The 57,671-nt window shown below is 68.7% G+C and carries 38 protein-coding genes and 1 tRNA gene (2 of these 39 only partly in view); 16 read left to right on the forward strand and 23 right to left on the reverse strand.

Annotated elements, in window-relative coordinates; all coding sequences use genetic code 11:
* Positions 1 to 379: the 3' portion of a Crp/Fnr family transcriptional regulator gene (locus ACIODU_RS00760; RefSeq protein WP_161307922.1), read on the forward strand. The gene continues 296 nt to the left of window position 1, outside the view; 379 of the gene's 675 nt are visible here — the last part of the coding sequence; the start codon falls outside the window, past its left edge; the stop codon is at positions 377 to 379.
* Positions 380 to 486: 107 nt separating this feature from the next.
* Here the strand turns inward: ACIODU_RS00760 and ACIODU_RS00765 are convergent, their stop codons facing one another.
* From ACIODU_RS00765 to ACIODU_RS00780, 4 genes are all read right to left on the reverse strand, one after another.
* Positions 487 to 1,320, reverse strand: a complete 834-nt coding sequence (locus tag ACIODU_RS00765) for an MBL fold metallo-hydrolase (RefSeq protein WP_401762320.1) — start codon at positions 1,318 to 1,320, stop codon at positions 487 to 489.
* Positions 1,317 to 2,249, reverse strand: coding sequence for an NUDIX hydrolase (locus ACIODU_RS00770; RefSeq protein ID WP_401762323.1), 933 nt, complete (start codon positions 2,247 to 2,249; stop codon positions 1,317 to 1,319). Before ACIODU_RS00770 ends, ACIODU_RS00765 begins: the two co-directional genes overlap by 4 nt.
* A gap of 1,117 nt (positions 2,250 to 3,366) precedes the next feature.
* On the reverse strand, positions 3,367 to 3,858 hold the full coding sequence (locus tag ACIODU_RS00775) for a RidA family protein (RefSeq protein ID WP_401762326.1): 492 nt from the start codon (positions 3,856 to 3,858) through the stop codon (positions 3,367 to 3,369).
* Positions 3,855 to 4,016, reverse strand: a complete 162-nt coding sequence (locus ACIODU_RS00780; protein WP_107018142.1) for a DUF4177 domain-containing protein — start codon at positions 4,014 to 4,016, stop codon at positions 3,855 to 3,857. The genes ACIODU_RS00775 and ACIODU_RS00780 overlap by 4 nt, the downstream gene beginning before the upstream one ends.
* Between ACIODU_RS00780 and ACIODU_RS00785 the strand changes: the two genes are divergently transcribed.
* From ACIODU_RS00785 to ACIODU_RS00795, 3 genes are read left to right on the forward strand one after another with little or no spacing between them, the layout of a single operon-like run.
* Positions 4,015 to 4,173, forward strand: coding sequence for a hypothetical protein (locus tag ACIODU_RS00785; protein ID WP_401762329.1), 159 nt, complete (start codon positions 4,015 to 4,017; stop codon positions 4,171 to 4,173). The genes ACIODU_RS00780 and ACIODU_RS00785 overlap by 2 nt on opposite strands.
* Before the next feature lie 30 nt (positions 4,174 to 4,203).
* Positions 4,204 to 5,169: an ArsA-related P-loop ATPase gene (locus ACIODU_RS00790; protein WP_356420907.1), complete on the forward strand. Its 966-nt coding sequence runs from the start codon at positions 4,204 to 4,206 to the stop codon at positions 5,167 to 5,169.
* Entirely contained in the window at positions 5,166 to 6,539 is a 1,374-nt protein-coding gene (locus ACIODU_RS00795) for an ArsA family ATPase (RefSeq protein WP_401762332.1), read from the forward strand. Before ACIODU_RS00790 ends, ACIODU_RS00795 begins: the two co-directional genes overlap by 4 nt.
* Positions 6,540 to 6,700: 161 nt before the next feature.
* On the opposite strand, the gene ACIODU_RS00800 is transcribed toward ACIODU_RS00795, so the two are convergent.
* Positions 6,701 to 7,045: a WhiB family transcriptional regulator gene (locus tag ACIODU_RS00800; protein ID WP_202532472.1), complete on the reverse strand. Its 345-nt coding sequence runs from the start codon at positions 7,043 to 7,045 to the stop codon at positions 6,701 to 6,703.
* A 396-nt stretch (positions 7,046 to 7,441) separates the two neighbouring features.
* On the opposite strand from ACIODU_RS00800, the gene ACIODU_RS00805 reads away from it, so the two are divergent.
* Positions 7,442 to 9,748 carry a transglycosylase domain-containing protein gene (locus tag ACIODU_RS00805; protein ID WP_401762334.1) on the forward strand — a complete coding sequence of 769 codons (2,307 nt, stop codon included), beginning with the start codon at positions 7,442 to 7,444 and terminating at the stop codon, positions 9,746 to 9,748.
* 102 nt (positions 9,749 to 9,850) lie between these two features.
* Here the strand turns inward: ACIODU_RS00805 and ACIODU_RS00810 are convergent, their stop codons facing one another.
* Positions 9,851 to 10,318 carry a GatB/YqeY domain-containing protein gene (locus ACIODU_RS00810; RefSeq protein WP_401762336.1) on the reverse strand — a complete coding sequence of 156 codons (468 nt, stop codon included), beginning with the start codon at positions 10,316 to 10,318 and terminating at the stop codon, positions 9,851 to 9,853.
* A 126-nt stretch (positions 10,319 to 10,444) separates the two neighbouring features.
* Between ACIODU_RS00810 and ACIODU_RS00815 the strand changes: the two genes are divergently transcribed.
* The 3 genes from ACIODU_RS00815 to ACIODU_RS00825 all read left to right on the forward strand — a co-directional run bounded on the left by ACIODU_RS00815 (position 10,445) and on the right by ACIODU_RS00825 (position 13,440).
* Complete coding sequence (locus tag ACIODU_RS00815) at positions 10,445 to 11,371, forward strand: metallophosphoesterase (protein ID WP_161307914.1); 927 nt, start codon at positions 10,445 to 10,447, stop codon at positions 11,369 to 11,371.
* Between the two features lie 85 nt (positions 11,372 to 11,456).
* Positions 11,457 to 11,530, forward strand: a tRNA-Pro gene (locus ACIODU_RS00820).
* Positions 11,531 to 11,781: 251 nt separating this feature from the next.
* Complete coding sequence (locus ACIODU_RS00825) at positions 11,782 to 13,440, forward strand: class I SAM-dependent DNA methyltransferase (RefSeq protein ID WP_401762339.1); 1,659 nt, start codon at positions 11,782 to 11,784, stop codon at positions 13,438 to 13,440.
* A gap of 35 nt (positions 13,441 to 13,475) precedes the next feature.
* On the opposite strand, the gene ACIODU_RS00830 is transcribed toward ACIODU_RS00825, so the two are convergent.
* The 6 genes from ACIODU_RS00830 to ACIODU_RS00855 all read right to left on the reverse strand — a co-directional run bounded on the left by ACIODU_RS00830 (position 13,476) and on the right by ACIODU_RS00855 (position 23,371).
* Complete coding sequence (locus ACIODU_RS00830) at positions 13,476 to 15,617, reverse strand: UvrD-helicase domain-containing protein (protein WP_401762342.1); 2,142 nt, start codon at positions 15,615 to 15,617, stop codon at positions 13,476 to 13,478.
* Between the two features lie 42 nt (positions 15,618 to 15,659).
* Positions 15,660 to 16,886, reverse strand: a complete 1,227-nt coding sequence (locus ACIODU_RS00835) for an McrC family protein (protein ID WP_401762344.1) — start codon at positions 16,884 to 16,886, stop codon at positions 15,660 to 15,662.
* Positions 16,883 to 18,784: a DUF4357 domain-containing protein gene (locus ACIODU_RS00840; RefSeq protein ID WP_401762346.1), complete on the reverse strand. Its 1,902-nt coding sequence runs from the start codon at positions 18,782 to 18,784 to the stop codon at positions 16,883 to 16,885. Before ACIODU_RS00840 ends, ACIODU_RS00835 begins: the two co-directional genes overlap by 4 nt.
* 69 nt (positions 18,785 to 18,853) lie before the next feature.
* Positions 18,854 to 20,491, reverse strand: coding sequence for a hypothetical protein (locus tag ACIODU_RS00845; protein ID WP_401762348.1), 1,638 nt, complete (start codon positions 20,489 to 20,491; stop codon positions 18,854 to 18,856).
* A 73-nt stretch (positions 20,492 to 20,564) separates the two neighbouring features.
* The gene (locus ACIODU_RS00850) at positions 20,565 to 20,957 is read right to left on the reverse strand and encodes a hypothetical protein (protein ID WP_401762350.1); all 393 of its coding nucleotides are present in this window, start codon (positions 20,955 to 20,957) and stop codon (positions 20,565 to 20,567) included.
* A complete protein-coding gene (locus ACIODU_RS00855; protein WP_401762352.1) occupies positions 20,954 to 23,371 on the reverse strand; it encodes an AAA family ATPase in 2,418 nt (805 codons plus the stop codon). The genes ACIODU_RS00850 and ACIODU_RS00855 overlap by 4 nt, the downstream gene beginning before the upstream one ends.
* A 235-nt stretch (positions 23,372 to 23,606) precedes the next feature.
* On the opposite strand from ACIODU_RS00855, the gene ACIODU_RS00860 reads away from it, so the two are divergent.
* Positions 23,607 to 24,365 (forward strand): hypothetical protein, encoded by a 759-nt coding sequence (locus tag ACIODU_RS00860; RefSeq protein WP_401762355.1) that lies wholly within the window; start codon positions 23,607 to 23,609, stop codon positions 24,363 to 24,365.
* Positions 24,366 to 24,470: 105 nt separating this feature from the next.
* Here the strand turns inward: ACIODU_RS00860 and ACIODU_RS00865 are convergent, their stop codons facing one another.
* The 5 genes from ACIODU_RS00865 to ACIODU_RS00885 all read right to left on the reverse strand — a co-directional run bounded on the left by ACIODU_RS00865 (position 24,471) and on the right by ACIODU_RS00885 (position 30,370).
* Positions 24,471 to 25,748, reverse strand: coding sequence for a hypothetical protein (locus ACIODU_RS00865; protein WP_401762358.1), 1,278 nt, complete (start codon positions 25,746 to 25,748; stop codon positions 24,471 to 24,473).
* The gene (locus ACIODU_RS00870; RefSeq protein WP_401762360.1) at positions 25,745 to 26,005 is read right to left on the reverse strand and encodes a hypothetical protein; all 261 of its coding nucleotides are present in this window, start codon (positions 26,003 to 26,005) and stop codon (positions 25,745 to 25,747) included. Before ACIODU_RS00870 ends, ACIODU_RS00865 begins: the two co-directional genes overlap by 4 nt.
* Positions 26,002 to 28,644 (reverse strand): SUMF1/EgtB/PvdO family nonheme iron enzyme, encoded by a 2,643-nt coding sequence (locus tag ACIODU_RS00875; RefSeq protein ID WP_401762363.1) that lies wholly within the window; start codon positions 28,642 to 28,644, stop codon positions 26,002 to 26,004. Before ACIODU_RS00875 ends, ACIODU_RS00870 begins: the two co-directional genes overlap by 4 nt.
* Positions 28,645 to 28,649: 5 nt before the next feature.
* Complete coding sequence (locus tag ACIODU_RS00880; protein ID WP_401762365.1) at positions 28,650 to 29,426, reverse strand: class I SAM-dependent methyltransferase; 777 nt, start codon at positions 29,424 to 29,426, stop codon at positions 28,650 to 28,652.
* Positions 29,427 to 29,716: 290 nt separating this feature from the next.
* On the reverse strand, positions 29,717 to 30,370 hold the full coding sequence (locus ACIODU_RS00885) for an ATP-binding protein (RefSeq protein ID WP_401762368.1): 654 nt from the start codon (positions 30,368 to 30,370) through the stop codon (positions 29,717 to 29,719).
* A 290-nt stretch (positions 30,371 to 30,660) separates the two neighbouring features.
* Between ACIODU_RS00885 and ACIODU_RS00890 the strand changes: the two genes are divergently transcribed.
* Positions 30,661 to 31,512 carry a helix-turn-helix domain-containing protein gene (locus ACIODU_RS00890; protein WP_401762371.1) on the forward strand — a complete coding sequence of 284 codons (852 nt, stop codon included), beginning with the start codon at positions 30,661 to 30,663 and terminating at the stop codon, positions 31,510 to 31,512.
* Between the two features lie 11 nt (positions 31,513 to 31,523).
* Entirely contained in the window at positions 31,524 to 31,715 is a 192-nt protein-coding gene (locus tag ACIODU_RS00895; RefSeq protein ID WP_401762373.1) for a hypothetical protein, read from the forward strand.
* A 49-nt stretch (positions 31,716 to 31,764) separates the two neighbouring features.
* Here ACIODU_RS00895 and ACIODU_RS00900 read toward each other — a convergent pair whose 3' ends face one another.
* The 3 genes from ACIODU_RS00900 to ACIODU_RS00910 all read right to left on the reverse strand — a co-directional run bounded on the left by ACIODU_RS00900 (position 31,765) and on the right by ACIODU_RS00910 (position 45,309).
* Positions 31,765 to 35,934, reverse strand: coding sequence for an Eco57I restriction-modification methylase domain-containing protein (locus ACIODU_RS00900; protein WP_401762375.1), 4,170 nt, complete (start codon positions 35,932 to 35,934; stop codon positions 31,765 to 31,767).
* Positions 35,934 to 38,891 (reverse strand): DEAD/DEAH box helicase, encoded by a 2,958-nt coding sequence (locus ACIODU_RS00905; RefSeq protein WP_401762378.1) that lies wholly within the window; start codon positions 38,889 to 38,891, stop codon positions 35,934 to 35,936. The genes ACIODU_RS00900 and ACIODU_RS00905 overlap by 1 nt, the downstream gene beginning before the upstream one ends.
* A gap of 73 nt (positions 38,892 to 38,964) precedes the next feature.
* Positions 38,965 to 45,309 carry a protein kinase gene (locus ACIODU_RS00910; RefSeq protein ID WP_401762381.1) on the reverse strand — a complete coding sequence of 2,115 codons (6,345 nt, stop codon included), beginning with the start codon at positions 45,307 to 45,309 and terminating at the stop codon, positions 38,965 to 38,967.
* A 242-nt stretch (positions 45,310 to 45,551) separates the two neighbouring features.
* On the opposite strand from ACIODU_RS00910, the gene ACIODU_RS00915 reads away from it, so the two are divergent.
* The 4 genes from ACIODU_RS00915 (at position 45,552) to ACIODU_RS00930 (ending at position 54,024) form a co-directional block, all read left to right on the forward strand.
* Complete coding sequence (locus ACIODU_RS00915; protein WP_401762384.1) at positions 45,552 to 47,189, forward strand: TIGR02677 family protein; 1,638 nt, start codon at positions 45,552 to 45,554, stop codon at positions 47,187 to 47,189.
* A complete protein-coding gene (locus ACIODU_RS00920) occupies positions 47,186 to 48,511 on the forward strand; it encodes a TIGR02678 family protein (protein WP_401762387.1) in 1,326 nt (441 codons plus the stop codon). The genes ACIODU_RS00915 and ACIODU_RS00920 overlap by 4 nt, the downstream gene beginning before the upstream one ends.
* Positions 48,508 to 52,632: a TIGR02680 family protein gene (locus tag ACIODU_RS00925; RefSeq protein ID WP_401762389.1), complete on the forward strand. Its 4,125-nt coding sequence runs from the start codon at positions 48,508 to 48,510 to the stop codon at positions 52,630 to 52,632. The genes ACIODU_RS00920 and ACIODU_RS00925 overlap by 4 nt, the downstream gene beginning before the upstream one ends.
* A gap of 129 nt (positions 52,633 to 52,761) precedes the next feature.
* Positions 52,762 to 54,024, forward strand: coding sequence for a TIGR02679 family protein (locus ACIODU_RS00930; protein WP_401762392.1), 1,263 nt, complete (start codon positions 52,762 to 52,764; stop codon positions 54,022 to 54,024).
* A 43-nt stretch (positions 54,025 to 54,067) separates the two neighbouring features.
* On the opposite strand, the gene ACIODU_RS00935 is transcribed toward ACIODU_RS00930, so the two are convergent.
* Genes ACIODU_RS00935 through ACIODU_RS00945 form a run of 3 tightly spaced genes read right to left on the reverse strand, consistent with a single transcriptional unit; the run spans position 54,068 to position 56,957 of the window.
* Positions 54,068 to 55,261, reverse strand: a complete 1,194-nt coding sequence (locus tag ACIODU_RS00935) for a hypothetical protein (RefSeq protein WP_401762395.1) — start codon at positions 55,259 to 55,261, stop codon at positions 54,068 to 54,070.
* A gap of 11 nt (positions 55,262 to 55,272) precedes the next feature.
* Positions 55,273 to 56,718 (reverse strand): N-6 DNA methylase, encoded by a 1,446-nt coding sequence (locus tag ACIODU_RS00940; protein ID WP_401762397.1) that lies wholly within the window; start codon positions 56,716 to 56,718, stop codon positions 55,273 to 55,275.
* A gap of 53 nt (positions 56,719 to 56,771) precedes the next feature.
* Positions 56,772 to 56,957, reverse strand: coding sequence for a hypothetical protein (locus ACIODU_RS00945; protein WP_401762400.1), 186 nt, complete (start codon positions 56,955 to 56,957; stop codon positions 56,772 to 56,774).
* 370 nt (positions 56,958 to 57,327) lie between these two features.
* On the opposite strand from ACIODU_RS00945, the gene ACIODU_RS00950 reads away from it, so the two are divergent.
* Positions 57,328 to 57,671, forward strand: partial view of a hypothetical protein gene (locus ACIODU_RS00950; RefSeq protein WP_401762403.1) — the 5' portion only. The gene runs 10 nt beyond the window's last position; 344 of the gene's 354 nt are visible here — the first part of the coding sequence; its start codon is at positions 57,328 to 57,330; the stop codon falls past the right edge of the window.

Consider the following 57,671-nt stretch of genomic DNA (forward strand, 5'->3'; position numbering starts at 1 on the left):
CAAGCTCCTCGGCCTCGGTCACGGCGACCTCCAGCCCTGGCTCAACGCGCGGCCCGAGGTGGCCACGGCGCTGCTGCGCGCCGTCGCGCGCCGGCTCCGCAAGACCAACGACCAGATGTCCGACCTGGTCTTCTCCGACGTTCCCGGCCGCGTGGCCCGGGCGCTCCTCGACCTGTCGCGCCGCTTCGGCGTGCAGTCGGAGGAGGGCATCCACGTGGTCCACGACCTCACGCAGGAGGAGCTGGCCCAGCTGGTCGGCGCGTCCCGCGAGACGGTCAACAAGGCGCTCGCGGACTTCGCCCAGCGCGGCTGGCTGCGGCTGGAGGCGCGTGCGGTGATCCTGCTGGACGTGGAGCGCCTCGCGAAGCGGTCGCGTTAAGGGCGGTTGGGCCGCCGAATCCGCCGTATCCGTAGGACGTAACCGTCCGGGCCGCCGTACAGGCGCCCGGACGGTGGCCTGTGCGGACCGAATGGTCAGCTGAATGATCAGCTGATCAGACCGTGCTCGCGCAGGTACTCCAGCTGCGCTCGTACGGACAGCTCCGCGGCCGGCCACAGCGACCTGTCCACGGCCGCGTAGACCTGCTCCACCACCTCCGACGGCGTACGGAAGCCGTTCTCGACCGCCGTCTCGACCTGGGCCAGCCGGCTCGCGCGGTGGGCGAGGTAGTACTCGACCGCGCCCTGGGCGTCGTCCAGTACGGGACCGTGGCCCGGCAGCACCGTACGGACGCCGTCGTCCACCGTTAGCGAGCGCAGGCGGCGCAGCGAGTCGAGGTAGTCGCCGAGCCGGCCGTCCGGATGCGCGACGACCGTGGTGCCCCGGCCGAGAACCGTGTCGCCCGTCAGCACGGCGGCGTCGGCGGGCAGGTGGAAGCAGAGCGAGTCGCCGGTGTGACCGGGGGTCGGGACGACCCGCAGCTCCAGACCACCGGTGGTGATCACGTTGCCCGCCGCCAGTCCTTCGTCACCGAGGCGCAGCGCGGGGTCGAGGGCTCTGACGTGGGTACGGGTCAGCTGGGCGAAGCGCGCCGCGCCCTCGGCGTGGTCCGGGTGGCCGTGGGTGAGCAGGGTCAGCGCGACCCGTTTGCCGGCCTGTTCGGCGGTGTCGACGACCGCCCGGAGGTGGAGGTCGTCCAGCGGGCCGGGGTCGATGACCACCGCGAGGTCGGAGTCCGGTTCCGAGACGATCCAGGTGTTGGTGCCGTCGAGGGTCATGGCGGAGGCGTTCGGCGCGAGGACGTTGACGGCGCGGGCGGTGGCGGGTCCCGAGAGCGTCCCGCCGCGCGGCTGCCCGGGCAGAGCGGCGGCGTCCGTCATCGGACCCCTCCTTCGGCCGGGTCCACGCGCTTGGTGAACTCGTCGTGCCCCGGCCAGCTGAGGACCAGCTCCCCGTCCACCAGCCGCGCGGTCGCCAGTACGGGCGTCAGATCGCGGTCGGTCGCCGTGGCGAGCGCCTCGGCGGCCGAACCGTACGGCGTGAGCGACCGCAGGGTCGAGACGGTCGGCGGCATCATCAGGAGATCGCCCCTGTCGTACGCCTCGGTCGCCGCGCGCGGTGTGATCCACACCGTACGGTCGGCCTCCGTGGACGCGTTCCTGGTGCGCTGGCCGGTCGGCAGCGCGGCCACGAAGAACCAGGTGTCGTAGCGGCGCGGCTCGAACTCCGGGGTGATCCAGCGCGCCCACGCGCCGAGCAGGTCGCCGCGCAGTACCAGGCCGCGGCGGTCGAGCAGGTCCGCGAAGGACAGCTCGTGGCGGACGAGGGCCGCGCGGTCGGCCTCCCAGTCGTCGCCCGTGGTGTCGCCGACGACGGTTTCGGCCGTCTCGCCCGCGAGCAGAACGCCCGCTTCCTCGAACGTCTCGCGGACCGCCGCGCAGACGATCGCCTGCGCGGAGGCGGCGTCGACGCCGAGGCGGCGGGCCCAGACGTCCCGGCCGGGACCGGCCCAGGCGACCGGCCGGTCGTCGTCGCGGGGGTCCACTCCGCCGCCGGGATAGACGTACGCACCGGCGGCGAAGGCCATCGACGCCTGCCGTCGCAGCATGTGGACCTCGGGGCCGCCGGTTTCGGCTGCCCCGGCCACCGCGGATCCGGCACCCGCCACCGCCCCGCCCGCCGGCGCGGGGGCGTCACGCAGGAGCATCACGGTCGCCGCGCGGCGCGGCGTCACCGCCGTGATCTCACCGGCGGCGAGGGCACGGATCTGCTCGGGCCACTCGGGCGGGTACCACTGACCATTGGGCATGGCCGGATGCTATGCGCTGAGCGGACGATGTTCGAGAGGTGCACGGGCCGCCAGCACAAACCGGCCCCCGCGCCCGGCCCCACCGAACCGGCCCGCGACCGACCCCGGGCCGAATCTCGGCCGCCACCTCGCCGGGCCCCGGCCAGGGTCACCGGACCGGCCCGAGCGCTGGCCCCGGTCACGCCCGCCGGACCGGCACCTGTACCCGACCGATCAGCAAGCGCCGGGCCGGGCGAGCCCGCAGGACCAGCCTGCGCCGGGTCCCGGCCGGCCACCTCGCCAGGCCCCCGCCAGGGTCACCGGACGGCCCGAGGCCGATCCCAGCCGTACCCGCCGGACCGGCGGCTGTACCCCCGACCGATCAAGTACGCGTTGGGCCGAGCGGGCCCGCCGGACCGGCCTGCCACCTCGCCCGGCCCCGGCCGGCGTCACCGGACCGGCCCGAGGCCGGTCGTACCCGCCGGACCGGCGGCCGCACCCGACCGATCAGCACACACCGGGCCGGGCGAGCCCGCCGGACGGCCTGCATCTGGTCCTGGCCGGCCACCTTGCCAGGCCTCCGCCAGGGTCACCGGACCGGCGGCCATACCCCCGACCGATCAGTACGCGTTGGGCCGAGCGGGCCCGCTGGACCGGCCTGCCGCCTCGCCCGGGCCCGGCCAGGGTTACCGGACCGGCCCGGGTCCGGCCATGCCCGTGGACCGGCGGCCGTACGCGGCCGATCAGTACGCGCCGGGTCGGGCGAGCCCTCTGGACCGGCATGCACCTGGTTCCGGGCCGGGTCCCGGCCGGCCACCTCGTCAGGCCCCCGCCAGGAACAGGACCGGACCGGACCAGGGCCGGTGACCCCACCATGCCCGCCGGACCGGCGACCGTACCCGGCCGACCAGCACGCGCCGGGCCGGGCGGGCCCGCTGGACCGGCATGCCGCCTCGCCCGGTCCCGGCCAGGGTTACCGGTCCGGCGCCCGTCCCGGCCACGCCCGCCGGACCGGCGGCCGTACCCGGCCGATCAGCACGCGCCGGGTGCGCCCGTGCTCCCTGCGCCCGCCGCCGTGCTCCCCGAGGCGGCCCCAAGGGACCGGCAGCCGAACCGGCCCGACCGGCACGCCCTCCGCTCAGTCCTCCGTCAGCTCCACCAGGATCTCGACCTCGACCGGCGCATCCAGTGGGAGGACCGCCACGCCCACCGCGCTGCGCGCGTGTACGCCCTTGTCGCCCAGTACCTGGCCCAGCAGCTCGCTGGCGCCGTTGACGACGGCCGGCTGTCCGGTGAAGTCCGCGGCCGAGGCGACGAACCCCGTCACCTTCACCACCCGTGCGATGCGTTCCAGGTCGCCGGTGACCGACTTCACGGCGGCCAGGGCGTTCAGGGCGCACGTCCGCGCCAGGTCCTTCGCCTTCTCCGGCGTGACCTCCGCCCCGACCTTGCCGGTGACCGGAAGCTTGCCGTCCACCATCGGGAGCTGGCCCGACGTGTAGACGTACCGGCCCGTCCGTACCGCCGGCTGGTACGACGCCAGCGGCGGAACGACCTCGGGCAGGGTCAGGCCCAGTCCGGCCAGGGCGGCCTCGACCGTCCCGGCGGCGGCGCCGTCCGACACGGTCATGCGGCCCGCTCCCGCTTCAGGTAGGCGACGAGCTGCTCGGGGTTGTTCGGCCCGGGGACGACCTGGACGAGCTCCCAGCCGTCCTCGCCCCAGGTGTCCAGGATCTGCTTGGTCGCGTGCACGAGAAGGGGCACGGTCGCGTATTCCCACTTGGTCATGGGGGCGACTGTATCCGTACGGCCGGGGGAGCTGTATCCGTACCGCCGGCGGCTCCATGTCCGTACCGGCGACGGCTCCCCCCGTACCGCCGCCCGCGTGCCGATCCGTACCGCCGCCCGCGTGCCGATCCGTACCGCCGGGCAGCCTCGTGCGTAGCCCGCGGCCTTACTGGTTAGGCTCGAATACGTGAGCAGGCTCCAGGTCGTCAGCGGCAAGGGCGGCACCGGTAAGACAACGGTCGCCGCCGCCCTCGCGCTCGCCCTCGCGACGGAGGGCAAGCGCACCCTCCTCATCGAGGTCGAGGGCAGGCAGGGCATCGCACAGCTCTTCGAGACGGAGGCCCTTCCGTACGAGGAACGCAAGATCGCCGTCGCCTCGGGCGGCGGGGAGGTGTACGCGCTGGCGATCGACGCCGAGCGCGCCCTGCTGGACTACCTCCAGATGTTCTACAAGCTCGGCGGCGCCGGGCGGGCGCTGAAGAAGATCGGCGCGATCGACTTCGCGACGACCATCGCCCCCGGCGTCAGGGACGTCCTGCTGACCGGCAAGGCCTGCGAAGCGGTCCGGCGCAGGGACAGGCAGGGACGTTTCGCCTACGACTACGTGGTGATGGACGCGCCGCCCACCGGGCGCATCACGCGCTTCCTGAACGTGAACGACGAGGTGGCGGGCCTGGCGAAGATCGGCCCCATACACAATCAGGCGCAGGCGGTGATGCGGGTCCTCAAGTCGCCGGGGACGGCCGTGCACCTGGTGACGCTGCTGGAGGAGATGCCGGTCCAGGAGACCGTGGACGGCATCACCGGGCTGCGGGCCGTGGACCTGCCGGTCGGCAAGGTGATCGTGAACCAGGTACGGCCCCACCTCCTCGACGAGGCCGCCGTCCGCGCCGCGTCCGGTGACCGCCGCAAGGAGGTCGCCAAGGCGCTCGGTACGGCGGGGGTCAGCGCCCCCACGAAGCTGGTGGGCCCTCTCCTCGACCAGGCGGCGGAGCACGCGCAGCGCGTGGAGCTGGAGCGCGAGCAGCGGGCCGCCCTGGCGAAGCTGGGCCTGCCCACCTACGAACTCCCCCTGATCGGGGAGGGGATGGACCTCGCCGGTCTCTACCGGCTGGCGGGGGAGCTACGGCAACTCGGGAAGGCCTTCGCATGACCCGGACCCAGCCCACCGCCCGGTCGTCGGCGGCCACCGCCCGGTCGTCGGCGGCCTCGGCCCGCTCCTCCGCGCTCGACGCCACCGCCGCCCCCCTGGAGATCGATCCCCTGCTGGACGACCCGGACACCCGCATCATCGTGTGCTGCGGCTCCGGCGGGGTCGGCAAGACGACCACCGCCGCGGCCCTCGGCGTACGGGCGGCGGAGCGCGGCCGGAAGGTGGTCGTGCTCACGATCGACCCGGCCCGCCGGCTGGCCCAGTCCATGGGCATCGACTCGCTCGACAACACCCCGCGCCAGGTGAAGGGCGTCGAGGGTCCCGGCGAACTGCACGCCATGATGCTCGACATGAAGCGGACGTTCGACGAGATCGTCGAGGCGCACGCGGACCGCGACCGGGCGCGCGCCATCCTGGACAACCCCTTCTACCAGTCCCTGTCGGCCGGATTCGCGGGCACGCAGGAGTACATGGCGATGGAGAAGCTGGGGCAGTTGCGGGCGCGGGACTCCTGGGACCTGATCATCGTCGACACCCCGCCCTCGCGCTCCGCGCTGGACTTCCTGGACGCGCCGAAGCGGCTCGGGTCCTTCCTGGACGGGAAGTTCATCCGGCTGCTGATGGCGCCGGCCAAGGTCGGCGGCCGGGCCGGGATGAAGTTCCTGAACGTCGGGATGTCGATGATGACCGGCACGATCGGGAAGGTGCTGGGCGGCCAGTTCCTCGGTGACGTGCAGATGTTCGTCACCGCGATGGACTCGATGTTCGGCGGGCTGCGGACCCGGGCGGAGGCGACGTACCGGCTCCTCCAGGCGCCCGGTACGGCCTTCCTGGTGGTCGCGGCGCCGGAGCGGGACGCGCTGCGCGAGGCGGCGTACTTCGTCCGGAGGCTGGCCGCCGAGGAGATGCCGCTGGCGGGTCTCGTACTCAACCGGGTCCATGGCAGCGGCGCGGCGCGGCTCTCGGCCGAGCGGGCCCTGGCCGCCGCGGAAAATCTTGAAGAGGGCGGCATTGTGGATCAGGAGCCCGGGAATGCTCCCGTCGAGTCTCCCGACACTCCCGGCACCGAGCCCGATCGCGAGCCCCCCGCGTCCGGCTCGTCCCCCACCGCGCCTGCCCCACAGGCGGATTCCGTCACACCCTCTGTCACAAGTGTCACAAGTGTGGAACAGCTGACGGCTGGTCTGCTGCGTCTGCACGCGGAACGGATGCAGGTGCTCGCGCGCGAACGGCGTACGCGCGACCGCTTCACCGCGCTGCATCCGGAAGTCGCGGTGGCCGAGGTGGCCGCCCTGCCCGGCGACGTTCATGACCTCGCCGGGCTCAGGGCCATCGGTGATCACCTCGCGGCCGGTCGTAGTACGACCTGACCTGCGAGGACGCGCTCGGAGGCGCGGCTGATCGAGCCGCCACTACCGAGCCGTACGGCCGCGCACGTCCAGGCGCACACCAGGACCGTGCGGTGCCGGCCCGCGGGGCGTACCTCTCGTACCTGGGTACCTGGCCCGCGGGTTGGTCGTACCGTCCGCGGCTAGCCCGCCGCCGCGTACGTCTCGTACGTCTCGTCGTCCTCCAAGCCCACGGGCAGGAGGCCCGCGCTGCGCTCGTACTCCGTACGCGCGGTTTCGAGCAATCTTCGCCACGACGTGACGGTGGGACGCCTGCGCAGCAGTGCGCGGCGCTCCCGCTCGGTCATCCCGCCCCACACGCCGAATTCGACGCGGTTGTCCAGCGCGTCGGCCAGGCACTCGGTCCGCACCGGGCATCCGGTGCACACCGCCTTGGCCCTGTTCTGCGCTGCACCCTGCACGAACAATTCATCCGGATCGGTAGTGCGGCATGCTGCCTGCGCACTCCAGTCGGTAACCCAGCCCATTCCGGCGCCGTCCTCTCCCGAATCGAGGCTCCCCCACGGCGGCAGCGGCATATTCACCGCTGCCAGTTGAGGACGTTACGGAAGGCGGGCACAGCGCAACACCCCCTTCGGGCCCAATCTTGAATGGTCCGAACGGACTATGCGTGCGTGACAGATCACCCAGGGGAGTGAGCGAAGGACATCACTCATGAACCCGGCAAAGCGGGGCAAGAGGGGTGAGTCACAACGGGCGTTCAGGGGCAGAAGCAGTCAATACAGACGGGGCTCCCCGCGTTTCGGGTTCACGGGAAGTTCACATCGAGGGCTTGATGCGCAACCCCACTGCTGTGACAGTTGGGTACAGCTTAGGCCAGAGCCTTGACGCGTGTCCGGCGAATGAGAACGTAGGCTGCCCCCATGCCAAAAAAGCGCTCGGGCGGGGGTCTGACCGGGACCCAGCAGGCCGCCAAATTCCTCGGTGTCAGTGTGCTCGCGGGAGCGGTGCTGGCGGGAATCGCCCTGCCGGCGTTCGGCGCGCTGGGACTCGCCGCGAAGGGAACGGTCGAGGGATTCGACGAGATCCCCGCCAATCTCAAGACGCCGCCGCTGAGCCAGCGCACCGAGATCCTGGACGCCAAGGGCGGCCAGATCGCCACGGTCTACTCGCGTGACCGCACCGTCGTGCCGCTCAAGGACATCTCCCCGTTCATGCAGAAGGCGATCGTCGCGATCGAGGACTCGCGCTTCTACGAACACGGGGCGATCGACCTCAAGGGCGTGCTCCGCGCCGCGAATCGCAACGCGCAGTCGGGCGGGGTGTCCGAGGGCGCCTCGACGCTGACGCAGCAGTACGTGAAGAACGTGTTCGTCGAGGAGGCCGGCGACGACGCGACGAAGTTCAAGCAGGCCACGCAGCAGACGCTGGGCCGCAAGATCCAGGAGCTGAAGTACGCGATCCAGGTCGAGGAGGAGCTGGGCAAGAAGAAGATCCTGGAGAACTATCTGAACATCACCTTCTTCGGTCAGCAGGCGTACGGCGTCGAGGCCGCGTCCCAGCGGTACTTCTCCACGTCGGCGAAGAACCTGAGCCTCGGACAGGCCGCCATGCTGGCGGGCATCGTCCAGTCGCCGACGCGCTACGACCCGGTCAACGACCCGGCGGAGGCGCAGAAACGCCGTAACACCGTTCTCCAGCGGATGGCCGACGTCGGTGCCGTCTCGCAGGCGGAGGCGGACAAGGCCGGCGCCGAGCCGATCAAGCTCAAGGTCAGCAAGCCCAAGAACGGCTGCATCACCGCCGTGGACGGCGCGGGCTTCTTCTGCGACTACGTCCGCGAGGTGTTCCTCACCGACCCGGTCTTCGGCAAGACGCGCGAGGAGCGCGCCAAGGTCTGGAACCAGGGCGGGCTGACGATCCGTACGACGCTGGACCCGCAGGCGCAGAAGTCGGCGCAGGCGTCGATCAAGAACCACGTCTACAAGAGCGACCCGGTCGCGACGGCCCTGTCGATCGTCGAGCCGGGCAGCGGCAAGATCCTGGCCATGGGCCAGTCGCGGCCGTACGGCTTCGGGAAGAACGAGACGCAGATCAACCTGTCCGTGAACCAGAACATGGGCGGCGGCGCCGGTTACCAGCCGGGGTCGACGTTCAAGCCGATCGTCGCGGCGGCGGCGCTGGAGCAGGGCATTCCGGCGACGCAGCAGTTCCCGTCCCCGTACCAGATGACGTACCCGACCCCGGTCCAGACCTGCGACGGCCTGTGGAACGACAGGGACGTCCCGGTCGAGAACGAGAACGAGTCGGAGCACGGCCCGTACGGGATGAAGGAAGCGACCGCCAAGTCGGTCAACACCTACTACGTCGAGCTGATCAGCAAGATCGGCGTGTGCCCGGTGACGGACATGGCCACCAAGATGGGCGTCAAGCGGGCCGACGGCAACCGGATCCAGCAGGTGCCCTCGATCACCCTGGGGACGCAGGAGATGTCGCCGCTGACCATGGCGTCGGCGTACGCGACGTTCGCCAGCCGCGGCATGTACTGCACGCCGATCGCGATCGAGTCGATCACCGGACCCGGCAAGAAGCAGCTGCCCGTACCGAAGTCGACGTGCAACCGGGCGATGTCCGAGAAGACCGCCGACACCATAAACACACTGCTCAAGGGCGTGGTGGAGGACGGTACCGGTACGGAGGCGGGCCTCGGCCCGCAGCGTCCGAGCGCGGGCAAGACCGGTACGACGGACTTCCGCTACGCGGCCTGGTTCGTCGGCTACACGCCGAACATGTCGGGCGCGGTGTGGGTCGGTGACCCGCAGCACAAGCGGAAGATGGTGGACATCACCATCGGCGGCGCCTACCAGGCGAAGGTCTTCGGTGGCCAGGTGCCGGGGCCGATCTGGAAGGACGCCATGACGGGCGCGCTGGCCGGGCACGACGCTCCCGGGTTCACGGAGGTGAACATCCCCGATCCGCCGAAGGAGAAGCCGGCGGGCGACGCGAAGCCGGGTGACACGGCGGGCCAGACGGACGGCGGAGTCGGGGACAACGGCGGGAACGGCGACAACGGCGGCAATGGCGGAGACGGCGGGAACGGCGGGAACGGTGGCGACAACCCCTTCCCGGACTTCTCGGTGCGGCCGGGGCTGCTGAGCGGCGGGAACGGAAACGGCGGCGGGAACGGCGGGGAAGGGAACGGCCAGGACGGCGGGGGGAACGGGCCGTAGGGGCTTTCCGCGGTGATACGACAGGGCGCCCGGCCGGTGGACTTACCTCGTCCACCGGCCGGGCGCCCCGCCGCGTACAAGGGTCTCCCCCGTCCGTCCACCTCACCCGGCGGCGAGGTGCTGCTTGACCAGGGCGGCGACGCGGCCGCCCTCCGCCCGGCCGGCGATCTTCGGGTTCACGATCTTCATGACGGCCCCCATCGCGCGCGGCCCCTCGGCGCCCGCGGCCCGCGCCTCGCCGACGGCCTGGGCGACGATCCCGCCGAGCTCGTCGTCGGACAGCTGCTGGGGCAGGTACGCGTCGAGGAGCACGCCCTCGGCCTTCTCCCGCTCGGCCTGCTCCGTACGCCCGCCCTGCGTGAACGCCTCGGCGGCCTCACGGCGCTTCTTCGCCTCCCTGGCGATCACCTTCTGCACCTCGTCGTCGGAGAGCTCACGGGCGGTCGTACCCGAGACCTCCTCCTTGGTGATCGCGGTGAGGGTCAGCCGGAGCGTGGCGGAGCGCAGCTCGTCACGGGCCCGGATGGAGGCGGTGAGGTCTTCCTTGAGCTTGGACTTGAGGCTGGTCATGGGTACAAGTGTGACAGGTACGCCACGAAACCCGCCCGGGGATTAAGGGCCTCCCCCCCCCCGCCTCCTCCCCGCCTCCTCCTCGGGTCGTACAAACACCAATACAACGTCTGAGACGATGGGAACATGCGCGCACGTTACGGAGTACCCCTCGGAATCGCGGCAGTCGGCGCGGCCGGAATCGCCTACGCGGCCGGTATCGAAACACGCTCGTTCCGGTTGCGGAGGGTCACCGTCCCGGTCCTGCCCCGGGGCATGCGTGATCTTCGCTTCCTCCAGGTGTCCGACATCCACATGGTGAGCGGACAGCGCAAGAAACGGCACTGGCTCCAGGCGCTGGCCGGGCTGCGCCCGGACTTCGTCGTGAACACCGGCGACAACCTGTCGGACCCGGAGGGCGTACCGGAGCTGCTGGACGCGCTCGGCCCGCTGATGGAGTTCCCGGGCGTCTACGTCTTCGGTTCGAACGACTACTACGGCCCGAAGCTGCGCAACCCGGCCCGCTACCTCTTCGAGAAGGCCCAGGGCCGCCACGGCCTCAACGGCAACGCTCCGGCACCGGCCGCGGTGCGCAACCCGTGGGAGCCGATGCGGGACGCCTTCGACGCGGCGGGCTGGGAGGGCCTGACCAACACGCGGGGCCGGCTCAAGATCGACGGGTACGAGATCGCGTTCACGGGCCTGGACGACCCCCACATCAAGCGGGACAGGTACGAACAGGTCGCTGGCGGCCCGGACCCGGACGCGGACCTGTCGATCGGCGTCGTCCACGCCCCGTACCTCCGCAGCCTGGACGCCTTCACGGCCGACGGCTACCCCCTGATCCTGGCGGGCCACACGCACGGCGGCCAGCTGTGCATCCCCTTCTACGGCGCCCTGGTCACCAACTGCGACCTGGACACGGACCGCGTGAAGGGCCTCTCGACGCACCGCTCGGGCGGCCACACCTCGTACCTCCACGTATCAGCGGGCTGCGGCACGAACCGCTACACCCCGGTCCGCTTCGCCTGCCCCCCAGAGGCCACCCTGGTCACCCTGACCCCCCACCCCTGACAGCTCCCCGACTCCCCAAAACCGGATTTCGTCCTAGGCCAGCGGTGGGCTAAAGTAATCGATGTCGCCGCCACACGGACGACATCGGGGTGTAGCGCAGCTTGGCAGCGCGCTTCGTTCGGGACGAAGAGGTCGTGGGTTCAAATCCCGCCACCCCGACAGCCATATAGCAATTCAGAGGGCCTCTACCGATTCGGTAGGGGCTCTCTGCCGTTGCCGCGTGTCCAACTGTCTGACTTCGCGGGCCGGATCTGCTTCCGGTAGATCTCCTCGGCCATCGGCGGTACCCATGGCATTCACTCGTCGGCGTTGGCCGCTCTGGCCGTATGGCAAGACTGGCGCAGCAGCAGGTGCTCACGTTGACGATGCTAACTAGTGCATCGGCCAGAAACGCCGTGTACGGTGGAGCTATGAAGGACGATACCCGCCCTGTTTCCGAACCTTTGGTCGCCGGTGCAGAGATCGCCAGATTGGCCGGAGTGACCAGGGCTGCTGTGTCCAACTGGAGACGGCGGTATGACGATTTCCCTGACCCCGCGGGCGGTGGGGCGAGCGCTCCCCTCTTCCTACTCACAGCAGTGCAGTCCTGGCTGGCCAAGCACCAGAAGGGCCACGTGGTATCGGACGAAGTCCGGTTGTGGCAGGCGCTGCGAGGCGACTTCGGCGACGACATGATCAACGGGCTGGTCAAAGTCGCGCACCTGCTCGCTGACAACGATGCCTCACAGCTCAATTCCGGGCTCACGGACATGGTCAGGCGGCTTGCGGCCGACGAATCCGCGGAGCAGGTGATCGGCCATCTGATCGAGCGCTTCCTCGACTCGACACGTAGGTCCGGCTCTGACCATGTGACCTCGCCGCGACTTGTCAAGGCGATCACCCATTTCGCGCCACCGGTGTCCCCCGGCTCTGTCATCTTCGATCCGGCATGCGGGATCGGCACGCTTCTGCTTTCCGCCGGTCCGTCCGAGGGGCCCGTTCGTCGGGGCCAAGAGGTCGATACGGACGCCGCCCATCTGGCACGACTGCGTGCTCGGCTGGCCGGAATGGCCGAAGTGGTCGTTGAAGCGGCGGACTCTCTGCGCGAGGATCGCTGGTCAGATCTGCGAGCAGATCTCGTACTCTGCGACCCGCCTGTGGCCGTCCCGGACTGGGGACGTGAAGAACTGCTCCTTGATTCACGCTGGGAGATGGGAACGCCGTCCCGGGCGGAGGGAGAGCTCGCCTGGCTCCAGCACTGCTACTCCCGTACGGCTCCTGGAGGTCGGGCCCTGATCGTCATGCCCGCTTCTGTCGCCTACCGCAAAGCGGGCCGGCGCATCCGGTCCGAGCTGGTACGAAGAGGCATCCTGACGGAAGTGATCGCACTGCCCGGAGGAATGGTGGCGTCCCACGCGCTGCCCGTACACGTGTGGCAGCTTCGCCGCCCCGAGTCGCCCTCCGGGAGCGCGACTTCGGTGCGCATGGTGGACCTGACGGCCAACGACCCTGACGGACCACTGGATCCGCGTCCGGAGCAAGTGGTGGACGTGCCACTGATCAGCCTGCTGGACGATACGGTCGACTTCACACCGGGCGCCTACGTACAGGAATTCCGCCAGGATTTCCCGGCCGAGTACAACACTTTGCGCCGGGAGATCGAGGAGCGCCTGCGCGCGCTGGCAACGCTGCTGCCGCCGCTCGCACCCGGAGAAGGACCAGGGGCACTGGACGGCGCCACCGTAAGTCTGGCAGACCTGTCGCGAGCCGGACTCGTCACAGTGCGGGACACTGGCCCAGCCTCGAACAGCGATCAGCTCGACACCGACTATCTCCAGGGATTTCTGCTCAGTACCTCCAACAACCGCCGTTCCACCAGCGCGAGTGGCACCTACCGCCTCGACACCAAGGGTTCGCGGGTCCCGCAGATGGACGTTGACGAACAACGCAGGTACGGGGCGGCGTTCCGGGCTCTCAAGGAATTCGAGGAGAAGGTCAAGGAAGTCACCCACCTGAGCGAGCAAGCAGCCTCACTCGCCCGAGACGGCCTCACCAACGGCGCGCTCACCCCGCCTTCCCCCGACCGCTGACACTCCGTGGGGAGATCGACACGCCCGGAGTCCCTTCAAGCTCGCGCGGGGAGGAACCTGCTCGCCGTGCCGTTCCACGACACGTGAAGCGCCTCCCTGGCGCGGGTGCACGCGACGAACAACAGGCACCTTTCCCGCAGTGTGTCCGCCTCGTGCTGCGGTCGGTCGATCTCGACCGGGGTAATCTCCCGCGCGAACGGCACCGCGCCGGCGGTCACCCCCAGCACCGCGACGCAACGGAACTCAAGCCCCTTCATCGCGTGCATGGTCGCCAGCCGCACTCCCGCTGTGTTCGTTGCCACGCTCCCCTTGATCCGGACCGAGGCGATTCCCGCCGCTTCCAGACCGTCGCTGATCCTGTCCAGAGTCGTGTTGAACCGCGCGCACACGGCGATCTCGGGGAGCCGGATGCCCTGCATCGTCCAGGTCTCGATCCGCTCCACCAAGGCGGCCACCTCCGCCTGCTCCGTCCGATGACCGGCGACATCAGGCTGTCTGCCGTGCAGTAGCGAGCGGTAGCCGGCCAGGCTTTCGGTACCCGTACCGCTCAGGTCCTCGACAGTGGCGGCGTCCATGAGCCTCGTGGACCAGGCGAGGATCTCTTCAGTACTGCGGTAGTTGACCCGTAGCCGTCCGGTCCGGCCCGCCACGGCGACCCCGAGCGAGCCCAGCGAGACCCGCGAGTCGTAGATGCGCTGGTGCGGGTCGCCCGTGATGAAGAGATCGTCAGGTCCTGCGGCAACAGCTCCCCTCAGCACCCTCCACTGAGCCGGGTGCAGATCCTGCGCCTCGTCGACCACGACGTGGTCGTAGTGACAGCCGGAAGAGGCCTCGCCGAGGAGGCGCGCGGCCTGCGCACACACCTGGAGATGGGTGCAAACTCCGCGGCCTCTCAACTCGGAAAGGAACATCTCGATGGCGGCCCAGACCTGGTCCCGCTTGACGGGCGGCAACGCCACACCTCTGCCACGCCGCGCGGCGCGCCGGTACCCGTCGGCGCCCTCGATGTTCTGCGCGAGTACGACATGGCGGAACTCCTGTTCCAGGAACTGCTCGGTCCAGGGGAGATCCAGTCGTTCGCGCACCTGCCGCCAGATCTGCCGCTCCTCCCTGTCCCCCACCGGGGACGGAGCCTTCCCGCCGGCCGCGGTGGCGACGCGGTGCGCGTACGCGTTGACCGTCGTCACATCCACCCTGGCCAGCAGCTCCGGGTCTCCGTCGAGCAGCAGCGCGAGGTTCTCCCGCAGCGTTCCGGCGAGAGCCGTGGTGTAGGTGGTCAACAGGACCCGACTATCGGATGAACGCGACAGCAGGTGCTTGACGCGATGCAGGGCGACGACTGTCTTGCCCGTGCCCGGACCGCCCGTGATCTGGACCGGTCCGCCGTACGACACCCGGTACGCCACCCGGCGCTGGGACGGGTGCAGAAAGACCCGCCACGCGGCGAACGGCTTCGCCAGAATCTCCGCGAGCTCATCGGGGCCCGAGACCAGCGTGACACGGCTGGAGGTGTTGGCGATCACCGTAGCCAGCGTTTCGGAAGGCTCGCGCGGGGCGTCCTCGGGACGCCGTACCGCGACAACGTCCCGGTGGACATCCTTCACGGAGAAACCCTCCGCGAGGTATTGCAGTACCTCGAACTGATCCTCGGGCAGGAGCGTGCCGAACGCTTCCAACTGCGGCTTGTCGGTGATGGTGCGGACGGCACGCAACACCTGTTCGTCCACACCAAGGCCATACAGCTCGCGGTCGGAGTAGTCGGCGAAGAGCAGGGCGGGCGCCTGCGCTGCCGCCTTCTCCAGGGCCGGCGTCAGCTGTTCGATGGCGACGACGTTCCGGACTTCGAGCCCCCGTGTCGCGGTGTTGACGGTGTAGAGACGCTTGGCCGCCCAGGTGTACGCGTCGTCGTGCGGAACGACGTTGATGAGGAGAAACACATCACTTCCGTCGTCGGGCGCAAGGACCACTCCCCGCCAGAAGTCGTTGACCCGGATGGTGCGCATACGCCGGTCCCGCGCCTTCTCCACCATCTCCAGGTGGACGCCCTTGTCCGCGTACAGCTCTGCGACGGAGAGCTGCTGGAACTTGGCCATCGCCTTGCGGACCCCGGCCTTGACGCGCTTCTCCAGTACGTCGTAGCTCTCCCAGAAGCTGTGCGCGAAGGCGAGCTGAGGCATGGTGGAGTTCCTTCCTCTCGGGCGGGTTCGGTCCGGTGTTGATCACTGGTACGGGTGGCCGGCCGCGCGCCGGGCGAGCTCCGCGACCGAGGCGAGCAGTTCGTCCGGCGGCCGGTCGAGATCCAGCGTGTGCTGGTGGATGACGACCGCCGCGTGACGGACCCGGTGCGAGGCTCGTGGCCCGTCGCCCGGCGCGGAAGCAAGGCCCTTGGCGTAGACGAGGTGGCCTTCGGGCAGCCCGAGGGCCGTGCAGTAGGCAAGCATCTGGTAGAGGTCGGCGTCCGGAAACCCTTCGGGCCTCTCCGCCTTGTACTTGGCGTCCACAACAGCTAGTGGTCGGCCGTCATGTCCATACCACACGAGATCAGGACGCATGCGGATGGTCTCACCCTCGTCCAGATGCACCCCGCGGGCCTGAAGGACGCTTCGTCCGCCGTACGTCGACAACGCCTCACGCAGGGCGACACAGACGAAGTCCTCGAAGACCTTGTGGGTGTCGAACAGAAACCCGTCCACGGTCAGATCTCCCGACAGATGTTCAACGGACGAACCGCGCAGCAGGGTTTCGGCCAGCCGCAATGCGGGCTGATAGCGGGAGTTCAGCCGACTGGCCCGCCACTGCGGCAGATCGCGGCGCCCGGGTACCAGTGCGCCGGCTTCGGAGAGCCGTGCGCGATGGTGACGCAGTCTCCGGCGTACGTCGGCCGGCACGCGCGGCAACCTCAGCATCCTCTCCGTGGCGGCGCGCAGCAGACGGTTCTCGGCGATGTCGGTGCCGTACTCGTCATAGGCGACCTCCGCCGGAAAAGACCGCCCATGGTGACGGCGGATCTGCTCCGCCTCCCGAAGTCGGCCCCGAAGAACCGGAGCGGCTTCCTCGGTATACCTGTACCCCTGCAACACCCCTTGTCGCAGGGCCCGCTCAAGAGCCTTCTCGTACGCGTGGGCGAGGGCAGGAAGCACTTCGGTGTACTCGGCGAGGTCCACGGTCCCGTCCCGGTGGATCCGGGGATTCGTGGCATATCCGAGGAGGAAGAAGAGTCGGGCGATCGGCACCTTGGGTGTGATGCGCAGCGTGACCGGGGCGTGTCCCGCCACCCGAAGCCCGACGGCGCCGACCTTGCCACCGGCCCGTAAGCGCCAGTTGCCGGGCAGATAGGGATCAGGAACGGCATCGACGATTCGTGAGGACGCGAGCGCGCGTCCGGTCTCGTCCGGGAGCGGCAGGGTGACAGCGGCGCCGTATTCGACGAGTTCCACGGATGTCACGGGGCGGATTCGCCCGCCTTCCCGGCGTTGTCGATGGACCTGGCCAGAGCGGAGAGCCCGTAGCGCCTCTCGATGTCGAGGGACTCACCGTAGTGATGCTCCTCCAGCAGGGGAAGGATCTTGGTACGCCACACGCGTTCCAACCCGCCCTGACGATGGACGCCGTTCTTCATCAGGTAGGAGGGGCCGATGCGGAAGTCGGCCTCCTCGATGCGGGAGTTGAGCGCGTCCAGCAGGTCCGCAGGGCGGCTGTCCTCGCCCTGTCGGTGCAGCCAGCGCCGCAGCAGTCCGCTCGTCGGCTCGCTTCGGGGCGACAACTCGACAAAGGCGAAGCGCCTGCGCATCGCCGCGTCCACGAGGGCGATCGAGCGGTCCGCGGTGTTCATCGTGCCGATGACGAAGAGGTTCGGCGGCAGCGCGAAGTCGTCGCCGGAGTAGGTGAGGCGTACGGACTTGTTGCGGTACTCCAGCAGGAAGTACAGCTCACCGAAGACCTTGGCGAGGTTCGCCCGGTTGATCTCGTCGATGATCAGGAAGTGCGGGACGTGGCGGTTCCCCTCGCGGGACGCCAGGTCGGCAAGCTCGCGCAACGGCCCGGCGGTGAGACGGAAGGCAACTTCCCGGGTCTGTGGGTCCTCGCGCGGGCGGAAGCCCTCGAAGAAGTCCTCGTAGGCGTAGGACGGGTGGAACTGCACAAGTTTGACCTGCTCGGGTCCGCCGCCGAGGAACTCGGCCAGCTTGAGCGCCAGATACGTCTTGCCGGTGCCCGGCGGCCCGTAGAGCACTATCTGTCGCTCATCCCAGAGGAGTTCACGGATCTCGCGCAGCCACTCCACGTCATGCACGAGCAGCTCGTCCGCCAGCGGCTGCCCCGGCTCGGGAAGTGCGAGTTCGCGGCGTGCCGCGAGCGCCGGAATCGTGTCACTGGGATCATGCGTCAGGGAATCCGCCTCGTCGGCCAATTCCTCGTCGGTGCGCCCAAGGCCGTCAAGAAGAGGCTGTACGGCGGTCAGGTCGACGACATCGTGCTGGACGGAAAGTCTCTGCTGAATCTCTTCGGGCAGCTCGTCGAACGCGTGGCTGGTGCTCTGCCATTCGACAGGCCGCCGAAGATTGGACCGACCATTGTCGGAGGCGGTCTGCTCGGCAGGACCGGTGATCTCGCCGATGTAGAACCGCCCTCCGGACAGCGTGCACACGGTGTCACCGGGCTTCATCCGGGAAAGGAAGGCGTGCAGTTCCTCGACGAGTTCCAGCTTCTGGTTGTAGGTCGCCGTGGTGCCCCAGTCCTCCTCGACCACCGCCCGCAGACGCTCCTTGCTCGGGCCCTGTCCGATGTCCGGGCGCAGTCGCGCCGCGGGAAGGGACACCCGCTCCTCGGGCAGCCACAGCCGCTGGACGAGATCGACGCCGGACACGTTGGATCCGCGGACGAGCCAGGCCCGGCCCGGTCCCGACCAGACACCTTCCATGAAGTCCGAGAGGGGCGCTCCGGACTCGGTACGCCACTCGACCCAGCCGTTGCGGGGGGCACCGACCAAGACTTCCGCGGCAGCGGACGGGGACCCGCACTCCACGTCTTCGGTCAACTCAAGCCAACCCGGCCAGCGCTCGGAGCGACGGAGGACACCGGCGGCCCTCAGTTCTTCACGCCGTTGGTGGGCGCCCTTGAAATGCCTGGCGAACGATGGCATCGCACGATCACGGGCGGGGGATCCGGCCCGTAGCAGGAACTTGCGGCTGCCGTTGGTGCCCACGCCTGCCAAGAGAACGCCTCGCGCTCGGTCGACGCCGCTCGCCCCCGGGAGCCGTAGCCGGAATTCCGGGGACTGCTGAGGTACGACGCCTTCGGAACGCTCCCCTGCCTCGCCGCTCACACGCACTCCCCGACTGGTCATTCAGATCCGCCGACCCTATCCGTCCGCCGACCGGTGGGCCGAAGCGTCCCTCCCGCCGGTCTTCGCAACTCAGGTAAGGGTGTTGGTCAGATGAGGCCCGATGTAGCCGACGAGTATGCCGTGATCGGCGCAGGTCGCCTCGGAGTAGTGCAGGCGGGGTGCGATCGTGTTGCCGCCCCCGATACGCACATGCGCTCCCATGAACAGCTTGCGGCGAGCGTCCACCTCCGCAGGGACGGGGAAGGTCCGTTCCTTGCGCCAGTCGGCCTTCGCCTTCACCGTCTTCGATTCGTCCCGCACGATCTTGCGGGGCGGGATCGCGTGCACTCCCTCAGGGGCGTCGGCGCACCACTGCTTGAAGTCGCAGTTGACCTGGCCCTTCGCCGCCGCGTCGGCGAAGTCCCGCAGCGCCAGCAGTGCGTCCCAGGTCATACGCACCCACGAGGAGCCGTACGCCTGATCGTCGAGTTCCAGGGTGATCTTCCGGACACCGGTGAAGCGCACGTGCTCCATCTCCGCGATCCTGTCGAGGATCTCCGCGAAACTTGTCGGTTCGGCGGAGGGGCTGTCGTCCGGGGTATACGCGGCCTCCGCCGCGCCCAGGGTGATCAACCGCTGTTGGAGAAGGCGTACTTGCGCCCGCGCCTTGTGCAAGTCCTTGTACTGCTCGTCGTAGTCCACAAAAAGCTGCGTCTCGTTGACCCCCGCCTCCTCCAGGGCCCGCTTCAGATCGCGGATCTCATCGGCGCGGACACGCTGCTCGTGACCGGCTTCGTCCAGGATCGCCGACAGCGCGTGGTTCTCGTCCCGCAGACGGTCGAGTTCGGACGTCCCCGTCTCGTTCTTGACCCTGGTCCGCATCACCGGAACCGAGTCAAGTTCGGCGGGCAGGGGAACGCGGGTCGCCAGACTCTGTGGAAACTGGACCAGAATGCGGCTCGCCCGTCGAGGGTCCTCCGTGATCAGCCGGCGGGACATCACACGGTGCCGCTGGCCGTCCGCCGCCCATGCCGGATCGACTCCCGGCAGATAGGTACGCACACCGCCGCCGAAGACCCGGTGGTATTCCATGGCCCGGTTGAACCGGACCTCGGCCTCGGGTGCCAAGACGTAGAGGACCGCGAGCCCTGCCAGTGGGCGAAACAGCGGGTCCACCGTCTGTTCGAGCCAACTGTCGAAGTCGACCCCGTATGGGGTGCTGGCGACGACAACAGGCAGGCGACGGTTCCCGTCGCACAACTCGTCGATCACGTCATCGACGTCCTCGGTCTCGACGACCCGTGGATCGGCGGTGACATCGGCGTGTCCGTCCCGCGCGTCCAGGACCCCGAGCAGACTCTTGGCCAGGCGAGGCGTCTTGGCGGGGACAGGCCTGGCCTCGGGGTCATGCGGAAGGTGTTCCACGTCCAGGTGGACCCACGTGGGCCCGTCGCCCACCTGCCGGATCAGAGTCGTCGTCTGCCAGGTCCCCGCTGAGGACGTCTCGCGCAGCCGCCAGCGTCCGTACGAACCACTCGCCCCGGTCGCCGAGTCATGGTCGAGGGTGACACCGTCGGCGATCTCGTTGCGCCCGTCGGCGAACGCGTCGATGTCGTAGCCCTTCGGCGGCTCACGCAGCCAGCGCCGCAACTGATCGTCGACCTGGGCGCCGGTCTTGACGTAGTCGAGTCCGCTGGCGACGACCATGCGATAACGGCGGGTCTCCACAGAGCTTGCCTCTCTCCGGTTGCTGCTCGGGTCATAGGACTGTGCACGGCGCTGTGGGGGGGTGAAGAGTGTGTCAGAGCCGGGCGCGCGGCAGAACCCGCAACAATTCACTGACGTCCTGGTGCCACGCGCGTACTTCCGCCGGGGTGGGCGGCAGCTCGTAGAGGTGGTGATGGCACGCCTCGCTGAGTGCGGACCAGACGGCATAGCACTGGCGGGCCACGGAGGGGGTGACGTACCACTCCAGGCAGAGCATCCTGCTGCGCGCGCTGTACGTCATACGCGGGGTGATGCTCCGCCAGATGTCGTCCAGTGCCTGCTCGAGCGCCATGCGGAGCAGCATGGCGGCCGCGCGGGCCCGGAGTCCGGGGGCGATCGTGTACGTGACTCCCGCGGCCGGACTCAGCAGACGGTCGGCGGCGGTCACGAGGGCGTCGCCGGTACGGTCGCCGAGGGTGGGCGTCATCGTCCCAGCACCGCCTGCGCGAGCCGCTCGGTGCGGGCGACCAGGTCCAACCGGTCGACCTCGGAAGGGAGTTCCTGATGGCTGCCTGTGTTGCACTGGCGGATGAGGACACGAGCCCACTCGCCGTGGTCCCCCGCGATCGCGTCGGGAACCTCCCCGATCGGCCGATCGGGGTAGTGGACGAGACGCGCGACCTCGACGAGCCGGTGTGCCTTGCCGATCTTCGTCTCCAGGGCGAGCAGTTCGTCCCACCTGCCGCGCAGGCGGCGCCGGGCGGCTTCCAGGTAGGCGGCTTCCAGGACGACCCTGCACATCGCGGGCAGGACATGGTGGGCGACGTCCTGCGGGAGATGGGTGTCCCTGGCGAGATCCCGCACGTTCTTCAGGGCCCGCTCGATCGGGTTACCGCTCTGCTCGACCCGTACGACGGAGTCCGTCTGGCGCGAGACCTCCATGACCGTCGCGGAGATGTTCAGGTGCTCGATCGCCCGGCGCAGCCGGGTGTCGTGCGTGAAGACGATGACCTGCCGGCTCCGGGCGTAAAGGTCGAGGACCTTGGCCAGTCCCTCGACCTTCTCGGGATCCATGGACTGCACCGGATCGTCGATCACCAGGAACCCGAAGGGGCTGTCGCCGTGCGTGGCGCGCGGGACGAACAGGGAGAGTGCCAGGGAGTGCAACTCGCCCTGGCTCATCACGCTGAACGCGGGCGCGCCGATATCGTCCACGGAAACGTCGAGCACCACCTTCCGCATATGGGCGCTGCCGGCCAGGCTCACGGCGCCGAGCGAAACGCTGCTGCGCTCGCAGAGCAACCCCCACACCGCCTGCGACTGATCGGCGAACGGCTTGAGACGCTCGTCGCGCAGTTCGTCGGTCACCTTCCTGAGCCACTGGGACGCGGCCTTCGCGTGCCGGAGCTGAGGGGTCGCGGCTTCGGCCGCTTCCGCGCCTGCCAGCCATTCCGCGAGCCGTACGGTCATGGCCTGCCAGTGACCGTCGTACGCGGCGAGCCGGGCGGCGGCTTCCGTACGTTCCTGACGCACGGCCTGGTCCAGGACGGCCGTGAGACGCTCCACCCGGTCCGCCAGCTCCCAGGGCTCCGTAACCCCTCGGCTGAGGGCCCAGTCGCGCCAGAGCTCACCGAGCGGAGTCGCGGCGGCCTGAAGCCAGAGCGGCACCGGCTGTACGAGGTCGTGAACGGCCCGCAGGGCCCCGCCCAGCCCGGTACGGGCCGCTTCGGCGTCGGCGGCTTCGGCCTGAAGCCGCTCGATCTGCTCCCTCGCACCGGCCGCCCAGGTGAGGTCGAGGCGGTTCTCGCTGCCGCACAGCGGGCAGTCGGTACTCCCCGGGTGGCGGCGACGGTGCTCAAGAGCGCTCTCCAGCAGTCCGGCCAGCTGGCGCGCGTTCTCGGCGGAGCCGTAACGCGCGTCGTCCGCCACCGCGGCGGCGGCCCGGAGCCGGGCGACGGCTCCGTTGACCTCCACGAGATCAGGACCGTCCAGCCCGGCCGTCTGCCGGAGTACGGCCACCGCTCCCCGGTCGGCGTCGGCATGCCCCTTCAGCAGTGCGCGTACCTGGTCCAGATCGGGCGTACGGCCCTGGATCGCCGCCGTCGCCGCGACGGCCCGGGGATCGTCGAGCACCGACAGTTCGGTCACGACGGAGGCGGTCAGGTCGACGTGCCGCTTGCGGATGTCGGCAAGGGACTTGCCGAGAGCAAGAATTTTCTTCTCGCTGTCGCGGAGCGCTTCGAGCCCCAGAATCCGGGCGATCACGTCGTGCAGTCCGCTGAGCGGTCCGTTGATGGTCGCACCGAGCTCGCTGTACGGAAGGAACGGCCGGTACAGCTCCAGCGCCTGCGGATCGATCACCTCATCCAGCTCCCGTACGGGCAGGGCGGCGTCGGCGGACTCCACCGTCGTACGGGACTCGTCCGTCCCGGGACCGTGCCAGGTACGGCGTACGGTCACCAGTTCGCCGGGTCCGCCCGACTCGCCCGGGGCGCCGAGGGCCAGCTCGACCGACACCTCGGGGGCCGGGCTGTCGTGCAGGTTGCGCCAGCTCTTCCGCCAGATCGCAGGACGGTCGTTCCAGCGCGCGTTCTCGCCCGTCAGCGCCATCTCGGCGGCCTCGGCGAAGCTCGACTTGCCCGAGCCGTTCCGCCCCTCGACCAGGGTCAGCCCCGGCCCCGGCCGCAGGTGGAGCGTGGTGGCGGGGCCGATACCGCGCCATCCGGCCGCGGTGATCGAGCTCAGATACACGGGACAGGGCGGCCGCGCACTCTCGGGCGGCGCGTCGGGCAGAAGCTCGCGCAGCATCTCCTGCGCCTCCGGGGCGAGTCCGGAGCCGGCCAGCTTGCCGAGGAGGAACGCCCGAGGGAAACCGTCGGCGGTCGGCGGGTGATCGGTCATGGTCGTGCTCCTTGCGCCAGTGCTGTCGGAGGGCCGGCGCGACAGGTAGGAAGCGCCGTTGCTCCATCAAGCATCGCGTGAACACGTTGGCATTGTCAACACGCTTTCGATCCTCAAGAAGCCGCACCCGTGTACGATTGTTGACCAGGGTGACGCTGAGGGCGCGACGAGAGCCTGTATTGCCGAACCCATGGCAGCGACGGCGCAATTGATGTGTGACCGAGGGGATGAAGAGATGCGGCTGACCAGCCCGGACTTCACGGATGACAACGACACCTGGCACGAGACGGTGTCTGGCGAGGAGCACGACCCGCTGGAAACAGCCCGTGTACACATGCGCGGTCTACTCGACCATGCGCAGAAGCTGGCGGGTGAGCCTGGCCGGCTCATCGAACTGGCACTGAGCACTGCCCAGCGCGCGTTCGATGAGATCGGCGTGTGCAACAGCGTGCTCGATGAGGTGTCCGACCGGGGCGAGGAGATCGCGAAGGAGCTGGAGGAGCGTCTCGGAGGAGACGGCACGGACGCCGGCGTGGTGCCCGAACTGTTCGCCGAACTGGAGGCTTTGGCAGCCAGGGTGGCGGCCTCCGAGGCGAATCGCCGGGTGGTGAACCGGATCCTGGGCCAGGACGAGTCCGGCAATGAGGGTCCGCACGCTCATGACGCCGACGTGTCGGCCGAGGAGTCCACGTCCGTTCCCCGGCTCACCTCAGGCGCTCTCCCCCGGATCCCCTCCCTCTACGACAGCGAGCAGCCGGGGTACGGCACCCTGACCGACATGATGGAGGTGCGGGACCGGACCGCCGCCGAGCGCGCCGCCGTCCACGCCCGCCGCACCGACCTCATCTCCACGCACATCGTGGCCGCGGTGACGCGTCTGTCCGATCGTTCCTTCTCCGACGAGGGCTTCGCCCGGGAAACCGTCGCCGAGGTACGGCGCGCCTATGACTTGTGGTGTCGCTGCGCGGCCGAGCGCCGCGACGACCTGGCATAGCCGGGCCGCGCGGGCGCGCGGCATCTCGATGTGGTGCCGGCCGTCCTCCGGTGACGGACTCGCTTCATCGAGTACGGCGGAGGGCGCCCGTCCCGGTGAAGTGGGTCAAAGAGGTCGGTCATGTCCGGCGCCGCCGCGCAGGGACGAGAGGACCAAGCGGCCGTAGGACGTGGTGAGAGCAGCGGCGGTGGCGGCCACGGAGAGACCCAGAGCGATGAGGAGATGGGTCAGGGATTCGTCACCCAGAACCTGGAGGATGCCGAGCGCCGAGCCGAGGGGAAGGCCGAGGATGGTGAGAACGCCGAGGGCGCCGCTGATCTGCTGGCTCTCCTGTGTCTGGACGAGCCGGCTGTTGTCTGCGGCTTCTGCCAGGATCTCGGCGAAGCGGACCGGCAGTCGGTGCTGTGCCTGAAAGGCGAGGAGCAATTCGTTGGCGGGACCATGAGCGGTCAGGTGCTGACGCCAGTAAGTGCTGCGGAAGTGTGCGATGTTCCGCTCCAGAGCCGCCACCCTGCGGGCCAGCCGCGCTCCGTCGAACACTTCGGAAAGCTCATCGGTGAGTTCGTCGATGTGGTCACGCTGGAGGGAACCGAGCAGCAAGGCATCCAGGTAGATGGTACGGGCGTGCAGCGCCCCGAAATCGTAGAAGTCGCCGTCACCTCTGTCGGCACGATGTCCGAGAAAGGCGGCGCCGTGTCGCAGCACCAGGGCACTCCAGTCGGCTGAAATGCGGATGGCCTGACCGAACTGATCCGCCGCGATCTCGGGCGCCAGCGGGAAGTCCGCCATGGTCGATCGAGAGGCCAGGTGCCAGAGCCACCGGTCGGCGGCCGGGGGAAGGCCGGCCAGGGGATCCGCCCGGAGCACCGGAGTGTGCTGGGCCCTGGGAGTCAGGAAGGCGATGGTGTACGGGCGGGCGATCGCGAACGTATCCGTGCCACCCCTGACTTCGGCGATCCCGGCGAGGAGCAGTTCCGGCGCGAACGGGCCCATGAGAGGGTCTGGTTCGGCAGCGGGGCGGCGGCCGATGGCTCGTAACAGGGGAAGCAGCGGTCTGGCGACAGTGAAGTGCAGGACCGCGAGAGCGTGATCCTCGTACCGGGCCGTAGCTGTCCGCAGCAGTTCCATACCGTGCAGACGCAGTCCGCCGTGGTCGACCGACACCTGCTTGTACCAACGGCAGGGGCGCCCGGGTGAACCATAGAGAACGCGGGCCGACGCGGGTGCGAAATACGTCGCGCGGGTGGCCGCATCGGTTCGCCTGTTGCCCAGTTCGAAGGGGAAGGGACCCTCTGCCCAGTCCGGGGTACGCACCAGCCGCACGGGAAGTACGACGGTGAGGGCCTGGCGCGCTCCCGTGACGGTCTCTGGGTCATCCGTCATTGGTAGTACTCGGCCGGATCGGGTTGGTCCAGCCGGATGACGAACTCCGCACGGCCCGGACGCTCGGCAACTGTGTGGAAGCGGATGCGTTCGCCGGTCCGGATCGTACGGAAGCCCTCTGTCACGATGGCCGTGTAGTCAAAGGTGTAATAGCGGCCATCCTCCTCGTCCTGGACGATGAAGGCGCCGACCGCGCCCGTCAGTCCACCCCCTGTGGGCCTGCGGTCGACGATGATCCCGTGTCGGGCATGGTTCATGAGGCTTCCACCTCCGATTCGTCGGCGTCCCGCACGCACCGGAAGCCGACGGCGTTACTCCCGCCGCGTTTGCGGTAGATCCCCTTGCTGCTCGTTTGCACCGCGCGCATCGGATTGTCGTAGCTGCCGCCGCAGAGGACCGCTTCTCCGGGGTCGCCGAGGCTCGTTGAGGTCCACTCCCAGACATTGCCGGCCATGTCCTCGATGCCATACGGGGAGCGGTTGGCCGGCCGCTCGTCCACCGGTGTGACCCACGCCGTACGGAGAGCCTGTCGCGCGAACTCCTTCTGCCAGGCGTGGAAGGTCACCACGGGGTGACCAACCCACGTGTCGGCGCAGTTGATCGGTGCGCCATCGGCATCGTCTCCCCAGGGGAAGAGACGGCCGTCCGAACCACGTGCGGCAGCTTCCCACTCGAGGGCCGTGGGCAGACGCTTGCCCTCGAAGGCTGCGAAGGCGAAGGCGCTCCACCAGCTGACGCAGATGGCGGGAAAATCGGTGTAGCGCGGATCGACGTAGTAATCAGCTTCGCGAAGCCGGTCCGTCCATGGCAGGTGTGTGACGTTGGCAGGCTGATCGGGGTGGTCCCAGCGGGAGCTTCCGTCGGGCAGTAGTGCGTCGAGGAAGCGGCGATAGCGGCCGACCGTGACGGCGTGGCGGTCGAAGCGGACGGGACGCCGTACGCGGCGCAGCAGAAGCCGTTCGGCGGGCCCTACGAGGTAGACCCCAGCGGGTACCACACAGTTGTCGGTAAAGGCGTCCATGGATAGACGAGCGAGGAAGGCTCGCACCTGTTCGGTGATGAAGGCGCCGCCGGGCATGTCTGCCGCCTCTTCGAGCCCCTCCGGCGTGGCAAGGTACCGCGCGGCGAGCAATTCCTGGTAAGCCGTGTGCGCGAACGCTGCCCGGTCCGGCCCCGCAGGTCTGAGCAATGGCGCGAGCACCGAGGAATCGAGGTCCAGGCGTCCGTCTGTGAAAGCGCCGGAGCCCAGATGACGGTGCAGGTCCAGAACGGAGAAAGCGCCCCGGTCCGCGAGAAAGTCCCGTCCGAAGGTCTCGGCGAGACGACCTTCGACAGCCGTACGGCCCTGGCTCGAGAGGATTCTCGTGATGTGTGCGCCCAGCAGCGCGTCGAGAGGCTGTGCGGAAGGCAGTTGGAGGGACGCCGTCAGCTGTTTCTCCAACAGAGTGGCGTCGGGCTCCGTGAGCCGTACGAGGTGGAAGTGCGGCACCCGGGCCGGGTCGACGCCATTGGCGTACATCTGCTCGACCAGTTGCTCGGATCGTGCCGCGCCGCTGTCCAGAAGCTGGCGGATCTGGGGGGAGTCGGCGAGAAAGGAAACCCTGGAACTCATCACCACGGCGGACTCGGCGGAGAGTACTGGCGCGAGGTCAGCGAATAGCCGCAGGAAACCGTGGGGGCTGGCCTCATCGACGCCTTCGTCGACCGCGTCCAGGACACATAACGCCGAGCCGGATCGGATCAGGTAGAGGAACAGGTCGTACGCGCGGGAGCGATCCGCCACCATACACGGTGCCAGTAGGCGCGCCACGTATTCAGGGAAGGGCTCTTCCTTCGGTTTCAAGCCCAGGTCGAAGTAGAAGCGGAATCGTCGGGTACCGGAGTCTGCGGCAAGCTTGCGCAGGAGAGTACTCTTCCCGCTGCCCGGCCGACCGGTGACAAGGACGTTGGCGTGGCCCTGCGCCGTACGGGCGAGAAGGGAGGCGGCATCCTCCGCAGCCTCGATCCGGGCGTCCCCGGTACGGGGATCGATCGAGAGAACGCTGGCCGTGACGAGTTCCTGGGCATCGGCGGCGACCGTGAAGGTGCTGGCGTCGAGGTGGACGCCAAGGTCGATGAGAGTGTCGATGAAGCTCTCGTAGCGGACCATTCGGCAGTCCTGGCCGAGCAGCTGACGGAGCAGGTCGGGCAGCTGGTTGCCGTTGCGGTCTTCCTCCAGTACGACGAACCGGGTGAGTTTCGGCAGGCGCGTGCGGAGCAACTCACCGTCGCTGGAGGTGAGAACGGTACGCAAATCATCGGCGTCCCGGGAGAGCATCAACTCTATGTACTCCAGGCGCATTCCGGACTCACGGCAGAAAAGCAGATACACCGTGTCCGGCGAGAGCACGAAGCGCTTCGCCTGGCGATAGCCGAGGGTCACGTACAGGCCGGAAAGGAATTCGCAACGACCAGCGACTTCCGGGGCCATATGAGGCTCGTTGCCGAGAAGAGCTGAACTGCCGGTGTTCGTGAACCAGACCAGTACATCGACAAGTCGGCGTATGGCCAGCAGGCCGTCCTCGTCGGAGACGTCGTAACCGTCGTGCGTGGATCGGTTGCGCAGGCGCCGAATATCGTCCAGTGCGTTCAGTACCGTGGTGCTGCGAATATGCGGACGGCAGCCTTTGACCAGGTCGTTGAGAGCCTTGCTCGATGGATCACCCTCGACACCGTGATGCCGCCACAGCTCCTTGAGCAGCTTCTCCGTCAGTTTGCCGATGAGGGCGACGGCGTTCTCCGGATAGCCATCGTTGAGGCTGCGTAAGGGGCGTTCGAGATCGAGACCGAGACGGTCGGCGATCCGCGAGTGATCGTCGAGTTCGCTACGGAGCCGCTGTAGCCGCTCGTCCACCACCGTACTCAACGCTCCCCACCCTGCTGCACGCCCAGCACAAAGGCGAAACGGTCGGGGAACACAAGGACCGGCTCAGGATGCGCGGCTCGCATCTCCTCGATTCCCTTCTCGATCTCACTGTCGCTGAAAGTGGAAAGCAGCGACATGTAACGAGCCCGCACCATCGCGAAGTACTTGTCGCGGTCAAGGCGCAACTCGTGCTCCACGTGGAAGAGCTGCGCCTCCACGCCGCTGCGCTCCATGTGTCCGGTGATGTCCGCAGGGTCGGGCTGCAACTCTTCGAAGCGGTCAAGAGCCGCCCGGAACAGTGGGTATTGGATCGTGGTCGGCAGCATCACCACGAGCAAACGCCCTTCGGGGGAGAGACGTTGGGCCAGGCCCCGGAGAGTGGCACCGGGATCGGCCACATGGTGCACGGACTCTTTCAGCCACACGGCGTCCAGCTCGTCGTAAGGCAACGTCGTACGCATGTCGGCAACGTCTTCGGCAGAAGCTAGAACCGGCGTCAGGAAGGGCGAGGGCCGCGCGCTGATCCGTCGCAGCATCGCTTCTGACGGGTCCACACACAGGATGGGCCGCTCGGGACGGACGACGCGCGACACCTCCCGCGCGAACAACCCGGTGCCGCTCCCGATGTCGGCGATCCGGTCTGCGGAAGAGAGGGACAGCGCCTCGGCGATGCGCGCGGACATCCAGGGGACATAGGTCGGCCCGTACACCCAATGTTCGTCGTATTCGGCGGCGATCTCCGCGTAGTGCCCTGCGACGTCCCGCTGGTCCACTGTCCCCCCCACGCCCCACTACCGGTCGTCCACGGTCTCGCCCAGGCTACCGCTCGACAAGCACCCGTGACATGGCGTGATGCACTGATCCCGCCATGCCGCGCCGTTTTGACCGGTCCGGGGCTTTTCGCCGTTGATCAAGGTCGGCGTCGGGCCGGAGCGCGCGCGACCCCCACGGCGGGGTGGTCCGCGCGCTTCGGCCGGCCACGGCGACAACTCGATACGACTGGTCAGGGCGGCGCGGCGGGTTGGGGTGCGGCTGAGCGCCGCGACCTCCCGGGCGCCCTGCCTTAGGAAGCCGGCTGGAGCGCGGCCCAGGTGCACGTTCCGCCGCCGGACTGGTAGCCGGCGCCGAAGCCCCAGGTGCCGTGGTGGGCTTTCACCAGTTCGGGGACCGCCGCGAGCGCGGCCACGCGCAGGCTGTCACAGGCGGCGGCCATGAGGCGGTGCCGGTGGGCGGCATGGGTGTCGTACACCGCGACCTGGAGGGCCTCCTCCGTCCCACAGAGCGAGAGATGGATCTGCTCCCCGGCACCGGTGAACCGGCACGCGTAGACGACCAGTTCACCCACGAGGAGCAACACCGGCTCGATCAGCTCGTCCTCCGCGTCGTGCGCGTCGAGAATGGCCTCCGCCGCCTCGATCGCGACGGCGGGTGTGGCGACGGCGGAGGGCAGCGTGAGCCCGTACCGAAGATTCTGCGGCCCCGGCTCCCCGAGGTCCGGAGGCGGCGGGGGGCACTGGCTGTACTGCGGGACCGCGTACGGCGAAAACGCCGCGAACGCCCTGGCGGGGCCGGGCGGTACGGCATCGAGACGCGGGCTGCGGCCGGACGCGGCTACGGGGCTGAGGGTGGCGGGGCCGCCGACAGGTACAGGCCCGGCGGACACACCTCCGACCGGACCGTTCGCGGCCGACGCGGTGGTGGATTCGTTTTCCGGCATGACAACTCCGCTCGCTGGTGGGCTGGTTGGACTTGTTACGTGAGGCATGAACACCTACGGCACACAGCGGGCAGTGGCCTGTCTCCCTGGCGCGAGCCCGCCCCTCCCAGGGCAGGAGGGCGCGGGCAGGCTCACGCGATGCGCTTCAAGTTCGCCGTGTGTGAACTTCGCATCACTTACGGTAGAGCAGGGGTCTCACATGCGCCACCACTAAGGTGGAACTTAACCACCATGGACCGGTCGGTCGATGCCCGGCAGACTGGCTTACGGATCAGACAGGAAGGCTCTCGATGCCCCCACGCACGACACCCACGCAGCGGCAGAGGCGACTTGGCGCCGAGATCCGGAAAATGCGGACCACAGCGGGCATGACGGCCGAGTACGCCGCCGGCCTGCTCGGTGTCGACCGGGGCAAGATCTCGAACATCGAGTCGGGGGTCCGCAACATCAGCCCGGACCGTCTGCGCACTCTGGCCACCCACTGCGAGTGCACGGACAGCCGATACCTGGCCGCCCTGCTGGAACTCGCCGAGCCTCCGCAACCCAACTGGTGGGACGAGTACCGGGGCAGGCTGTCACCTGGCCTGCTGGACATCGTCGAGCTGGAATGGCATTCAGCTCGGATCCAGACGACCCAGGCCGTCCACGTGCCGGGGCTTCTCCAGACCGAGGACTACGCCCGCAGCGTCTTCGCAGCGGTCCTGCCCGCGCTCTCACGGCTGGAGATCGAGCTACGTGTGGCGCATCGGATGGACCGACAACGTGTACTGAACCGTGAAGAACCCGTCCACTACGTGGGCTACGTCCACGAGGCCGCCCTGCGCATGCTCTTCGGTGGCCGTGAGGCGACCAGGGGTCAACTCGACGCTCTACTCAAAGCGAGTGAACGCGATACGGTCATCCTCCGCATAGTGCCGGTAGAACGCGGCAGCTTCCCGGGCGCCGGACACGCCCTTCTCTACTCGGAGGGAGTCGTGCCGCAGCTCGACACGGTGCAACTCGACTCCGCGCACGGGCCGGAATTCATGCACACCGACGCGCAACTCGCCAAGTACCGTTCTCACTTGGAGTGGATGGAGGACGCGTGCCTGTCGGAGCAGGCATCGCGTGACTTCATCCGCCGCATCATTCGCGATCTATGAGGAGTCCGACCATGCCACAGATCAATTGGGAGAACCCCTACTGCGGAGAGGGCAACAACTGCTTCCGCGTGGGCACCGACTCCGAAGGTAATGCCTACATCGCTGTTGCAGGTCAGGAAGATGCGTATCTCACGGATACGCACGATGCCCTCAGAACTCTGATCCGAGAGATAAAGGCAGGCAAGGCCGACCATCTGCTGTAGGTACCCCGGGCGGGACGGCGAGATTCCTTGGCCCGCCCGGACGGCTGGGTCAGGCCGAGTCTGAGACGGCCGGGTGGCGCGGACCGTGACCTGGGGGAGGAGTGAGCGTCGAGGTGTAGTTTTCACCGTCGACGAGAGGGGCGGTGAGGCCGATTCCGAGCGCGGCCATCCGGTCGTACTCCGCAAGCACGAGGTCCTTCGTGCGGTAGTGGCCGTACTTAGCAATCTCGTTGTGTTTGAGGCCGCCCGAGTCGGACTGGAAGGTCTCCAGAATGTAGTCCGCATCGACGCGGTTGACACCGTAGAGGTGGAAGAAGTACGCGTCCAGTTCGGCACGGATCTGGGCGCGGCGGGATTCGTCCCACTGGAATGGGCTACCGGTATCGCCGAGATCCCGTGCGAGCGCGGCCAAGCCGTAGGTTGTACAGACGAGTTCCAGAACCCTAGGTGTGAGAAACGTCGTATGCGGCTCCATCTCTGCTGCGGCAGGGACCGGAAGTTGCTTCCAGATGAAGAGACCCATGCTGGTACTGCCAATCTTCTGCCGACTTACGTAGTCGAAGACAAGCGAACTCTGGGCAGCAATCAGGGCCGCTACGAGTTCAGACCTCACCCCTGGAAGCATTAGCGGGAACTTGTGCCCGACCGCCGCTCGCGGCAGGAACGCCGGGATGGCTGTACGCTCATCTGTCGTGCGGCAGACGTCGCGCCAACCGCAAAGCCAGTCGCGTTCCCAGCCGATTTCCTTGAGTCGTGCATTCACACCAGGGACATCTACCGGTTTGCTGTTTCTGATGCGTGGGACGAGTCCCTCTTCCTCAATCCAGTAGCGTGGCTGAGCGGCTGCCGAAGCATCCTGCTTCTCGGTGAGGCTGAGACGACGCCGGTCCTCATTTCCCGTGTCGTAATACAGGTTCCACCGATGGTCGAAGTGGTGAGCCATCTTACCCTCGTACAGGGGGAGCATCCTCTGCCCGTCGCGGACGAACACGTTGCCGTCCAGCTCCCACCCCTCTCCCTCCAGTTCCTTACGCTGCCGGAACAGGTCAGAGTCGTCAGTCATGTCGAACAGACGCTTAAAGGTGATCCCCCAAGAATTTCCATCCTTCTCCCTCTCGTTCCACAACACCGGAATACGCCGGTAAATCGCCGCCGTGAGGTCGGCGTCCCGCCGCGTCCGAAAGATCGGGAGCGTACCGGTGTTGGGATTGATGAGGGCGATCTCCTCAGGGCTGAGCGCAAAAACCCTTTCTGCGTCGCCAAGGTCCATCGGATCTTCAAGGAAGAACGCAAACTTCGCCGTCGGCTCGATGAGCGCCCTGCCTGCCAGGGAAAGCAGACAGAACTTGTAACTGGAGTGCACCCCCACAAAAAGCGGCTTGCGGTTCTCGAAGTCGTACAGCGCCACCACCGCGCCGCGCCGGGTGAAGTCACTGAACAGGTACTGCGCGCCCGCGCCCGTCGCGATCGCCGTGGGAAGAACGCAACCGAAACGGCTCCGCGCCCCAGCGATCGTCGCGAACCGTTCCGCGAACAACTGGTCGGTCTGGAGCGAGTTGACGCCTTTGACCGTAAGCCCCTTCCCGCACAGCGGAAACGCCCCCGATCCGCCCGCGAACAGGAACGTCGACTTCACCACCCGACGCGCCGTCCGGTACCGGCGTCCCGCGTCCGGGTTCTCCTTCTCCCACTCCACGATCCGAGTCCGCCGGGCCGTGCCCGCGATCTCCGCGATCGACGGCTCCACCACGCTGAAGTACTTCTTGTCCTCGAAGTCGACCTTGTCCCAGGGCGGATTGCCGACCACGCAGGAAAAGCCCCCCGCCCAGCCCGTCACCGGGTCAACCTCCGCCACCGCTCCGGACGCCGACCCCGGTGAGGACCCGGTCGGCCCCTCCGGCACCACGAACACCTCCGGGAACTCCAGGTGCCAGTGGAAGAACCGGTACTGCTCGCTCAGCTCGTCGATCTCGTCGTGGACCGGCTTCGACGCGGCCTTCCCCTCCCGGTCCCGCAGTGCGCGGAACACGTCGTGGGTGATGGCGGGCGGCGCGTCCTTCGTCTTGTGCCACATGAACGCCGCGCACCACGCGTCGGCGATATGGAGCGCCTGACGGTACGGCTTCTCCCCGGCCCACTTCTCGTACGCCGCCTTCTGAGCCCGTACCTCCCGCAGCTTTCCCGATGGGGCCGAGATGATCCGGCGGAGGCCGGACGCGAAGGCCGTGTTGGAGATCTTCGCCTCCTCGCCGAAGTCGAAGAGGCCGCTCTGGCCCTTCCGTTCCTGGTCGTTCTGCTTCTCCAGGAACCGGGCGTACTTCTCGTCGTCGCCCTCGACCGCTTTAAACGCCTTGTTCGGGATGCCGTCGAGCATCAGCGCCGGCGTCGCGCCGATCAGGCCGTTCCCCCGCTTGATGTGCGCGTCCAGGAAGCCCAGCGCCTTGCCCGGTTCCAGCGCCTCCAGCCAGAGCGAGACCTTTGCCAGTTCCACCGCCATCGGGTTGAGGTCCACCCCGTACAGGCAGCGGGCGACGACCTCGTGCAGGGCCTCCCGTACCGCCTCCGGTGTCGGTTCCGGGTTGCGCTCCCGTACCGCCGCCACTCGCTTGGCGATACGACGGCCGGCCGCGACGAGGAAGTGGCCCGAACCGCAGGCCGGGTCGCAGACCGTCAGGGAGAGCAGCTCGCGCATGATCGCGTCGGAGGGATCCGGCTCCCCTGCCGCCGAGGCGGCCTGCTCCCCGCGCTTCTGGGCATCGTCGATCACGGGGTCGAGGGTGGAGTCGAGCAGGGTCTCGATGAGGGAGCTGGGGGTGTAGTAGGACCCGGTCTTCTTGCGGTCGTTGCCGAGGCGGTTCACCAGCTCGAAGGTGCGTTCGGTGGCGCTGTGCTTGGGGACCAGTTCGAGCAGCGACTCGTAGATGGAGCCGAGCTCCTCGGAGCCCATGTTCCGGTAGTCCACGGGGCGCCAGCGGGAGGTGTTCTCGTCGCGGATCCGGGACAGGTGCCGTACGGCCTCCAGCAGCGAGGCGTTGGAGAGTGAGCAGTTCCGCAGCGGGGCATCGGCCTCCGTGTCGTCGAAGAGACCACCGAGACCGGGCAGGCCGAGTTCGGGACGGCCCTCGTCGCGGCCGAGGGCTTCGAGCACGATGTTCAGGGCCGCGTACTGGTCGGTGTGCGCGGTGCCCCGGCGGCGCAGGGCGTGCCGGCGCAGGCGTGCCGAGCCGAAGTAGTCCGCGTACCGCGCGCGTGCGTCTCCACTTGCCTCGGGGTCGTGTAGCGCGTCCCTGTCCTCGGCTACGAAGAGGAAGATGAGCCGGTACGCAAGGCGCAGCAGCGCGGCGTGGAAGCGGTCGGCGTCGAGGTTGTCCCGCAGGTCCGTGTTGGCCGGGTGGCGGAGAAAGCCTGTGCCGAGGGTGGTGATGGCGTGCTGGACGCCGTCCCGGTGGTGGTCGAGCGCGCGTGTGCCGGAAGCGATCGCTTCGGTACGCCACTTCTCCAGCCAGCACGCGGAGGGCGCGGCACCGTCGCCCACCTCGAAGCGGGAGACGTGCAGCAGCCGGTACAGCAGGACGAACTCGCTGAACAGCTCGCCGTCGAAGATCGCTTCGAGGTCGAATTCGACATACGACGCGGTGGCCAGTGCGCTGGAGTCACGAAGCAGCCGCAGCTGACGGCCGTTGGTGAGTACGGCCCACAGATGGGCTTCGCGCCGGTTCAGGCATTCCTGGACCAGCGACTGGGGCGGGACCGTGCCCGCGCCGCCCGGTCGCTTGTCGAGGAAGGTGTTCCACGCCGACAGGTGGAACGGTACGTGCTGCCAGCGGTGGCTGATGGGGAAGGTCCGGTCGGGGTCGCTGTCCGCCCGGAACTCGCCCGGGCCGACGCCGGTCAGCCGGCCGAAGCCCAACTCGGTGAAGAGCGGTTCGAGCCACTGGCCGACGGCGAGCCCCGTCGGGTCGGCGGGCAGTTCGGCCGCTGGCCGGACGGGCAGGCTCTGGCGCAGTTCGCGCCAGACGGCCTTGAGGTAGTCCCAGTGGCGTTCGGCCTCGTCGCGGACCGAGCGGCGCGGGCCGATCACCTGGTAGTCCGAAGGGCTGGAGCCCGGTACGTCCTTGCCCTCCTTGCTGTCCGAGATACGGACGAGCATGTCGGCGGGGAGCAGGGAGCCCACGGTGTGGACGGCGGAGAAGACCTGGTTACGGGCGGTGGCGGACATCAGGCGCTCTCTCCGTCGGCGGCGATCGGGGGCAGGTAGACGTAGACGCCGAGGATGTCGGCGGGCTGCTGGGCCGTCACCCGCAGTCCTTGCACGATCTCGTCAGCGGCGCGTCGGACCCGGCGGTGGGATTCGTGCAGCTCGGCGGCGAGTTGTTCACCGTACTCGGCCATATGAGCTTCGACAGCGCCTAGTTGGCCGAGGGTGCGGGCCATCGTCCGTTCCTGGAAGTAGTCGTCGATGTTCTCGGCGGCCTGCGCCGTGAGCAGGTCCAGGGCATCGTTCTCGGGCAGCCAGACTGCGTTCTTCGCGGAACCCCGAAAGGCGAGGAGACGGGCGTCCTCGGCCACCAGCTGCCGCTTTCCCTGCCGTGAGGGAAGGGTGAGATGGAAACGGTAGCGAACCAGCAGCAGCGTCGTGGGAACGGTCACCGCGGTCGTCGCGACGACGCCGCAGCGGCGGGCCGGACGGCGGCCGTCGGCCTCGGCGTCGAGGGCGACATTGAGCACGTGGGACGCGAGCGCGCCGACGACCGGGTCGGTACGGACCAGGGCGGCTTCCCCCCGGGCCACCGCGGCGGTCGTACGGAACCTGATGGGCTTCCCGGACTCGACAACGTCGGGACCTGCCACGGGGGCCAGCGCGTCGCGCAGGCCGGCCGAGACGCCACTGACCTCGGCGGTGAAGTCCCCCGAGCCGGGACCCTGCCCGACTCGGTCACGGGAATCCGGGCCGTCCTCGCATTCGACGATGTGCGCTTCGAGGGCGGCCAGGGAGTGGCGTACGAAGCCGGTGACCTCGTCCGCGCGGCCGAGGGTGTCCCGAATGGCGGCGACCTCGCGCGCGACCTCCTCCGGGTGGATGGCACGCTGGGCAAATCGCGAGCGGGAGGTCGTCTCCCGCTCGGCGGCGGAGGTCCAGTCGCTCTCCAGCTTGGCCGCCTTCGCGTTCAAGGTGTCCAGTGCCTCGATCGCGAACAGGCCTTCCTGCTCCGGCTCCCGGCCCCGCATCAGCAGCCACTCGACGATCGCGTCGGTCACCCCGGACGACGCCTCGTCGGGTACGGAGACGGAGATGCCGAGGTCCTTGCGGATCTGGCGGTGCTTCTTGATGAGGACTTCAAGGACCTTGCCGTCGATGCCGTTGTCGATGCCGTACAGCGTGATGACCCTGACCTTGTCGCGCTTCTGGCCGTACCGGTCGACGCGGCCCTCGCGCTGGTCATGGCGCGTCGGGTTCCACGCGAGGTCGTAGTGAATGACGGCGTCGAAGTGGTGCTGGAGGTTGACGCCCTCCGACAGGCAGTCGGTGGCGATCAGGACGCGGCGGGCCGCGGGGTCGTCCCCGGCCAGCGTCGCAAGCTGCTCGATGCGCGCGAGGCGCTGCTGGGGAGAAAGGCTGCCGGTGACCGCCTTGACGACGGTTCTGGACCCGAGCTTCTTCTCCAGGTGATCAGCGACGTACTCGGCCGTCGGGATGTAACGGCAGAAGACGATCGGGTGGTAACCCTCCTTGAGAAGGGCCTTGAGCTGCTTGGTCAGGGCCGCCAGCTTCAGATCCTCCTCGGGGCCTTCCAGGGCGGAAGCCCGTTCGGCCAGCTCCACCAGTCGGGCACCCGCGCCCTCGGTCTCCGCACCCGGCGCGGCGTCCAGACCCTCCAGGGAATCACTGTCGGCGGAATCCCGGTTGAGCGGGCCGGCCAGCCGGTCGGCCTCCTCCGCGCTGGCCGCGACGGCCGCGGCCGACCGGGTGGACAGAGTCTGGGAGGCGGCACGCGGGGAGGAGACCAGCGAACGCAGCAGGGCGATCGCGGACCACCAGGCGATACGGGCCTCGCGCTTGCCCTGCGCGTCCGCCGCCTGGACCCGTTCGCTCGCGTACGCGATGGCGTCGTCCAGCAGCGCACGGTAGGCCGGAGACAGCTTGTACTTCTCGTCCTTGGACTCGCGGTCGGACGGAAACACGGTCCTCTCCGCCAGGTTGTCGTCGGCGAGGCCGTCCTTCTTGGTGAGGTACTGGCGGACGTCCGCGCGCTTGCGCTGGACAAAATGCTGGGCGAGGAGCCGACGGCCCTGGTCGGATTCGAGGTTGACCGTGGCCAGCTCCGGCTTCACCAGGCCGAGCAGGTTGCGGAAGCCGGACTCCTTGCCGCTGTGCGGGGTCGCGGTGACCAACAGCAGATGCCGTTCGGCGTCCTGTGCGACGCGGCGCAGGAGTTCGTAACGGAGCTGATTCTGCGTGGAGGAGGCGTCGTCGGCGGCCACGCAGGTGTGGGCCTCGTCCACGATGACCAGGTCGGGGCAGTGACGTACGAAGTCGTCGCGGTGCCGAGTGGACTTGATGTAGTCGGTCGAGACGATGACGTGGGGGTACTTGTCAAAGAGCGACTGGCCGAGGTCGAGACCGCGCTCCAGCCGGGAGACCGTGGAGGCGAGGACGAGTTCGGCATCCAGCCCGAACTTGGTCCGCAGTTCCTCCTGCCACTGCTCCGCCAGCGCGGGAGAACAGAGAACGGCGAGGCCCTTCGCCTCACCCTGAGCGAGGAGTTCACTGGCGATGAGTCCCGCTTCCACGGTTTTGCCGATGCCGACGTCGTCCGAGATCAGCATGCGTACGGTCTTCTGGCGAAGGGCCATCAGGAGCGGTACGAGCTGGTAGGCGCGCGGCTCCACCGCGATGCCGGCGAGGGAACGCAACGGACCCGCACCGGAGCGGAAGCCGATGCGCAGCGCCGAGCGCAGCAGCCCCGCCGCGCGCTGGTCGCCGAGGTCGGCCGGCGACGGGGGGGCGAACTGCGCGTCCTTGACCGACTCGAAGGCGGGAAAGAGGGCGGCGATGTCGTCGTCGGAACCGCCGAGCGGGCGGAGCACGAGCATGTCGGCCTGGCTGTCCGGGAGTACGACCCATTCGCGGCCACGGGCGGTCACCAGGGAACCGGCGGAGTAGGTGTGCGTCATCGGGTGCGTCCTCGCGTGGTGTCGGGCGGTTCCGTGGTTATACCGTCTGTCCCCCGGTCCTGTGGTTGTGTCGTCAGGAGGCGGGGTGGCCAGGGCCGAAATAGCGGGCGTGCTCGGCGGCGATCGCGTCCCAGTCGGCGTCGTACGGGAAACGGATGACGTCCCACCGGGCGTCGTACAGCCGCCCTTCGGCCTCCTCGTCCCGAGTGGTGTCGTCCTCCTGGTCCAGGCGGCCGACGAACACCGCGAGCTTCACACCGGGCATGCGGTAGACGAAGTCGGGCAGCGCGTTCGCCTCTGAGACCAGGGTCTGGGCCTCGTCCGGCGGCCGGAGTCCCCGGTCCTTCAGCCACGTGAGGAAGTCCCTCTCCAGTGCGGTCTCCTCCGCTGCCGACCCATGGTCCGTGCCGGTGCCCTTGGCGGACTCCTCGGCCAGCCTGCGGTACTGCTCGCTGGGTGATTCTCCCCGTCCCTCGGCCGTCACATCGGCGGCGGACAGGCGGACCAGGAGGTCGCTCACGTCGCGCCGGTCGATCGCGCCGTGGTGCATCTGATTGCCGTAGGTGAGCAGGCATTCGTAGCAGCCGCGGGCACAGGGACGGTCGGCGTGAGGACCGCCCTCGTCCTTGCCGCGGGCGTCGAAGTGAGCGATCGCCAGCGCCGCCCGAGCGGCTTTGGCGAGCGCGCCGACATCCGACTGGAGACGGCGCAGCACGCCCGCTCCACCCTCTGCCGCTTCGGTGAAGAGCAGACGGTCGCGGGGGCCTCCGGCCGGCGGCAGGAGTTCACTGGTGAGTTCGGAATCCTCCAGCTCGAACGCGGTCTCGATGCCACGCTCCAAGGCGTACATCAGCGTAAGGGCGACGGGCTCGGGCAGCGGTTCGGCTAGGTGAACGACAAGGATGTTGCGGCGATCCTCGACATACGGGATGACACGCTTCTTACGACGCTTCTCATTGCCCTCGGTGTCGATCACAGGCATCTCGCTGGAGTCACCGGAGGCATCGGACGCGTCCCGCTCGTTCATCCACTGGCCGGTGCCGGGATCGAGCCAGTAGCCGGGGGGCTCGTTGTCCTTGGCCCGTACCCGCCCGACGTTGGTGATGCGTACGGTCGCGGAGTCGCCGTACGAGAGTGTGGCCAGCTGTCCCGCGCCGTCGGCCACCCGGGCCTTCTGACGACCCTCGCGTGCCCCGTGGTCCTTGAACCGGTACGAGGTCTCCAGCCGGAAACCGGCCCTGCGGCGCTCCTCCTCGTCGGAGGAGATGCGCTCGCGGCGCTGGGTGTAGACGGTGTGCAGGTGGAGAAGGCCGTAGGTGGCGGCACCCAGCGGCTTGTCACACACGGCGCACCTGTTCCGGCGCCTCTCGGGATCGTCGAGGTAGCCGCAGCCGGCGCAGCGGCGAGCCTCGCCCGTAGTGATGTCTCCGGAGGCGTCCGGGGGCAGCTGGATACGGGTGACCTGGTAGCGGGCGCCCTCGTGGTAGATGAGCGCGCCGGGGCCGAACTCGCGGATGGCGAGAAAACGGGGACGCTGCAAGTAGTCGCCGTCGCCCTGCCGGGAACCTCGGGTCGGCACGTATGCGGCGAGCGGCAGCCGGGGGAACGAGTAGCCGGGAAGGAAGCCCTCGGACGCCAGGTACCGGTACGGGTAAAAGTCGGAGAGGACGGAACGGCTGTCCGCGCTCTCGTTCTTCAGGAGGTTGAGCTGTGTCTCCGCCTGGGTACGGCGGCCGAACGCGTGGCGCCGGTCTCGCTCGGTCAGCGTGTGGTCGAGGACCCGCCTGTTCTGGACGTACTGGTCGACGAGCGCCGCCTTGAACAGATCCCGCCAACGGTCGAAGGCCCGGTGGAAGGTCTCCGGGACCATGCCCACCACTTCCTCGATCCACCGGTCGTCCCACCAGGTTGTGGCGGCGAACTCCGGGATCAGCGGGCCGAGGACGCGACGGGCGGCGGCGATCGTGCGGGCCTGTGCGCCGGTGTCGTACGAAGCGTCGCGGATGCCGCTTTCCAGATCGAGGACGGGGGTGGGCCGGCCGGCGTTCTCATCGTGCGAGATGTCAACGACCTGGGGGATGGTATGGCCCAGCTTGAGGCCGGCCTCGGCGAGCCAGATTCCCTGGATGTGGGAGCGGACCAGATCCTCGTTGGCGAGGTCAAGTCGCGGCGGCGCGACCGCGCCCGCGACCATGCGCTCCGAGCGCCGGAAGTAGTACTGGTCATGGCTGTTGCCGGTGGCGCAGTACGTGGTGACGAGCGCCGGCTGCCCGCTGCGCCCCGCCCGGCCGCTGCGCTGGGCGTAGTTGGCGGGGGTGGGCGGGACGTTGCGCATCATCACCGCGTTGAGCGAGGAGATGTCCACTCCCAGCTCCATGGTCGGGGAGCAGTAAAGAAGCTTCAGCTCAGCCTTGCTGAACGCCTTTTCACGACTCTCGCGCTCGGCGGGATCGACCTGGGCCGTGTGCTCACGGGCGAGAAGTCCGGAGAGGCCTGCGGCGGTGTTCCGGTAGAGCTCGCGGAAGAACGTGTTGACACGTGGCCCCTGCCCACTGGCGTACGTACGGGTGAGGGGATCGTGTGCCCCGGCCTCGCCCGTACCCACCCGCCAGATGATGGAGGAGGCGGAGATCCGGTAGCCCGTGGTCGGCGGTCCTGACGGCCTGCGGAAACGGCCGGCGTGCGGTGGTGCCTCCGTCACCTCGGTCACGAGGGTCGCGTTCTTGAGGACCTTCAGCAGGTCCTCGATGACCGTCTGGACATCGGCGGGGTCCATGTCCTTGTCGAACCCGCGATGCGTCCGGCGCAGGTATTTACCGAACTTTCCGCGAGCCGAGAGGAACAGTCCCGAGCGGTCCAGGCCGGGCCTGGAGGGCATCGGGTAGGCGGTGCCGACCTTGGGGCTGTCGCTCTTGCTGAGGATCCAGGGGTCGACGAGCCGTTCCTCGCTCGCTCGTTGGAGGGTGTCGAAGTCGTCACGGAAGTACTGGACGTCGATGGCGAGGGAGCGGCGCATCTCGTTGAGAAGCGACTTCATGACTTCGGCACGCAGGGCCGGGTCGGCGCCGCGCAGGGCCACGTGCGTGTCGGCCCACCGCTCGTCCTTTTCTGCGATCCATTGGAGGTCGGCGTAGTCGATCTCCAGCAGGCCCGTCTGCTCAAGGTTGGGCATGGTGACGCGCCAGCCGCGTTCCAGGTCGAGATAGAGCCGGAAGGCGATGACGTCGCGCAGCGTCCTGGCGGCGGCGCGGGCCAGCGACGGTGGCAGATCGGACTTGCCCGTGTAGACCGCCGGGTCGAGGGCGAGGGCGTTGGCGACGCGCGAGGTCAGCTCCTCGTGCGGGATGCCGTCCTCACCCGCGTCGAGGGCCGCCCGGTAGAGCGCCCCGCGCAATTCGGTGACCTGGACGAAGTCGTTGAAGTGACCGGCCTGGAGTGAGGCGTCCTGCCGGTTGTCGACGAAGGTGAGGAGTTTGCGCGCCTCCTCGGGAAGAGCGCCGTCCGGCACGCTCACCAGGGAACGGACGACGGAGGCGGAGACCAGCGAGGTCGCCGAGGAGCGGCCCTCCTGATCGAGGGTGGCGAGTTTGGCGAAGTCCTTGCCGCGCGTCTGTTCGTAGGAGACGGAGCACTGCGGGCAGAAAAGGAAAGGGGAGGGGATGAACGCGGCGTGCAGGTCACCGCGACCCTCGTTCCCGTAAGGATCGACGGTGACCGCGCGCGGCATCCGGTCACGGTAGGACTTCTTGACGACCTCCTGGCCCTTGTCGTCGATCTCCAGCCAGGACTCGGGCAGCCGCCGGTCGGCGATGGCCTCATCGGGGCTGTGAGGCCAGGGCGGGGTGTCCCTGTAGCGGTCGGTGTCGATGTAGAGGTATCCGTCACCCGCGCGGCCACCTGTCGCGATCGTGTCGCGCCGCGGTTCGTAGCGGACCTCTCCGTCCCTCTCCGTCCGCCACACCGTCAGGAACTCCTGCCCGCACTCGCGGCAGAAGGCGAGCGGCATCAGGACATGGCCGTCGGTCTTGGGCCGTACCCGCTGGTAGTCGCGTGTCAGGTGCCGTTCGGACTTCTTCTCCAGAGTGACGTAGACCGTGTCTCCCTTGGAGAGGAACTGGTGCAGCCGGAAGGCGAACAGCGGCCGATCGGTGACCGGGTGGTACACCTGCGAGCCCGCCTCCAGCGTGGCGCGCACGGCTTCGGCGCACTGGTCTTCCGATACACCGCTGAGGCGCGCGAGTTCGGCCGCGGCGTCCTCGATCTTCGCCGGCTTCTGGCGTACGAGTCGGCCGGTGTCCTCATCGGTGCCAAGGCCGAAGTAAGTCTCGATCCAGCGCGCGAGCGGGTCCTTCACCAGTTCGGCGTAGGCCCCGGGGGCGGTGGACTCCAGCAGCCGCTCGGCGGGAACGGTGTCCGGAGCGTCCTGGGTGGCGCGGACCAGGGTTTCGCCGATGACGTGCTCGGGGCTGACCGGTGTGCCGAAGAGCTTGGAGGCCATGTCGGCGACCACGCGCTTCTGGTCCTCCAGAGTGCCCTCGGTGGACATCGTCGCGGAGGTGCCGATGCACTGCACGTCCTCAGCCTGGCAGGCGTCGCGGACCCGGCGGATGAGAAGGGCGACGTCCGCGCCCTGGCGGCCGCGGTAGGTGTGCAGTTCGTCGAAGACGAGGAACTGGAGTCCCTTGGCCATCTCGACGAGGCTGTCGCGGTCGTCCGGCCGCGTGAGCATCAGCTCCAGCATCACGTAGTTCGTGAGCAGGATGTCCGGCGGGTTCTTGCGGAGCTCCTTGCGGGTCTCCTCGTCCTCCTGGCCCGTGTAGCGGGCGAAGGTCACCCGCTCACGGCCGGTGCCGTAGCCGTTCCGCAGATACTTCTTGAGCTCTTCCAGCTGGCTGTTGGCCAGGGCGTTCATCGGATAGACGATGATGGCGCGCACCCGCTTGGCGGCATCGGGCCCGGCGGCATCCCGGTCTTTCAGGACCCTGTCGACGATCGGCACGATATAAGCGAGGGACTTGCCTGAGCCCGTCCCGGTCGTCAGGACGTACGAGACATGAGCCTGCGCGGCGTCGATGGCCGCGCGCTGGTGTCGGTGAAGGGTGAGCGAACGGCCGTCGCAGACGGTCGAGTCCTTGGACTTGTTCGCCTGGAAGATCATCGCGCACTCGTCGTGCAGCACCTTTTGCGTGACGAGTTCCGCGACGGTGCCGGCGGAATCGAAGAAGGGATTGAGCGACAGCCAGGGGTTCGGCCACTGGGACTTGTTGTCCAGATCCTTCTCGACAAAGGCGTTGATCAGTTCGTCACGGATGACCGTGCCGCCCTTGGTGAAGGAGCGGTAGTCCTCGATGAGCTTCTGGTGTACCCCGAAGACATCCATGCCGGAACCGGACTGCCGCTGCACCGCAGGAAGCTGGGCGACACCCTGCGACCGCTCGGTCGGCGAAACCGTCGAGAGAAAGTTATCCTGGTCCGCCGGGCGCAGAACGCGCTGGACCGGATCGAATGCCTGCCAGGCGGGAAGCTCGCTACCCGCTGTCACCAGGGGAAGCAGAGCCTCCCGCACCGCGATCGCGTCGGCGGGACGGTCCGCCGGATTCTTCGCGAGCAGCCGGTCGACGAGCCGGGCCAGGGGCTCCGGTACATCGGCGCGGAGCAGACGCACCGGCGGCGGCTCCTCCCGAGCGTGCTTCTCTGCAAGGTCGAAAGCCACGTTCCCCGTGAAGGGCGGGCTGCTGAGCAGCATCTCGTGCAGCAGGCAGCCAAGGGCGTACAGGTCGGCAGCAGGCGTGACATGGCTGCCCTGGAACTGTTCGGGGGCCATGTAGCGGGCGGTGCCGACCGTCGCGTTCGAGCTGGTGAGCAGTGCTCCATCAGGGTCGTCCGCGATGCGTCCCATGCCGAAATCGAGGACCTTCACCAGTCCGCCGCGTGTGAGCATGACGTTGCGGGGCTTGAGGTCGCGATGGACCACTCCCAGGGCGTGGGCGGCGGCCAGGCCGTGGGCCATCTGTACGCCGATGGCCGCCACCCAGGAAACGGGAAGCCGGCCCTCCTCCGCAACGAGATCGGCAAGCGTGTGTCCGTCCAGGAACTCCATCGCGAGGAAAGGCAGATCACCGTTGGTCGCGTCCACCCCGCCGTCGATGGTGCGCGGCAGATTGGGGTGGTCGTTCAGCTTGCGCATGATCCGCACTTCGCGCGCGAACCGCTCCACGACCGTGTTGTCCGTCCGCGTGTGCGTGTCGATCAGCGCACCTGAACGGCGACGCAGGATGAGCTTGACGGCGACGACGCGATCCGGGGAACCGTCCACGGCCTGGAGATCCTCGGCCCGGTGGACCTCCCCCATGTTTCCCGAGTCCAGGACTCCTCGCAGCCGGAACCGCCCCGCGATCGTCTCGCGTCCCTCACCCATGTGCCCGCCTTCCCCGTGCGGCCCGTGACCGGGCACGCGTTTCTCTGCGGCCGTCAGGCGTCCCATCGTGACAGAAGGGGCACCTCAGACCAGAAAACGTACACGACACTGCGCGATTTGACCACACGATAGTTTGTTGACATTGCCAACGCAACTAGCCTCGGGGCGTCACCTCGCATGTCCGGGGAGCATTTCGAGCTATGTCCCCCCGGCCGTCGAATGCTCCACGTAGCCTCGCCGACATGGAGGAACCCGTACCCGGCACACCGCCGGGCCCCGGCGACGACGCGACCCGCAGGCGGCTGGACGCGTACGCCTACCTGAGCGCGCCGGAACGGCTGGAGCACGTCGCGATCATGCGGATCTTCTGTGCAACGCTCCTGGCAGACCTGGCCGTCCCGGATGTCATGGCGAAACTGCGCGAGTCCGGTGGGTCGGGGGCGGGGCTCGACGCCGACACCCTCACGGCCCGGCTCGAACAGCTGGAGCGGTGGGGCAACCTACTGCGCGGCAGCCACACGGTGAAGGCGTCCAGCATCACCGAGTACCAGCGTTCCCGGGCGCGCTACCAGCTGTCGAGGTTGGGCGAGCGCATCCAGCGGGACGCCGACGGGATGCTGACCGAGGCCGACGCCGCCCGCGAAGTGAGCAACGAGTTGCTGGCCCTGGTCGAGCGCGGACTCCGGGAGCTCTCCGAGCTGGTGTCCGAGCCGGGCGGTATCGCCCCGCAGGACGGGCTGGAGCGGATCAGCACACTGTTCGTGCAGTTCGCCGAGTTCGCGGACTCCATCCGGGACTTCTACGCCTATCTCGGCCAGGTGCTCGCCCGGTACGACCTGAACAGCGCCGAGTACCAGGGCTTCAAGGAACTGCTCCTGGACTACGTCGAGGCGATCACCGAAGACGTGAGCTTCCGTGCTCCCCGGATCTCGGCGGCCCTGGACACGCTGTGGCCGCACCTTCCGGCTCTGCTGGACCGGCTGGACACGCACGCCCAGGGCCTCGCCGGCCTCTCCCCGCAAGGCGAGGGCCGCTCGGAAAACCGGGTACAGCGCAGCCGGGGACGCGAGTTCGCGGACTGGGAGGGGCTGCGCGGCTGGTTCAGAGACACCGATGGTCACGGCAGCCAGGTCGACCAGCTGCGGGACGCCACCCTGCGGGCCCTCCAGTCGCTGCTGGCCAACGCAAAGCGAATGCTGCGCTCGGCCACCGGGGAGATGTCGCGGCGCCGGGACCTGTTGCGGCTGGCCCGGTGGTTCGACGAGGCCGCGCCCCAGGACGCCCACGACATGGCCGTCGCCGCCTTCGGGCTGTACGGTGCCCGTCACCTGGGGATACCGCCCGCCACTGACGAGGTGGTGCCGGCCTACACCAGCTGGTGGACCGGTCCGGTGGTGGAGGTCCCGGTCGCACTGCGCGACAGGGGCACCCGCGCGCAGCGGGGCCGTACGGCGTCGGCGGACGACCACTCGGCGCAGAAGCACCGGCTCCGGGAAGACGCGCGTGAACGAGTGGCGGCCAGGAGGGCGGCGGCGGACGAGTTGCGCAGCGCCTCGGGCCGTTTCAACGATGTACGGCTCACCTCAGCGGCGCTGAGCCTGCTCCTGGAGCTGCTGGCCACGGCCCTCGGGAACGCTCAGCTGAAGCGGCGCGCCGGTGTCGCCGGGGAGCGGGCACCGGGGTTCGACCTTGACGCGGCGTGGAGCGAGGACGCCGATCTGGGCATCCGGCTCACCGTGCACCGTACAGCGGGCACCCGGACGCTCCTCCTCTCGGCCGACGGGGACCTGCTCCTGGACGACCTGGAGCTGGTCGTCGTCAGGACCGCAGCCACGGCAGGAGCCACGGCCGACGATGGGGCGGAGGCGAGTGTGTCATGAGCCTCCCCTCCGCCCACGATGTGGCCCTGGCAGCCGAACGCCGCGCCGCCGCCCGCCTGTTGCTCGCCCATCCACTGGTCACCTCGGACGGCCCTCATGCCGACGTCTTCCCGTTGGTCCGCAGGCATGCCGACTGGCTGGGCAAGCGGTTCCAGCAGGTGCTCGGCTATCGCCTTCTGGTCGACAGCTCCTACGCCCGCCTGTTCAAGGCCGGGCTGGGAGCGCGGGCGGGACACCGGCTTGTGCGATCCACCGGCACTCCCTTCACCCCGCACACGTACGCCTGCCTCGCGCTGGCCCTGTCCGTGCTGGTGACCGCGCCCGAGCAGATGCTGCTGTCCCAACTGGTCGCCGACATCCGGGCCGCGGCGGCCGATGCGGACGTCGAGCTGGCGGAGACGGGCCGGGCGGCCGGGAAACGGACCCTCGTCGCGGCTCTGCGGCAGCTGGTCGATTGGGGCGTACTCATCGAAACGCACGGCCACGTGGGCGCTATCAGCGCGGAAGCCGGCGGGGAGGCTTTGATCACGGTGGACCGCGAGCTCGCCCGCGTTGTCGTCGCGGGACCACTGGCCCAGTCCCGGGACGGCGCCGACCTGGTCCGGCGGGCCGCGGACCCGGGCTTCGGAGGACCTCGTACGTACGTGCGCCGCATGCTCGTCGAGACACCCGTCGTCCATCTCGACGAGCTGACCGACGCCGAGCGGGACTGGCTCCGCACCCGCCAGCGCAGGGAAGCACAGGCGTTCTTCGAACTCCTTGGCCTGGAGACGGAGATCCGCGCCGAGGGAGTGGCACTTGTCGACCCCGAGGAAGAGCTGACCGATCTCCACCTTCCCGGTACGGGGACCGTCGCCCAGGCCGCGCTGCTCGTGGTGGAACGGCTCGTGGAACGGCTTCGTCCGTCCGATCCCGGACATCCGGCGGGCGGCGGCGACCTCTCCGTCGGAGTGGCCGTGCCGGACGGTCTGGTGAATGAGCTGCTGGCCGACCTGGTCTCCGCGTACGGGAGCCGCAGCAACTGGCAGCGCGGCTACCTGGAAGATCTCCATTCTCTGCGGGAAGCCGTGCTGGACCTGCTGTTCCGCATGCGGCTCCTGGCCCCTGCCGGTCCGCAGCGGGCCGAGGGAGACGGGCTGCCGGAGGGGTACGCCGAGGAATTGCCGGAAGGCCGCCAGGTGACCGACGTCCGCGGAGCCCGGCCCGGCGGCGAGGGCTGGGTACTGCTCGCCGCGGCGGCCCGCTACGCCACCCGCGTCACCGTGCGTACGGCCGGCTCGACCCGTGAAGGCGCCAACGTACCAAGGGAGTTGCCGCAATGACCGCCGACGCACACGCCCTCGTTCCGCTGCCGCGATCCGGCCCGTCGACAACAACAGTGGGTACCCGCTTCCGGCTGCACCGCGCGGGCATCCAGAACGTCTGGCAGTACGACGAGCAGGAGTTCGCCTTCGGTGACGGACGGCTCCTGCTGCGCGGCAAGAACGGCGCGGGGAAGTCCAAGGCCCTGGAGATGCTCCTCCCGTACCTGCTGGACGGCGATTCCAGAGCGCTGGACGCGACCGGCACCGGCCGGACGACGCTCGCCTGGCTGATGCTGGATGGGTTCGAACAGACCAACCGCCTGGGCTACCTGTGGGTGGAATTCCGGGGTACGGGCGAGTGCGGCGACCACCGCTATCTGACGCTCGGTGCCGCCGTCCGTGCCTCCAAGTCGACGCAGAAGGCGGTGGCGACCTTCTTCGTCACCCCGCTGCGGGTCGGTGAGGACCTGCGCCTGGTCGAAGCGGGCAAACCGCTTCCCGTCGACCGGCTCAAGGAGATCGTCGGTTCCGACAACGCGACCGACCGCGCGGTCGGCCACCGTGCTCGCGTGGCGCGAGACCTCTTCGGAATCACCGACACGACGCGCTACCGCAACCTCACCCAGCTCCTCCACCGGCTGCGGCGTCCCACGGTCGGGGACCGCATCGAGCACGGGGGCCTGGCTGTCCTGCTGAGCGAAACCCTGCCCGGGCTCGACGAGGACGTGGTCGAGAAGGTGGCACGCAACCTTCACGACCTGGACGCCGTACGGGACGAACTCGGCCGCCTGGAACGTACCGACACCGCTCTGCGCACGTTTCTCGCCGACTACCGCCGCTACCTCGCCGGAGTCCTGCGTACCTCCGCCCGGAACGTGAGCGGGGAACTGGACGACCTCTCCCTTCGGCGCCGAACGGCCGGGGACGCGGCGCAGCGAACGGGTGATCTGAAGAGGCGGGAGGAGGCGTCGGAAGCCGGGCTGGAGACGCTCCGCGAGGAGGAACGGGCGGCCAGGACAGAGCTTGCCGCTCTGCACGCCAGTCACGCCTATCGCAGCCTGCGCGAACTGTCGGAACGCCGCAGCACCGTAGAGGCCCTGCACACCACCGCCACGACCGCCTTCACCGCCCTGCGCCACGCGCACGAGGCCGAAGAGGGCGCGGCCGAACGACTCGCCGAGGGTGTCGAAGACCTGGGCAGCCGGCTCACCGAGCTGGGGACCGAACACCGGGAACTGCTGACCCAGGCGGAGAAGGCAGGGCTCCCCGCTGGACATCTCGGCGACCCGGTGGCTCTGCCGCGCACCGTCCGCTCCCCGGTGACGCGGACGGACGTGACCAGCCCGGACGGGGAACCGCAGACCGTGAACCACCGGCCGGTGGTTCGCCCGGACACGGCCACGGCGGAGGCCGGGCTCCGGTCCTGGCAGGGGCAACTGGAGGACGCCGAAGCCGTCGTACGGAACCGGGCACGGATGGTCCAGGAGGTGACCCGCCTCTTCTCACTGGCCTACGAAGCCCGGACCACGGCGGCTCAGGCCGACACGGAGCGGGAACGGCTCGAGGGCGAGGCGGAGGACGCCGCCGACCGTCTCGAAGCCAGCCGCGAGAAGGTCGCGGAGAAGAGCCGGGGATACGCCGACGAGGTCGCCGCCTGGGTGGAGAGGACGCGGACTGCGGCGGGGCCCGACTGTCCGCCACTGGATGCCGTCCGAGCCGAAGTAGCCGGTGAGACCTCCTCCGACGCCCCGTTCCCGGAGCGCACGCTGCCACCCGACATCGACATCCGCGCGCGCCAGGCGGCTCACGATGCCTTGGAGCCGTACGCCGATGACCTCACCCGGCGCCGCGACGCACTGGCGCTCGGCGGCGGCCGGCTCGAGGAGGAGATCGACCGCCTGTCGAAGGAGAAGCACGACTGGGAGCGGCGTACCGACCCCGAGCCGCCGGCCCCCTACCACCGCGCCACCCGGAGGAATCCCGCCGGTGGAGCGCCCTTCTACCGGCTGGTGGACTTCGCGGAGCACGTGACCTCCGCCGACCGGGCCGGCCTGGAGGCGGCGCTGGAGGCAAGCGGAATCCTCGATGCCTGGGTCGGCGCGGAAGGGGTCCTTCTCGACCCGCTCACCAGGGACACGCTTTTCCAGCCGGGCCCTGAACTGCCGCCAGGAACGGAGAGCCTTGCGTCGGCCCTGCGTCCTGCCGCGCAATCTGAGTGCGGCGTCACGTCCGAGCAGGTGGAACGCCTGCTAGCGGCCATCGCGCTCGCACCGGCCTCGGAGTCCCGTGCTGCTGGCGCGGTCGACTTCGACGGAAGCTGGCGGCTGGGGGCCCTGCGCGGCCGACACCACAAGAGCGTTACCGAGTACGTAGGGGCCGCCGTACGCGCCGAGACCCGGCGGCGCGTCCTCGCTGAACTGGAGGACCGGCTTGCGCGGACGGAGCAGCAGCTGACCGACGCCCGTACCGAACTCGCCGCAGCCGATTCCGGGCGACGGGCGCTCACGCTCGCGGAACGGGACTTTCCCCGGGCCCAGCAGCTCTCCGACGCCTGGAGCAGGACGACGTCGGCTGAGAAGGTGTTGCGGGACCTGACCGCCAGGGCGACCCGCGCGGCACGGCAGGCCGAGGAAGCCCGCGCTCTCGCGGTCTCGACGCGCGCCGAGGCGGACGCCACCGCGACCGCCCACGACCTGCCCACCGACGCCGGCGCCCTGGACCGCGTACGCACCGCGCTGGCCAGCCTGCTCAGCGGTATCGGTCACCTGCGCAGAGCGGTCAACGGCACGGTCGGGCGGCTCGGCGGAAGTCAGGCTGACGACGGGCGGTACGAGCGTGCCCGCGAGGGGCGCCTGGAGGCAGAGGGGAACTACTGGCTTCGCCTCCACCAACTGCGCACCGCGCAACAGGATCTGCGGACCCGTGAGGCGGCCGTCGGATCGTCTGAGGAGGAGATCCTCACTCGCGAACAGCACGTCAGGCAGCGCATCGTGAACGCCGCCAACGCCATCCCTTCGGCAGAGCGGGCCCACGGCGAACTCCGCGATCACCGCGTGCGCGCGGAAGAGAGGGAGAAGCGCCTGCGCGAGGAGCTGGCGGAGCAGGAGACGGCCGTCATCGACGCCGGCCACGCCCTCCGCGAGGCTCTCTACCGTCCGGAGGTCACCAACGGGGCGGGGCTGGAACGGTCCTCTCTTCCCGGCCACGTTCCGGACAACCCCGGTTCGGACGTCCGCGACCGTCTGCGCGCGCTGCGCTCACTGGCCGACGCGGTGGAACAGGCCCTCGGCCGTTCGAGGAGAGATTCGAAGGGAGGAGTGTCGGACAGCACCCTGCTCAACCGTCATACGGAGCTGCGCGACCAACTGGCCGGCGGATACGACGCACAGCTTGAGGAGCGCGACGGCATCAAGGTGTGCCGCCTGCTCGACGACCACGGTTCCCACGATGTCGCGGTGGTGGGCGAGCGGATCGCCGTACAGTCCGCGGAGGCGAGGGGGCGGCTCACCGAGCGTGAGAGCGAGGTGTTCCAGCGGTTCCTGACCGGCGAACTCGGCGATCACCTCTCCACGCAGGTCATCACCGCGGCCCAGCTCGTCGCGGCACTCAACGACACTCTGAAGACCGTGCGGACCTCGCACGGTCTCGGCGTGGAACTGCTGTGGAAGCTCGACGACGACGTGGACGCGGACGTGCGGGCAGCCGTCGAGCTGCTGCGCAGCCCGTCGAGCCTCCGGACGCGCAAGCAGACCGAGCAGTTGCGCGAAGTGCTGCAACGCCGCATCGAGGACGCCCGCCTCGCAGATCCTTCGGCCGGCTACACGGCCCATCTGCGGACCGCACTGGACTACCGCACGTGGTTCGGATTCCACACCTTCGTGGTCGAGGACGCGGCCCCCGGGCGCAGGAGGAAACTGACCGGCCGCACCGGACTGAGCCAGGGAGAGCAGCGTGTGCTCTCGTACCTCGTGCTCTTCGCGGCCGCTGCCGCGCACTTCACCAGCCTTGCCGAGTCGGCCCCCCCACGCACCGCGGTTGATCCTCCTGGACGACGCCTTCGCCAAGGTCGACGAACCCACCCACGGACGGCTGGGCCGCATCCTCGTCGATCTGGATCTCGACTTCGTCCTCACCAGTGAGCGACTGATGGGCAACTGGGCCGAGGTCCCGTCCCTGCACATCTACGAGTGCCTCCGCGACCCCCATGTGCGCGGGGTGGCCACGTTGCACTACACGTGGAACGGTCGGCACCGGCGTCTGGCGTCAGTATGAGCGGACTCCCGCCCGCCACTCGCGACTGGCTGGCAGGCCCCGGTCTTGCCCGGCTCTGGGGCGCCGTACGCAAACGTCTGGAAGGCAACGGCGTACAGACCACCGGGTCCCTCCGGCTGACCGCGGTGAGCCCCCAGGAACGGAACGACCTGTCACTCCTGCTGGAAAAACCCCTCACGGGTATGACCGTGACCGTACGGCTCGACGCGCTCGACGCACGCCTGCGCGCCTCGGCCGCAGGGCTCGGACTCAGGGAAGTCCTCGCGGAACTCGGTCCTCCGCTCATCGACCGCCGCGCGGCTCGCGAGGACGGCGCGGCACAGCGCCGACACGTGTGGTCGTCGCTCACCGCGTCTCTCGACGCCTCGCCGCTCGCCGGGCAGGAGTGGACGCGGCAGTGGTCCGACGTGCTGCGCCGCACCGGCGTTCCGCGAGGGGTGACACCCGAAGCGACCGCGCGGACGTTTCAGCAGGCGGTCCAGGTCCTCACCGTGCTGCTCGATTCGAACCGCACCGGTACACGGGGGCGAGGTGAGCTCGCCGCGACAGCGACCGGTTCGGCGCACGGCCTGGACGACGGCACCTGGCTGGCCCGCCTCGTCCAACGCGGTGTCGCCCTGGCCCACGGCACTCGCCTTCCCAGCGACGCGGCCGGCCGGCGCGCGTTGTGGCGGCTGGTCTCCGTCACACCGGACGAGGTGTCCAGTACGGTGCTGACCTACGGCCTGCGCCCCCTCGGCGAAAGCTGGCGTGCGAGATCACTGCGCGAGCGAGCCGCCCACCACGCAGAGACCCACCTGACACCGCGCGATCTGCTTGCGATGCGGCTCCAGCTGCCCGCCGGAACCGTCGTCCACATCTGCGAGAACCCGCGCGTGGTGGAAGCCGCGGCCGACGCGGCCTGCGCCAAGCCCCTGGTCTGCACCTCCGGCAGCGCCGCCACGGTGGTCCTCACACTCCTCGATACCCTCGCCGCCAGGGGCTGCCGCTTCACTTATCACGGCGACTTCGACTGGCCGGGCATCGGACTGGCCAACCGGATCATCCGCCGCTACGAAGCCCTGCCGTGGCGCATGGACGCGGAGGACTACGAACGCCTCGCCGCAGTCGGCCAGGCGGAGGGGATCCCTCAACTGCCTCTCGAGGGAAGTCCGGTCGAGGCGGACTGGGACCCGGGCCTCGCGCCTGCCATGACCGCGCTCGGGATCGCGCTCCACGAGGAGGCCATGCTCGACCTGCTGGTGGAGGACCTGGCTTGAGGAATCGTCCTGACGGCGACGCGACCGAGGAGACGTCACGCACTCATCGCTGCCACGCGTCTCCCCCTCCCCCGTGGCCGACGAGCGGCCGGCCAATCGCTCCTGAGGAAATCTCGCGCAGCAACGTATCCAGAAGTACTTCCAAGGACTTGTTCTCGTCGAGCACCTGCTGGACCACCTGGTGCAGTGGTTCGGCAACACGGTGGAATTGCCCTCTTACGTCCAGTTCCGGCCAGGAGACAGGGAGCCGGCCGAAGGCACGCTGCGTGATTTCGCGCGCATGCCGGCCCTGAGCCGCTTCGGCGAGCTCCGAGCCGCGGGAGCGCAGTTCGTGCAGGAGCCACCATCGGTCCACGGGGTCGACGGGGTGTACCGCGAGCACACTTCGCCCAGCCGCGGCGGGCAGCGACGTGACGACGGCCCGCCCGCCCGCTGCCCGAGTGGCGATCAGAATCGTGCCCGGGTCGCACACAACACCGGGTTCGGCGGGACCTTGCTGACCGGTGGCCCCGATGTACGGCAGAGAGGCGTTGAGGATGTCGGCGGGTGCGACCCAGGTGGTGTGGACGCCGTCGTCACCAACGGAGGGCGGAGCCGCTCTTCCGGTCCGCGCGCGGGCGACCTTGCCGAATTCGGTGACGGGCCAGGACCGACGATGTCGTGTCCAGACCCCGTGATAGGCGTCCGCGAGTTCCATCGCGTCAGCGGCGATGCTCAAATTGAGATTGGTCCTGGCCTCGATAAGGGTGACCAGTTCGTCGATCCGTTCGCTCTGGTCCCGTGGGGGAAACAGAACGGGCATCTTCCTCAACGCGTCCAGACTCAAGGTGGGTTCGACGTGTGCGCTGACGTGACGGTCGATCCATGCCCTGGCTCGGGGCGTCCGCAACCAGATTCTCAGCCACCGCGTCACGGAGGGGTGTGGGGACCTGATGATGCCGACACTCCGGGTCGCGACCCATCCCTCATGCTCCTCGGTGACCAGCGCCGCGTCACCTGCCCGCCGGACGAGCACGACGACCAAGTCGTCTCGCCGAAGCAATGCCCGGGTCTTTCTCGATTCGGCCGTACCCGTTCGACCGGGTTGCTGGGTGGTGATACGACCGTGCCGGATGTCGCCCGTCCGGACGACTCCCTGGTGGTCCGGCACGTCACGCTCACTGATGCCGTATGTGATGTACAGGTCCTTGGCCGCGTCGGCTAGCGGCCTGCTCAGCCACCCGTCGGCCTGGAGCACGGAGTCAGGATTCACAGCTCATCCAGAACACGCCGGAGGTCGCGCTCCAGTGCGCGAGCCTGGTCGAACTTCTCGTAGAGCCCCTCTCTGAGTGCCTCTACGTGGTAAAGCCCCACGGGATCACCGCTGTCCAGCTCGGAGGTGTGCAAAGGCGGGAGCAGGTCATACTCACGTACGGCAACCTCCTTGCCCGTCCTGGAGACACACCAGCCCGGCTCGTCCTTGTAACCGGGCCGCGCCGCGCCGTCCGACAGCAACGGCCCCCGCCACGCGGCCAAGGTGTCAAGGATCTTCCGTGCGCTCTCAGGAGCCAGTCGCCACTGGCGGCTGCCCTGCACCAACTCTTTGGCCTTCCGGGCATCAATGAACAAGAACTGGCCCCGTCGGTCTTCGCTCCCCCAGCCCCGGTGCGGGCTCTTGTCACGATTGAGCAGCCACAGGCAACCGGAGTTGCGTGTGTGGGGAAAGATTCCAGGAGGGAGCGCCACCACACTCTCGACGAGATCATCGCGTACGAGCAGTTTACGGATCTTCCGCTCGGCAGGCCGCAACCCGGTAGCCGCGCCGTCAGCCATCAAAAACGCGGCCCTGCCCTGGGGGGCAAGAGCGTGCGCAAAGTGCAGAATCCACGCGAAGTTGGCGTTGTCTCGCGGCGGCGGCGCGTCCTCCGGCCAGCGCGGATCGTTCCGGACCGGGTCACGGGGCAACCAAGGACCCGCGTTGAACGGTGGATTGGCCAGCACGATGTCGTACTGGGCTTCGGCGGGTTGCGCGAGACTGTCGACGGGCAGCCCTAGATCCGCCTCGACGCCCCGAGCCGCGAGGTTCAACCGCGCGATCTGGAGCGTGCTCGCGTGCAGATCACGGCCCGTCAAGGCCAGGTTCGTACGTAGTCCCGTCTGCTCACGCACCTGCCTTTCGACTTCGACCAGCAACCCGGCGGACCCACATACCGGATCAAGCACCCTTTGCCCATCGTGCGGAGCTACCGCCTCGACCATCAGACGCACGATGTCGCGGGGAGTGAAGTAGTGACCGCCCTTGGCCTGAGCCGCCGACAGATCCTCCAGGCACTGTTCGAGCAGGTCGCCTACGCGTTCCACGCGGTCGACGGCCCCGATCAAGTCCCTCAGATCCCTGTCGACCGTGGGCGGGAGAGACGGCACGAAGTCCCGGCGCAAGTCGACGCCATCCGCACCGAGCCCCGCCGGCAGCCATGCGGACAGACACTCCTGTATGCGGGGACCGAGAGGCTGAGGCTTTCGCGTCTGCGTGACAAGCCAGGGCCAGGAGGGTCCGCCGCCCCCGCGCGAGACGTCCTTGAACTGCTCCCTCGCCCGGGTGCGCAGATAGATCAGACCAATAACGGTCCTGCACGCGTCCTGCGCGTTCAGACGATCGGCCAGACCACGCGTCAGCCGCCGCACTTCGAGCCGCGTATCGCCCTCTGCTGCCATCTCTGTCCCTCCCCTCGGTCCTGGTCCGCTCTTGCCCCGGCGTTCACTCACCACTACATCAGTCCAATTGTGGACATGATCATCACACCAAGAGTCAGCGTGGCCGCGAAGGTTGCCGCACCCGCCCGAATCGCGCCCGTCATGGCCGCCCCGCCGATCCTCGACACCATCCCGCCCAGCAGTGCGGTGATCACCGCGGACTGCACTGCAAGCGTCATGAGCAGCAACTTGTATCCCATGTCAGAATCCCCGTTCTCGATGCCCGTCGCAGGACCACCAACAGACCCGACTGAGGCCTGTTGGAGCCGACTTCGCTTGGCCGGCTGACAGGAACCGTAGCGACCCTACGCCAACCAGCGTTCGGAGCACACCGTTTGGGATTCTCTAGGTGCGCGCCCGGGGAAACAGGCCGGTTCGACTGGAGCACTCTATTTGGGTATTGCTCCATATCCGATGAACGCACGGGAGATGCCAGAGGACCGCGTGAGGTGGGGGGCGTGCGCAACAGCGGCTGTTGGGGCGGGACTGTCAGTGCTGTGTGCTACGCATGACTGCATGCACCCCACGGGTCCCCTGCCCCACGTAGACCTCACTGGCTCACAGTGGCAGTTGCTTGCGCACCTGGTGTCCGGCCCCCTGCCTGACCCTGACGGCAGCGACAGTGTCGCCGCCGCGGTGGTGGCACACGGCTTCGATCCCGATCAGGTCGGCGAGGACCTTCCGTCCCTGATCTGGTTGAACTTCGTCATCCGCGATCGTGGGTCACTCGTGGTCACCGACCTCGGAGCAGCGGTCCACTTTCGGTCCCTCTACGAGTCCTCGGAGAGGCGGCTGGGCGAAGTTGCCCAGCTGGCATCGGCCTATGAGACGCAGGCTCCCCAGTTGGCCCGCAGCGTTCGCCGGCTGGCTCAGGGTTCTCTCTCCTTCACCGAAGCGCTGGCCAATCTGCGTGA

It is taken from the genome of Streptomyces sp. NPDC088261 (assembly GCF_044740805.1).
Taxonomy (GTDB): domain Bacteria; phylum Actinomycetota; class Actinomycetes; order Streptomycetales; family Streptomycetaceae; genus Streptomyces.

Excerpts from the sequence above, each read along its gene's own strand:
- ACIODU_RS00895 (WP_401762373.1), top strand. The coding sequence starts at position 31,524 with ATGCCACAGATCAATTGGGAGAACCCCTACTGCGGAGAGGGCAACAAC.
- ACIODU_RS00915 (WP_401762384.1), top strand. The coding sequence starts at position 45,552 with ATGGAGGAACCCGTACCCGGCACACCGCCGGGCCCCGGCGACGACGCG.
- ACIODU_RS00905 (WP_401762378.1), bottom strand. The coding sequence starts at position 38,891 with ATGACGCACACCTACTCCGCCGGTTCCCTGGTGACCGCCCGTGGCCGC.
- ACIODU_RS00920 (WP_401762387.1), top strand. The coding sequence starts at position 47,186 with ATGAGCCTCCCCTCCGCCCACGATGTGGCCCTGGCAGCCGAACGCCGC.
- ACIODU_RS00860 (WP_401762355.1), top strand. The coding sequence starts at position 23,607 with ATGCGGCTGACCAGCCCGGACTTCACGGATGACAACGACACCTGGCAC.
- ACIODU_RS00815 (WP_161307914.1), top strand. The coding sequence starts at position 10,445 with ATGCGCGCACGTTACGGAGTACCCCTCGGAATCGCGGCAGTCGGCGCG.
- ACIODU_RS00770 (WP_401762323.1), bottom strand. The coding sequence starts at position 2,249 with ATGCCCAATGGTCAGTGGTACCCGCCCGAGTGGCCCGAGCAGATCCGT.
- ACIODU_RS00785 (WP_401762329.1), top strand. The coding sequence starts at position 4,015 with ATGGGGGCGACTGTATCCGTACGGCCGGGGGAGCTGTATCCGTACCGC.
- ACIODU_RS00765 (WP_401762320.1), bottom strand. The coding sequence starts at position 1,320 with ATGACGGACGCCGCCGCTCTGCCCGGGCAGCCGCGCGGCGGGACGCTC.
- ACIODU_RS00780 (WP_107018142.1), bottom strand. The coding sequence starts at position 4,016 with ATGACCAAGTGGGAATACGCGACCGTGCCCCTTCTCGTGCACGCGACC.
- ACIODU_RS00840 (WP_401762346.1), bottom strand. The coding sequence starts at position 18,784 with ATGACCAGTCGGGGAGTGCGTGTGAGCGGCGAGGCAGGGGAGCGTTCC.
- ACIODU_RS00885 (WP_401762368.1), bottom strand. The coding sequence starts at position 30,370 with ATGCCGGAAAACGAATCCACCACCGCGTCGGCCGCGAACGGTCCGGTC.
- ACIODU_RS00800 (WP_202532472.1), bottom strand. The coding sequence starts at position 7,045 with ATGGGCTGGGTTACCGACTGGAGTGCGCAGGCAGCATGCCGCACTACC.
- ACIODU_RS00795 (WP_401762332.1), top strand. The coding sequence starts at position 5,166 with ATGACCCGGACCCAGCCCACCGCCCGGTCGTCGGCGGCCACCGCCCGG.
- ACIODU_RS00910 (WP_401762381.1), bottom strand. The coding sequence starts at position 45,309 with ATGGGTGAGGGACGCGAGACGATCGCGGGGCGGTTCCGGCTGCGAGGA.
- ACIODU_RS00940 (WP_401762397.1), bottom strand. The coding sequence starts at position 56,718 with ATGGCAGCAGAGGGCGATACGCGGCTCGAAGTGCGGCGGCTGACGCGT.
- ACIODU_RS00805 (WP_401762334.1), top strand. The coding sequence starts at position 7,442 with ATGCCAAAAAAGCGCTCGGGCGGGGGTCTGACCGGGACCCAGCAGGCC.
- ACIODU_RS00890 (WP_401762371.1), top strand. The coding sequence starts at position 30,661 with ATGCCCCCACGCACGACACCCACGCAGCGGCAGAGGCGACTTGGCGCC.
- ACIODU_RS00870 (WP_401762360.1), bottom strand. The coding sequence starts at position 26,005 with ATGAACCATGCCCGACACGGGATCATCGTCGACCGCAGGCCCACAGGG.
- ACIODU_RS00945 (WP_401762400.1), bottom strand. The coding sequence starts at position 56,957 with ATGGGATACAAGTTGCTGCTCATGACGCTTGCAGTGCAGTCCGCGGTG.
- ACIODU_RS00850 (WP_401762350.1), bottom strand. The coding sequence starts at position 20,957 with ATGACGCCCACCCTCGGCGACCGTACCGGCGACGCCCTCGTGACCGCC.
- ACIODU_RS00865 (WP_401762358.1), bottom strand. The coding sequence starts at position 25,748 with ATGACGGATGACCCAGAGACCGTCACGGGAGCGCGCCAGGCCCTCACC.
- ACIODU_RS00900 (WP_401762375.1), bottom strand. The coding sequence starts at position 35,934 with ATGTCCGCCACCGCCCGTAACCAGGTCTTCTCCGCCGTCCACACCGTG.
- ACIODU_RS00855 (WP_401762352.1), bottom strand. The coding sequence starts at position 23,371 with ATGACCGATCACCCGCCGACCGCCGACGGTTTCCCTCGGGCGTTCCTC.
- ACIODU_RS00830 (WP_401762342.1), bottom strand. The coding sequence starts at position 15,617 with ATGCCTCAGCTCGCCTTCGCGCACAGCTTCTGGGAGAGCTACGACGTA.
- ACIODU_RS00810 (WP_401762336.1), bottom strand. The coding sequence starts at position 10,318 with ATGACCAGCCTCAAGTCCAAGCTCAAGGAAGACCTCACCGCCTCCATC.
- ACIODU_RS00775 (WP_401762326.1), bottom strand. The coding sequence starts at position 3,858 with ATGACCGTGTCGGACGGCGCCGCCGCCGGGACGGTCGAGGCCGCCCTG.
- ACIODU_RS00825 (WP_401762339.1), top strand. The coding sequence starts at position 11,782 with ATGAAGGACGATACCCGCCCTGTTTCCGAACCTTTGGTCGCCGGTGCA.
- ACIODU_RS00930 (WP_401762392.1), top strand. The coding sequence starts at position 52,762 with ATGAGCGGACTCCCGCCCGCCACTCGCGACTGGCTGGCAGGCCCCGGT.
- ACIODU_RS00925 (WP_401762389.1), top strand. The coding sequence starts at position 48,508 with ATGACCGCCGACGCACACGCCCTCGTTCCGCTGCCGCGATCCGGCCCG.